General features: G+C 42.6%; 44 protein-coding genes (2 of these 44 cut by a window edge). 10 read left to right on the plus strand and 34 right to left on the minus strand.

The window, feature by feature from the left end; genetic code table 11:
• From CRO16_RS02335 to CRO16_RS02480, 30 genes are all read right to left on the minus strand, one after another.
• A protein-coding gene (locus CRO16_RS02335; RefSeq protein WP_097054729.1) for an ABC transporter permease crosses the window boundary here: on the minus strand, nt 1-881 show its 5' portion. The gene continues 364 nt to the left of window position 1, outside the view; 881 of the gene's 1,245 nt are visible here — the first part of the coding sequence; its start codon is at nt 879-881; the stop codon falls past the left edge of the window.
• Entirely contained in the window at nt 874-1,575 is a 702-nt protein-coding gene (locus CRO16_RS02340; RefSeq protein WP_097054730.1) for an ABC transporter ATP-binding protein, read from the minus strand. The genes CRO16_RS02335 and CRO16_RS02340 overlap by 8 nt, the downstream gene beginning before the upstream one ends.
• Before the next feature lie 114 nt (nt 1,576-1,689).
• On the minus strand, nt 1,690-1,917 hold the full coding sequence (locus tag CRO16_RS02345; protein WP_097054731.1) for a hypothetical protein: 228 nt from the start codon (nt 1,915-1,917) through the stop codon (nt 1,690-1,692).
• A 4-nt stretch (nt 1,918-1,921) separates the two neighbouring features.
• Nucleotides 1,922-2,455, minus strand: coding sequence for a DUF420 domain-containing protein (locus CRO16_RS02350; protein ID WP_097054732.1), 534 nt, complete (start codon nt 2,453-2,455; stop codon nt 1,922-1,924).
• Nucleotides 2,445-3,182 carry an SCO family protein gene (locus CRO16_RS02355; RefSeq protein ID WP_097054733.1) on the minus strand — a complete coding sequence of 246 codons (738 nt, stop codon included), beginning with the start codon at nt 3,180-3,182 and terminating at the stop codon, nt 2,445-2,447. Before CRO16_RS02355 ends, CRO16_RS02350 begins: the two co-directional genes overlap by 11 nt.
• Nucleotides 3,182-3,835, minus strand: coding sequence for a hypothetical protein (locus CRO16_RS02360; protein WP_097054734.1), 654 nt, complete (start codon nt 3,833-3,835; stop codon nt 3,182-3,184). The genes CRO16_RS02355 and CRO16_RS02360 overlap by 1 nt, the downstream gene beginning before the upstream one ends.
• A gap of 75 nt (nt 3,836-3,910) precedes the next feature.
• Nucleotides 3,911-4,273, minus strand: a complete 363-nt coding sequence (locus CRO16_RS02365; RefSeq protein ID WP_097054735.1) for a cytochrome C oxidase subunit IV family protein — start codon at nt 4,271-4,273, stop codon at nt 3,911-3,913.
• 12 nt (nt 4,274-4,285) lie between these two features.
• Nucleotides 4,286-5,266 (minus strand): cytochrome c oxidase subunit 3, encoded by a 981-nt coding sequence (locus CRO16_RS02370; RefSeq protein WP_097054736.1) that lies wholly within the window; start codon nt 5,264-5,266, stop codon nt 4,286-4,288.
• Between the two features lie 46 nt (nt 5,267-5,312).
• Complete coding sequence (locus tag CRO16_RS02375; RefSeq protein ID WP_097054737.1) at nt 5,313-5,894, minus strand: cytochrome c oxidase subunit 3; 582 nt, start codon at nt 5,892-5,894, stop codon at nt 5,313-5,315.
• Nucleotides 5,885-6,787: a heme o synthase gene (gene cyoE, locus CRO16_RS02380; RefSeq protein ID WP_097054738.1), complete on the minus strand. Its 903-nt coding sequence runs from the start codon at nt 6,785-6,787 to the stop codon at nt 5,885-5,887. Before cyoE ends, CRO16_RS02375 begins: the two co-directional genes overlap by 10 nt.
• Nucleotides 6,788-6,899: 112 nt before the next feature.
• The gene (locus CRO16_RS02385) at nt 6,900-9,017 is read right to left on the minus strand and encodes a gliding motility protein RemB (RefSeq protein WP_097054739.1); all 2,118 of its coding nucleotides are present in this window, start codon (nt 9,015-9,017) and stop codon (nt 6,900-6,902) included.
• A 123-nt stretch (nt 9,018-9,140) separates the two neighbouring features.
• Nucleotides 9,141-9,860, minus strand: a complete 720-nt coding sequence (locus tag CRO16_RS02390) for an energy transducer TonB (RefSeq protein WP_097054740.1) — start codon at nt 9,858-9,860, stop codon at nt 9,141-9,143.
• A 206-nt stretch (nt 9,861-10,066) separates the two neighbouring features.
• A complete protein-coding gene (locus CRO16_RS02395; protein WP_097054741.1) occupies nt 10,067-10,792 on the minus strand; it encodes an energy transducer TonB in 726 nt (241 codons plus the stop codon).
• 33 nt (nt 10,793-10,825) lie between these two features.
• Nucleotides 10,826-11,239, minus strand: a complete 414-nt coding sequence (locus tag CRO16_RS02400; RefSeq protein WP_097054742.1) for a VanZ family protein — start codon at nt 11,237-11,239, stop codon at nt 10,826-10,828.
• Nucleotides 11,229-11,609: a glycine cleavage system protein GcvH gene (gcvH, locus tag CRO16_RS02405; protein WP_097054743.1), complete on the minus strand. Its 381-nt coding sequence runs from the start codon at nt 11,607-11,609 to the stop codon at nt 11,229-11,231. Before gcvH ends, CRO16_RS02400 begins: the two co-directional genes overlap by 11 nt.
• Before the next feature lie 60 nt (nt 11,610-11,669).
• A complete protein-coding gene (gene sov, locus CRO16_RS02410) occupies nt 11,670-18,776 on the minus strand; it encodes a T9SS outer membrane translocon Sov/SprA (RefSeq protein WP_097055749.1) in 7,107 nt (2,368 codons plus the stop codon).
• A 46-nt stretch (nt 18,777-18,822) separates the two neighbouring features.
• Nucleotides 18,823-19,404, minus strand: coding sequence for a Holliday junction branch migration protein RuvA (gene ruvA / locus CRO16_RS02415; RefSeq protein WP_097054744.1), 582 nt, complete (start codon nt 19,402-19,404; stop codon nt 18,823-18,825).
• A gap of 168 nt (nt 19,405-19,572) precedes the next feature.
• Nucleotides 19,573-21,864 carry an NADP-dependent malic enzyme gene (locus CRO16_RS02420; RefSeq protein ID WP_097054745.1) on the minus strand — a complete coding sequence of 764 codons (2,292 nt, stop codon included), beginning with the start codon at nt 21,862-21,864 and terminating at the stop codon, nt 19,573-19,575.
• A gap of 107 nt (nt 21,865-21,971) precedes the next feature.
• Nucleotides 21,972-23,900 carry a trehalase family glycosidase gene (locus CRO16_RS02425; RefSeq protein ID WP_097054746.1) on the minus strand — a complete coding sequence of 643 codons (1,929 nt, stop codon included), beginning with the start codon at nt 23,898-23,900 and terminating at the stop codon, nt 21,972-21,974.
• A 49-nt stretch (nt 23,901-23,949) separates the two neighbouring features.
• Nucleotides 23,950-24,876, minus strand: coding sequence for a tRNA epoxyqueuosine(34) reductase QueG (gene queG / locus CRO16_RS02430; RefSeq protein ID WP_097054747.1), 927 nt, complete (start codon nt 24,874-24,876; stop codon nt 23,950-23,952).
• Between the two features lie 55 nt (nt 24,877-24,931).
• A complete protein-coding gene (locus CRO16_RS02435; protein ID WP_097054748.1) occupies nt 24,932-26,266 on the minus strand; it encodes a cytochrome P450 in 1,335 nt (444 codons plus the stop codon).
• A gap of 52 nt (nt 26,267-26,318) precedes the next feature.
• A complete protein-coding gene (gene ruvB / locus CRO16_RS02440; protein ID WP_097054749.1) occupies nt 26,319-27,341 on the minus strand; it encodes a Holliday junction branch migration DNA helicase RuvB in 1,023 nt (340 codons plus the stop codon).
• An 84-nt stretch (nt 27,342-27,425) separates the two neighbouring features.
• The gene (locus CRO16_RS02445; protein WP_097054750.1) at nt 27,426-29,243 is read right to left on the minus strand and encodes a cytochrome c oxidase subunit I; all 1,818 of its coding nucleotides are present in this window, start codon (nt 29,241-29,243) and stop codon (nt 27,426-27,428) included.
• A 21-nt stretch (nt 29,244-29,264) separates the two neighbouring features.
• Entirely contained in the window at nt 29,265-30,368 is a 1,104-nt protein-coding gene (locus tag CRO16_RS02450) for a cytochrome c oxidase subunit II (protein ID WP_097054751.1), read from the minus strand.
• 26 nt (nt 30,369-30,394) lie between these two features.
• Complete coding sequence (locus tag CRO16_RS02455; RefSeq protein ID WP_097054752.1) at nt 30,395-31,786, minus strand: quinol:cytochrome C oxidoreductase; 1,392 nt, start codon at nt 31,784-31,786, stop codon at nt 30,395-30,397.
• A gap of 23 nt (nt 31,787-31,809) precedes the next feature.
• Nucleotides 31,810-32,490, minus strand: a complete 681-nt coding sequence (locus CRO16_RS02460; RefSeq protein WP_097054753.1) for a c-type cytochrome — start codon at nt 32,488-32,490, stop codon at nt 31,810-31,812.
• 4 nt (nt 32,491-32,494) lie between these two features.
• The gene (locus CRO16_RS02465) at nt 32,495-33,022 is read right to left on the minus strand and encodes a DUF3341 domain-containing protein (RefSeq protein ID WP_097054754.1); all 528 of its coding nucleotides are present in this window, start codon (nt 33,020-33,022) and stop codon (nt 32,495-32,497) included.
• A gap of 2 nt (nt 33,023-33,024) precedes the next feature.
• Nucleotides 33,025-34,812 carry an NrfD/PsrC family molybdoenzyme membrane anchor subunit gene (nrfD, locus tag CRO16_RS02470; protein ID WP_097054755.1) on the minus strand — a complete coding sequence of 596 codons (1,788 nt, stop codon included), beginning with the start codon at nt 34,810-34,812 and terminating at the stop codon, nt 33,025-33,027.
• Between the two features lie 32 nt (nt 34,813-34,844).
• Nucleotides 34,845-37,952: a TAT-variant-translocated molybdopterin oxidoreductase gene (locus CRO16_RS02475; RefSeq protein ID WP_097054756.1), complete on the minus strand. Its 3,108-nt coding sequence runs from the start codon at nt 37,950-37,952 to the stop codon at nt 34,845-34,847.
• A gap of 26 nt (nt 37,953-37,978) precedes the next feature.
• Nucleotides 37,979-39,349 (minus strand): c-type cytochrome, encoded by a 1,371-nt coding sequence (locus CRO16_RS02480; RefSeq protein ID WP_097054757.1) that lies wholly within the window; start codon nt 39,347-39,349, stop codon nt 37,979-37,981.
• Nucleotides 39,350-39,564: 215 nt separating this feature from the next.
• Between CRO16_RS02480 and CRO16_RS02485 the strand changes: the two genes are divergently transcribed.
• Nucleotides 39,565-39,951: an SPOR domain-containing protein gene (locus CRO16_RS02485; RefSeq protein WP_097054758.1), complete on the plus strand. Its 387-nt coding sequence runs from the start codon at nt 39,565-39,567 to the stop codon at nt 39,949-39,951.
• A 64-nt stretch (nt 39,952-40,015) separates the two neighbouring features.
• Here the strand turns inward: CRO16_RS02485 and infB are convergent, their stop codons facing one another.
• From infB to rimP, 3 genes are read right to left on the minus strand one after another with little or no spacing between them, the layout of a single operon-like run.
• On the minus strand, nt 40,016-42,793 hold the full coding sequence (infB, locus tag CRO16_RS02490; protein WP_097054759.1) for a translation initiation factor IF-2: 2,778 nt from the start codon (nt 42,791-42,793) through the stop codon (nt 40,016-40,018).
• A gap of 31 nt (nt 42,794-42,824) precedes the next feature.
• Nucleotides 42,825-44,069: a transcription termination factor NusA gene (gene nusA / locus CRO16_RS02495; RefSeq protein WP_097054760.1), complete on the minus strand. Its 1,245-nt coding sequence runs from the start codon at nt 44,067-44,069 to the stop codon at nt 42,825-42,827.
• Between the two features lie 12 nt (nt 44,070-44,081).
• The gene (rimP, locus tag CRO16_RS02500) at nt 44,082-44,546 is read right to left on the minus strand and encodes a ribosome assembly cofactor RimP (protein ID WP_097054761.1); all 465 of its coding nucleotides are present in this window, start codon (nt 44,544-44,546) and stop codon (nt 44,082-44,084) included.
• 168 nt (nt 44,547-44,714) lie between these two features.
• Here rimP and CRO16_RS02505 point away from each other — a divergent pair, with 168 nt between their 5' ends.
• The 9 genes from CRO16_RS02505 to CRO16_RS02545 all read left to right on the plus strand — a co-directional run bounded on the left by CRO16_RS02505 (nt 44,715) and on the right by CRO16_RS02545 (nt 54,229).
• A complete protein-coding gene (locus tag CRO16_RS02505) occupies nt 44,715-45,551 on the plus strand; it encodes a universal stress protein (RefSeq protein WP_097054762.1) in 837 nt (278 codons plus the stop codon).
• Nucleotides 45,552-45,710: 159 nt separating this feature from the next.
• Entirely contained in the window at nt 45,711-45,899 is a 189-nt protein-coding gene (locus tag CRO16_RS02510; protein ID WP_245858854.1) for a hypothetical protein, read from the plus strand.
• A 237-nt stretch (nt 45,900-46,136) separates the two neighbouring features.
• A complete protein-coding gene (locus CRO16_RS02515; protein ID WP_097055750.1) occupies nt 46,137-47,378 on the plus strand; it encodes a PAS domain-containing sensor histidine kinase in 1,242 nt (413 codons plus the stop codon).
• A complete protein-coding gene (locus tag CRO16_RS02520; protein ID WP_097054764.1) occupies nt 47,375-48,427 on the plus strand; it encodes a response regulator in 1,053 nt (350 codons plus the stop codon). Before CRO16_RS02515 ends, CRO16_RS02520 begins: the two co-directional genes overlap by 4 nt.
• A 97-nt stretch (nt 48,428-48,524) precedes the next feature.
• Entirely contained in the window at nt 48,525-49,337 is an 813-nt protein-coding gene (locus tag CRO16_RS02525) for a universal stress protein (protein ID WP_097054765.1), read from the plus strand.
• A gap of 188 nt (nt 49,338-49,525) precedes the next feature.
• On the plus strand, nt 49,526-50,254 hold the full coding sequence (gene ric, locus CRO16_RS02530) for an iron-sulfur cluster repair di-iron protein (RefSeq protein ID WP_097054766.1): 729 nt from the start codon (nt 49,526-49,528) through the stop codon (nt 50,252-50,254).
• Nucleotides 50,255-50,356: 102 nt separating this feature from the next.
• Complete coding sequence (locus CRO16_RS02535) at nt 50,357-52,630, plus strand: nitric-oxide reductase large subunit (RefSeq protein ID WP_097054767.1); 2,274 nt, start codon at nt 50,357-50,359, stop codon at nt 52,628-52,630.
• A gap of 105 nt (nt 52,631-52,735) precedes the next feature.
• On the plus strand, nt 52,736-53,956 hold the full coding sequence (locus CRO16_RS02540; RefSeq protein WP_097054768.1) for a hypothetical protein: 1,221 nt from the start codon (nt 52,736-52,738) through the stop codon (nt 53,954-53,956).
• A 51-nt stretch (nt 53,957-54,007) separates the two neighbouring features.
• Nucleotides 54,008-54,229, plus strand: a complete 222-nt coding sequence (locus CRO16_RS02545; RefSeq protein WP_097054769.1) for a hypothetical protein — start codon at nt 54,008-54,010, stop codon at nt 54,227-54,229.
• A 140-nt stretch (nt 54,230-54,369) separates the two neighbouring features.
• Here the strand turns inward: CRO16_RS02545 and dnaE are convergent, their stop codons facing one another.
• On the minus strand, nt 54,370-57,671 hold the 3' portion of the coding sequence (gene dnaE, locus CRO16_RS02550) for a DNA polymerase III subunit alpha (RefSeq protein WP_097055751.1). The gene runs 1,081 nt beyond the window's last position; the window shows 3,302 of its 4,383 coding nt (coding positions 1,082-4,383); the start codon falls outside the window, past its right edge — the gene reads right to left on this strand; the stop codon is at nt 54,370-54,372.

Genomic DNA, 57,671 nt, shown 5'->3' on the forward strand with positions numbered 1-57,671 from the left:
CAGATCCCTACTCCCCAAAAGAAGAATTTGATCATATCCATGAGGTCGTAGAAACGTTTGGCGTTTTCAAGGGAATTATTGATGGTTATCGCGCGGGTATCTTCGGGAGCTACGACGTGTTGCTCTTTCAGGAATTGATCGATTTCCGCAGAAAATTTATTAGAGGCGGCTAAGGCAGCTTCGAAATTATCGGCTTTTTCCAGTGTAAAAGCCATGTTATTGATGTAGTTGGAGCCGTTGAACACTCTTTGCCCCGTAGAAAGCGGCACATAGACCCTGTTCTCTTCCCGCTCTCCTCCGGGATCTGTAAAAACCCCTACCACCTTAAAATTTATTCCGGATACTTCTATGTATTTCCCAATAGGCTCAGCCCCTTTAAAAAGATCGTTGCTCACCCTGTTTCCAATCACTACTACTTTTTCGTAATTTTCATGATCTGTATAATTTAAATAGCGGCCCTTGACCATGCTGCTGTTCTCGAGGAATTGATAATCGGGCAGTACTCCCTCAACGCGATAGGAACCCGATTCCTTTTTATAGGTCACCATTCCATTCCAGATCCTGTAGACAGATGACCTAAATTCAAGATCATCTTCATATTTCTGACTAATGGTTTGAAAATCGGAATTTCGCAGTCGTATTATTCTTCCGGGATTAAGACCTTTATGTTCTACTGAAGTGGGCCCGGTCCAGATGTACAGAATATTTGCAGCATCTCCTTCGAATTCTTTGGATATACCATTCCTCATTCCTTCCCCGATACCCAATAAAACCACCAGAATGAAAATTCCGGAGGCTACAGAGAGACCCGTAAGAAAAGTTCTTAGTTTATTTTTGCGGATGGTATCAAAGATCTCCTCCCAACGTTCCAGATCAAACATACTGAAGTGCCTTTATCTGATCTACTTTATTATCGTCGATTATTACTCCATCCTTCAGGTTCACGATCCTTTTGGTCATCTCTGCAATGTCATGTTCGTGGGTTACAATAAGGATAGTTCTTCCCTCTTCATTGATCTTCTGGATGAGATCCATCACCTCATAAGACGTTTTGGTATCCAAGGCTCCTGTAGGCTCATCGGCCAACAGTACTTTAGGGTCACTTGCCAAGGCTCTTGCGATTGCAACGCGCTGTTTTTGTCCTCCCGAAAGTTCATTGGGAAGGTGCTGCGCCCAATCTGTGAGTCCCACTTTTTCCAGGTAGGCCATGGCGCGGTCCATTCTCTCCTTTCGCTTCAATCCCTGATAATAAAGCGGTAAGGCTACATTATCTACAGCCGATTTATAAGATATAAGATTGAAAGATTGAAAAATGAATCCCAGGAATTTATTGCGGTAACGTGCCGCGATCTTTTCATTCAGGTTTTTTATTGGCACTCCATCCAGAGTGTAAGTGCCTGAATCGGCTTCATCCAGCATTCCAAGAATGTTGAGCAAAGTGGATTTTCCGGACCCCGATGATCCCATGATCGAAACCAGTTCCCCTTCTGCCACACTAAAATTAATACCTTTTAGTACATGCAGGGAATTGCTTCCTGTCTTATAGGATTTATGCAAGTCTTTTATTTCGATCATATTTGTGTAATATGGTTAACAAAAACGGGGATTACACATTAGACTCGCAAAAAAGGAAAATGTTACATTCTTCTAAAAAAACTTCAGAAAAGAGTAGGCAATAACGGGTATGGGTTATTCTTCAGAATGACGTTTTCTGCGGGATTTCCAGATGAAATATCCTACCCCGGCCATAAGAAGATAAGGGAAAGCCATAAGGTAAACAATCCCGTCATTGATACCTTTGGCGGCAGACTGGCCGTCTTCGGTCTCCAGTACAGCGCGACACATCGCACATTGAGCCGTGGCATCAAAGGAGATGAGCAACAAAAGCATAAATACAAGCAGGATCCTTAACTTCATAATGCTAATAATATGGCGCCATGAATAAATATACTAAAACTCCCGTGACCGCCACATACAACCACACAGGAAAAGTATAGCGGGCGATCTTTCTGTGCTTCTCAACTTCTCCCGTCAATCCACGGTACATGGTGAACAAAACCAGAGGAACGATGATAGCAGAAAGTAAAATATGGGTGATCAACACAAAAAAGTACAGGTATCGCAGGATTCCCTCTCCCCCATAGGGAACGGGATCGTTACTTATCTTGGAGATCACATAACTAATAAGGAAAACTGTGGAAAGGAAAAAAGCAGAGATCATTAGATTACGATGCCACAGCAATTCCTTCCTGCGCATGGAGATATAGCCTGCGACCAGTAAAAGCGCAGTGAAGAAATTCAGCACTGCATGAAAAAGGGGAAAATTATTAAACCTTGTTCCTAAAAGCTCATAGCGCTCGGGCATGTACATAAGAATAAGTACCAGCACTGGCACAACAATAGATATCACGAGAATTGCCGGAACAATGACCTTATCTGCCTTTCTACTCCTCATTGACCAATCTTTTTGCATCTGCAATTAAAATATCTGTTTGCGGTTCTTCTTCACCCGGTTTCACATTTGCATTATATGGCACAGAACCCCGATAGTAAATGATGGGATTGCCAAATTTGTCTTTTCGGGACCTGATATAACCTTCCTTGTCAACAAGCGCAAAATAACCTGAATGGGCAAATCCGCCTTCGGCAGCAGGATCTTCTCCCGCATAGATATTAAAACCGGAATTCGCCAGTTCATAAATAGCTTCCCTTTCTCCTGTCAAAAGATGCCAGTTGGGATGTTTTACATTGTTCCTCTCTGCATACTCTTTCAAAACTTCGGGAGTGTCATGTTGCGGATCTATGCTGAATGAGGCAATCCCAAAGTCCTTGTTGTCAAGAAACTCATTTTGCACCTTAACAAGATTATCCTTCATAATAGGGCAAATGGTAGGGCAGGTGGAAAAGAAGAACTCAGCTATATAAACCTTACCTTCATAATCCTTGTTGGAAATGGTATCTCCATGTTGATCAACAAATTCAAAGGGAGGAACTTTTTTACGCTCCTCATTGACCATGATATAGGCCAACTCCTGACTTTCGGCGACACGTTCGGCCTGCCCGTCTGACCTGTTTGAAGTAACCGTCTCGTCATCCTGAATACGTTCGATGATTTCCGGAATGACTATGATCCCAAAAATAAGGATCACAAAAGCAATTCCTATATAAGAATATCTTTTCATTATTCTGTTGCTGCTTCTTTGTTATATTTTTTAAGTTCCAGCCTGTATTCTGCCAGGATCACCTTAATATCATCATCCATTTTGTTGTTAAGCACATAAATGGAGTTGGTGTCATATCCAAAAAGCTCATTGCCGTCATCATCCTTGTCCCTGCCCCGTAGTTTTCCATCTTTGTCGATAATGAAAACATTAGGAGTAGACAGATCTTCAGAAAGATCAAGATTCGTATTGAGGCTATTGAACAGATCCCTGATCTCTTCGGGAGAACCCTCTACAAATTTCCACTTTTTAAGATCTATAACTTCGGAAAGCTTTTGCTTCAGAAGCTCTACTTCTTCTTCATTTCCTTCCGGAACCACAGATACCAGCTGAAATTCATTGAATTGGGCGTAAGGATCGTACACCTTTTCAGCAATATGATATGCATTGGTAAGATATTCTTCAGGATCATCTCCGGGGAATCCCAGGACGGTGATATTTCCGCGGAAGCTAAGCTCCTCTTCATCTTTTTCAAGGCTGCGGAAGGATTCCAGCTGCGCGATTTCCTGAGTAAGAACAGGCAGGCGGGCAAAATTATTGACTCCCGAAGCAAAAAAAAGATAAGCTACCAATGGAAGTGCAAAAAGAACAAAAATTACCAGAAATTTTTTCATAAGATCTCTCCGGAAGATGTGCACAAAAATAAAAAAAGGCGGTCTTAAAAACCGCCTTTCCCGATGTTTTAACTATTAAAAATCCCAGGCAATATTACCCCGGTGCATTACCTCATAAACGTAATCTCCTTCTGTAAGCAAAATGAATACAAGGTAGATGATCAAAAAAGTAGATGTCCATACCACCGCTCTTCTCAAACCTTTTGTTTCCCCTTCCAGGTGCATGAAAGCCCAGGCAATGTAATACGCCTTTACAATGGTAAGGATGATGAAGATCCAGTTAAGCAGTTTCAGACTTATAAAATAGGTATCTGTAAGAAATTCGGGTTTTATGATCCCAAGAAAAACTTCTACCAGGGTCACCACAGACATGATGATGAATACGGTCCAGATCCTTTTAGTGTTCGATTTATGTACGTGTGTAGTATCGTGTGCCATTTTGTTCCTGAATTATACTAAATAGAAGAATGTGAAAACAAATACCCATACCAAATCCACAAAGTGCCAGTATAGCCCCACTTTCTCAACCATTTCGTAGTGGCCCCTTCTTTCGTAAGTTCCAATAAGAACATTGAAAAAGATGATGATATTGATAAATACTCCTGTTAATACGTGAAAACCGTGGAATCCTGTAATAAAGAAAAAGAAGTCTCCAAAAAGTGGATTCCCGTATTCATTCTTTTGCAGGTTGGCCCCTTCTATGATCCCAATCCCATCACTTTCCAGCTTGGCCAGGGAAGCCTGTCTGGTTAGGACTACCTTTTCTCCCGTGGGAGTAAGCTCCTGGGTTCTTATGTGCAGGTTTGGATTTGCAGAAAAGCCTGTAATCACATCCTCAATAGTATATCGTGGTATGGTAGGCTCATCAACAAACCAAAGTCCGTTGGTACGCTCATGCTGTAATCTTTCTTTGGGGGCAGCAGTAACGAATGCATCCAATGCTACTCTTTCGCCGTCACTATTAACAACCTGAAGCACATTCCCGCCCCTGGTCTCAATAGCTCCGTAGGTTCCGGTAATAAAGTTCTTCCATTCCCAGGCTTGTGACCCAAGGAAAATAATACCTCCAATGATGGTAAGCAACATGTAGAAAGTAACTTTACCTTTCTTCATTTGGTGCCCTGCGTCTACTGCGAGAACCATAGTTACAGAAGAAAAGATAAGGATGAAGGTCATCAATGCCACATAGTACATAGGAGCATCTACCCCATGTAAAAACGGGAAGTGATTAAACACCTCATCTGCGATAGGCCAGCTATCGGCGAATTTATATCTCGCAAACCCGTAAGAGGCAAGAAATCCGGAAAAAGTAAGCGCATCGGACAAGATGAAGAACCACATCATCATTTTACCGTAGCTTACCTTCAAGGGTTCATTTCCACCGCCCCAGGTTCGTCCTTCAGTACCTGTTCTAGCAACAGTAGTTTCCATAGAAAGATTTTGAAATTTAATGTAAGGGCAAAAATAGGTTTTTTATTTATCTAAAGAAATATAAAAATAAAAACAGGTAGATCCACAAGGCATCCACAAAATGCCAGTAGGTAGCACCAAGTTCTAATCCAAGGGTTTGCCCAGCATGGTACCTCTGTTTAAAATGATTATAAATTATTACCAAAAGCACGATCATACCTCCCGCCAGGTGGGCAAGATGCGCAAGGACAACGATATAGATAAATGAGGTGGTAATATTACTTTCACTCCCGGTAAAGTAAAATCCTTCAGAAATCAGCTGATTAAAACTGTAAAACTGCAGCACAATAAAGACCACACTTAGGCCTAAGGTCGCCAGTAATCCTGTTGTAGTGAGGGATCGATTATCTTTTTTTATAGCCCTTTCGGCAAAATGAAGAGTGATACTACTCAACAGTATGATTATGGTACTCCATAAGAAGCTTGAAGGCAGGTCAAGTTCTGCAACCCAGTCTGGTCTGGACTTACTTACCACATAAGCACTCGTAAGCCCGGCAAACATCATTGCCATACTTATTATCCCGAACCAAAGCATCATTTTTTTCGCCCGGCCTTGCTTATAGCTGTCGGTTCCCTGTGTTAAATCCATACACGAATCAATTTATCCAATACATATATTATTTGCAGCAAAGTGATATAGGACACACTCGCAAACATTAGTTTTTTCGCAGACCTTTCATCCCTGTTGCGGTATAATTGCACTGCATAGTAAAGCATTCCCAGCCCCAGCATTAACACCAGTACGGCAGAAAACGGAGTGATGTACAATGCTCCGGTCATACCTGTTACCGGGATCAAAGAAACAATAACAGTCCAGATGGTATAAAGCACTATTTGAACCGCAGTACCCTTGTCTCTCTTTCCCGTAGGCAACATATAGAAGCCGCCTTTTGCATAGTCATCATAAAGCCACCAGCCTAAAGCCCAAAAGTGAGGGAATTGCCAAAAAAACTGTATCATAAAAAGCGTTCCGGGTTCGATACCAAATTTTCCTGTGGCTGCAACCCATCCCAGCATAAACGGTATGGCACCGGGAAAGGCACCCACGAATACCGAAAGAGGGGTCTTTGTCTTTAAAGGAGTATAAATGCACACATACAAAAAGATGCTTATGGCGCCAAACATGGCTGTCCTGGGATTAATAAGGTACAGGATCACTAGACCTGTAACAGTAAGTGCACTGGCAATTACAAAAGCAGTATTGACAGACATTCTTCCTGAAGGCACAGGCCGGTTGCTGGTCCTCTTCATCAATACATCCAGATCTTTTTCAAGAATCTGGTTATAGGCATTTGATGCACCCACCAAACAGTAGCCGCCAATAGACAACATGATCACTGTAAGCAGATCTATACTTTCTGCCCCAAGGAAGTAACCGGCTACAGAAGAAAAGACCACACTAAGGGCCAGCCTCATTTTAGTTACTTCTTTAAGATCGCTTACAAGGGAAACTGAAGGATTATGTACTTGAGTGTTTTCCAAAAAGGGAATTTTGGCGCAAAGATACTTCTTAATTGTTTTTTACCAAGAAACACCAACCGTTAAAATTTTATATCTGTTAAAAATTTGAAATTGATTTTCAACCGATTAAATCTTACATATCGAAATACCAGTTGAAGATATCTGTTCGAAGACCAATGTTTATCCAATAGGTGGTTTGGTCAAAATTTGCCGGAGTTGTCACCTGAGGATCAAAATTGCGATAGATAAAACTTCCGAAGAATTTAAGATTGGTAGCAGGATTTACTATATATCCCACCTCAGTTTCAGCATAAAAGGAATCTGTATTGTTACCCTGCCCAATTTCTACTCCTGTTTCAAAAGGCCGGTCCTCTTCAGACCGGTAGATATTTCCGCCGTAATAGGCGCCGGAGTCGCTAAAATCAAATCCGCGCTCGCCTAAAATTGCTTTCACATGTCCGTAATATCTACCCCTGTTGTAACGCGCTATAGCCACCAGCTCCCTGAAATTCGCTCCCCACAGATGTGCCATGGACTGATTGCTATGTCCGTAATTAAGGGTGATCGTATTATGGGAGTAGGTGTAAGGGCGCACCTGGTTGTATTCCAGTTGCAGGTAAAGATCCTCTACATTAAAAGCATTAAAGTATTTAGTTCCCAATTGAAAGCCATGTTTGTTCTTCCAGCTGCCTTCTCCTCCAAAAACATCTGTAGAAGAGAATTCATCGATCAACCATTGCCCGTAGCTCAGGAAGTGATCATTCCATTTATATTTTCCGGTAAGGCCAATAATAGCATTCCCCGCCTGCGCCCCTGTAGAGAACTCGATCGCCCGGTAAAAAATAACCGGATTGAGATAATTTAGATCGAATCCCCTGTTATTGTCATTCTCCCACATTACCGATTCAAAAAAGCCAATATTTAACCGCTTTGTTACATTGTAGCTCAGGTAATGATTAGCCATGAACTTGGTGCGGTAAGAACCTTCCCCGGTCACTTCGGGCCGCACATCACGTAAGGACATCCAGGTGTTGGTATACTTGACTTTCCAGAAGGTGGTATTTAATTTGAAAAATGGGTAAGGTGCCGCAACATCACTCAAGAGTAGCGACCGGTAACCATCTCCTATAAAATTCTTGCCGTGCCCAAACTGCAGATTGAAATATTTGCCCGGACTAAAGGAAAGGTAGCCCTCTGCCACAGGATAATCATATGCCTGCCCCATAAAACTTTTTGCTATTCCCCGTCCCGGGATGATCGCTCTTCCTTCACTTCCGGGTCTTAACGATTCGGCGTAGTGGTTAAAATAGTCTGCAAATCTCCCCTGGTTTTCATAAACAACGGAATAGAAATTAAAATTCTTTCCTAGTCCTCCCTGGAAAATAGCTGCTCGGGTATTGTTATAGGTCACATCAAGATCGCTGTCGAGGTCTTTTCCCACCTGCAGGTCTAAAGCAAAATCTACAGTAAACCAGTAATCTTCGGCCTGAAAAGTAAAGAGATGCTCATTCCATAATTTTCTGCCCACCCAGGATTCTGCAGGTTTTTGAAGAGCTGTAAATTCTGCTTCAAAATCATAGTAAGGTTGCACTTCAGAAAACAGAAACGGCTTAGAAGCGGAATGAAAATTAGTACCTACCCGGTTCACCTCATCTTCAAACCTGCTGTAAAATTCATGTGAAAGAGGAATATTGATCTCGCTTTGCAAGCGGGGATGCTCAAATTCAAGAGATTTGATCTGGTCATACTCTTCTATAACAGGTTCTTTGAGCAGACTTTCTTCTGAAGACACTTCTGCAGCAATGGCTTCAACACTTCCGGAAACAAATTCGCTTTCTACTGAATTTCTTTCCAACGGAATTTTCACAGGCATGCGGAACTGCATATCGATGGCCCTGCTATTATAAGTAGCAGGAGAGACCTTAGGTAAGGTTTCAAAAATGCGATTAACTTCCTCCTTTAGTTCAGGATAGGCAGCATCAACATAAATACTTTTAAAAACTCCTTCTTTTGTAACCTCGAAGAGCACTACCAGTTCCCCTTCATAATTATCCTTTAAAACAGCTTCGGGCAATTTGAATTCCCCAAGCACCTTAGCTTTTAAAGTAGTGGCAAAGCATTGTTCTTCCCGCTCAAAGTCTACGTTTTCACACTCGGAAAACTGCGGAAATCTCTCGGGATCTCCTTTGTAAGTTTGGGATGAGCTAATGAAGGGTAAAAGAAAGATGAGGAGCGGGAATAATTTTATCATATCCTGCAGAGGGCTGAATGGATTACAGGGGAAAGATACATTTTTTTAGATATTTTTATGCTTTTAGACTGGGCAAAAAAAAATTCCGCACCAGGGCGGAATCTTTTTGTACAGAAATGGTATTTAATCCTGCACTTTAAAAATAATAGGTAAGGAATAGGTTACCCCCACAGGCTTCCCTCCCATTTTCCCGGGGATCATGTCGGGAAATTTCTCCACCACCCTAATGGCTTCGGCTTCCAATTTAGGATGCGGCCCGCGGGCACCAATAATGTTTACTTTACCATCTTTATCTATTTTAAAACTCACATAAATTCTATGAATTCCGTTTAGACCCAGATCTTCTCCCAAAGAAGCATTAAAAGTACGTCCCACCAGCTGATTCACTTTTTCACTCATACATTCCCTCCGGTCTTTATTGGTGATTTCTGTTTCACAGCCCGGAAAAACAGGAACTACTTCAACAGAGAGCATATCATATTCCCTTATTTCTTCATCATCTTCATCTGCTATTTCTATTTCATGGACCTCGAGAACCTTGTCATCAGCTTCTGTAGGGGCGATTTCTGTTTCTTCCTTATCGAGCTCATCATCGATCACCTCCACGTCTTTTGTCAGGATCTGTGGCGGCTCAGGCGGTTTTACTTCCTCCACCCTGGTAACGGGAATTTCATCTTCTTCAAATTGGTCAATATGGATAGTAGTATCCTGCGATACTTCTTTTCCATCTGCCTTCCATTCTATAAGCTGCCATACCAGCAAAAGCGAGACTATCAATCCCACCTGAAAAAATAAAATGCTCCGTTTTGAAAGGTCTGCCTGCTTGTTCTTTTTGTTTTCCATGGTTGTATATTTAAAGATTAATTATATCCGAAAACTATTAACAGCCTCAATAAGAGCTTTTATGTTAATCTTTTAAAGAACATTCAAGAATCAGACCGAACAGCTACTACACCTGCAAAAGTTCCGGCATTTTTATATTTTTTTCTTAGGCCAAAAAAAAATCCCGCACCATTGGTGCGGGATCTTAAAACTATATATTAAAAAACTTAGTCCTGTACTTTGAAAACAATAGGCAGAGAATAAAGTACCCCTACCGGTTGCCCTCTTTGTTTCCCTGGCTGCATTTTTGGAAGCATGTTTACTACACGCTCAGCTTCCTGCTGCAGGCGGGGGTGTGGAGCACGGGCTCCAAGAACTGTTACATTTCCATTCTTTTCAATTCTAAACTGTACGTAAATCCTGTTGATTCCAGACAGACCAAGATCACTACCCAAACCGGTATTGAACCTTCTATCCACAAATTCCTGGATCTTTGCGCTCATACAGTTTTTACGGGCTTCATTGTTTCTTTCGCCTTCACAGCCAGGGAAGATAGGCACATCTTCAATAACTGCAAACGGAACGTCCCCAATTTCCTCTTCTTCTTCTACAACCTCTACCTCTTCAACTTCCACGATCTCCTCCTGGTTAGTTTCGGTAGATTCGATCACAGTCTCTTCAACTTCCTCCTCATCCTCAACGATCTCTATAATTTCGGGAGCTGGTGGCGGTGGCGGTGGTGGCGGTGGCGGTGGGGTATTCAACTCGGTGATTGGCACATCTTCCTCCTCCAGGGCATCCATATCCACCATTCCGGTATCTATAGCTTCCCTATCGTAGGTTTTCCACTCAATCGCCCTCCAGGTAATAAAAAGCATCAGGATCATTCCAATCTGGAAGAACAGGACGCTTCTCCTGGATAAATCAGCTTTTGGGTTTTTTTTGGGTTTCATAATTCCGTTTTAATTACAGGTTGGCTAAAATAATTATTTTTTCATTAAATCTAAATTAAACTTAGCTTTTAAGCTTAAGAGATAATTCTTTAGTATCCACACTAAAAGTGCAGCCGCGAGTACTCCAATGGTATTCGCCAGAACATCATAAAGATCAAGCTGGCGATAAGTGGTCAATGTATCCTGAAGAACCTCAATAAAAATGCCAAAAGCCACTGAGGCTGCAGAAATAACTACAATTCGCCTAAAGAGATATTCCTCCCGAAAGGAAAAAATGCCGTAGAGCATCCACAACAATCCCAAACCAAAGTATGCACCACTGTGCATTAATTTGTCACTCACCCCGAGCTTACTCACCGGGGTATCTGAAAGATTAATGAGAGAAAGGTAAAGAATTAAACCGGTATATACCAGTGCAGGGATTAAAAAGAGTAGTTTACCCTTCAATAACCTCAGCATATTCTTCTGCGCTCAAAAGATCATCGATCTCTGAAGCATCGCTGAAACGTATCTTTACCATCCAGCCCTCTCCATAAGGATCTGAATTCACCTTCTCGGGCTCATCCTCCAGACTTTGGTTAAATTCAATGATCTCTCCTGAAAGTGGTGAAAAAAGATCGGATACTGTTTTTACTGCTTCTACAGTTCCAAAAACCTCCTCCCTGTCCAGAGTTTCATCCACGGTTTCTACTTCAACATAAACAATATCCCCAAGTTCGCCCTGGGCAAAATCTGTGATACCTACTGTAGCCACATCGCCTTCAATTCTCACCCATTCGTGATCATTGGTGTACTTTAAATCGTTTGGAATTTTCATGGTAAAATTTTATGAATAGCAAAGTTAAATTTTTAATTCTATCAATCAAGGGGGGCTGTCTTAATTTCCGAAGTTATACCTTAAAGTTATGCCCGAGCGAATAGTGGTTTGGGGGTAAGCAGTCGAAATTGCATACTCCGAGAAACTGTGATCATAATAGATGAGCGCTGTAAGGTTCTTTGAAAGTGCATAATCTGCGGTAAAATTAATTGCCCAAATATCCTGCCCTGCAGTTACCTGGCTATTCTCCAGGTCCAGATACCTTATTACCGTTTCATTATGGCGGTAAGAGATATCGGCTTTAAAATTAAGATCACTGCTCAGGATCCTTGTGCGGCCTCCAACTTTAGTGTCTATCTTGAGATCCTTAATTCTGTAACCAAGGCCAAGTGTATATTGGTTTCCGCTAATTTCGGTGAGCAGGTTATTGTCAAAGCTTAAAGAAAGCGCCCTGTCCTTCTGTACATCGGCAAGGATCTTTATGGAATTTGTCATTTCCATATCCACCCGTACCAGGGGGCTAAACTGTTCGGTTAAATTCACATTGGAATAAAGCACTTCACTTTTGAAATTTCCTGCCTGGTCTACCTCCCTTGCATTGGCAGGATCATAGTCAAGATTGGTTTGGAACTGGTTGATGGTGTATCCTGCTGAATAACCATGATTTACTGAAAATCTCTTGAAATTCTTTTTGAACCAAGGCATTCTCATAAACCCGGTGTATTTCAAATTCCAGTTTGGCAGCGGAAAATCTCTAAACGCTCCCAGCGCTACATCTCCCGCATCTGCCCCTGTATAGGCTGCGAGGAAAGCCGGCAAAAGTACATCCTGACTGTTCCTGCCAAAGCCTATTGGATATCCCTGGGCATCCGTTTCATTGGGATCCACTCCGTTTGCCAAAGCTAATCTTCTTGCCACCTCTAACCTGTTCTCTCTAAAGTCCTGAAATGTAGCAGAAGATTCTGCGGAAGTTTGATTAAAAGCAGTTCTAAGCAAAATCGTGGAAATATTAAAGTTCCCAAAGGTCACGGGTGTAAGCGGCACATATTGATCTCCAACTACTCTATAGTTCTCCTGAAAAGTTTCTGAATACATCCTCCCTGCAGTAATTTCAATAGTAAGGTCGGGCAGCAAAGACACTTCGGCATTGATCCCCAGCTGTTCATTTTCTACTTCTGTGTACTGCTGATTGAATTCCTGGTATAAAGTTAGCCAACCTTTGCGCGCAGCCAGATACCTTATTTCTTCCTGACTTCCTAATGTAAATCCTGCAGTAGGTTTCCAGGTGCCCAAAAAGCCAATACTATTGGTGTATCCCGGCAGGTATATCCCGTTGTTCTCCTGATAGTTAAGTTGAATCCTCCGGATTGAGGTTAACAGTCCCACAAAAGTATTATAGGTCCTGTCTCCTGCATTCAACCTGGCAGCTTCTTCAGATTCCGGAGTCTGATTTCTGTTCTGATTAAGCGTGGGTACTGCCCGGCTTCGTTCTTCAATAGTTTGTCCCGCACCCTCACGAGTACGTTTTTTTAAGCCTATATAATCATAAAGGGTTTGCATTTCCAAATTGGCGTTGACCTGGTGCGAATTTGAATTCTGGACGCTATTTCCAAGATCAGGTACGTTTTCCAGCGTCTGATAAATTTCCGAACCGCGCTCCCATTGGAAGTTCCCGGTATAGGAATAGGTGGCTTTTATGAATTCCAGGGCAGGCACCTTTGCAAAAGGCAGGTCATAGTTAAGCTGCAGGGACTGGAAATGCTGGTTGGGAATTCCCGTATTAAAAAAGCCATCCCAGATCCCCGTGGTGGTATCGGGATTATTTTCATCATCAAAATAATTACGAACGATACGATTTGTAGAGGAATCGAAATTCATCCTTAAGCTCTTCGTAAAATTATAGTTAATGGTGTATTGCCAGTCAAAAAGAAAATTTCTCTGGTATAATGTGGGAATCCCATTGATGAACCCCGGAGGCAAATTGATCTCTCTAAATTTCTGCTCATTATACTGTCTGAAAATGGTAGAACTGGCAGTAATGTTTGAAGGGAAGACATTAAAGTTGAGATCTCTTAAAAGGGCAAAATAGGCGCTACTGTCTAACGCCTTCACATTCTGCAAAGGTTCTATCGTAAGTGGCGCAAAGGTATAATCATAGGTAGCTCCCACCCTCACATTTTGATCAAAGGCATCTTCGATCTCAAAATCCCGATGATCTACCTGATTGTAACTTCCCGAAAGTGTGAGATTCTCCACATCATAAGGCATCGGCTTAGAATCCTCTCCTACTCTTTCTTTACGCAGGCCAATCACGTTAATACTTTGACGGCGGGTAAAGTCTTCTGCTCTTTCTTGTAGATCATCCCTAATTTCTTCTGTCGCGGCATTATCAAGCACCGTTTCCAGCTCAAGGTCCAAAAATTCGGGATCATATTTTGGAGTGATCAATTCTTCTCCATAGCTGTAGCTTACAGGAATCCTTATGCCCCAGGTTCTGGGGAGCAGTTGCCCCATATTGAGGTTGCTCACCACGTCATATTGTAAAAAGTCTTCCCGACTTCTTTGGTTTGGACCCTGCTCGAGAGAACCGAAGCCCACTGTACTTTTTCTTCCGGTAGCAGAGAGGTTGGCAAAATCTGCAACATTGGCATCCATATTAACTATAGCAGCCCAGCCTCCTTCATTATCCAATTCTGAAAGTCTTAACTCATTGAACCATACCTCTGCACAAAGGTCTCTGGAAGCAGTCTCAGAAAGGCCATTTTTGACACCCAACATCAACATCCTTACATTTCCGAAACTTGGATTTCCCTTGATACCTATACGTAGTTGCCCTATTTTGTAAGGATCTTCAGCCTCAACGGGCTCTCCTTCTTCGCTAAAGAAATTCAATTCCGTAGAAATAAACCCCGGATCTCCAATTACTTTTGCCTTTACTTCCTGAAGCAGCTTTAAAGGCAGGTTCATTCTGTTCTCTTCGGGCCAGATTTCCGAAGCGCTGGCAGCACCAAAATCGGTACGTTTTAGCGGAATTTCGATCTGATAGAAGTTGTCTGTGAAATCTGTTCCAATCCTAACAAAGGCTACCAGTTCCCCTTCACTCCAGGCCACCCGGTTTACCACAGCTTCAGCATGAATGAACATTTCCAGGTTCTTGTACTGGCGCATATCAAGCTGAAAATTCTTGTAAACCCCGCGGGAGTCCTGTGGTTCCAAATCACAAACTGAAAGGGCCAGTGATTGTTCGTTCTGCCTTATCCTGGTATTATTATTCAACAGCTCTTCCCTGTCAACTCCCGGAGGCAGCACATAAGGTATAGGCTGGCGGTTCTCATTTTCCTCAATGCTAACAGAAGCCACTGTAAAAGTGGTATTTTCTAAAGCAGGATCAGAATTATCGGGATCGAGAGTCTGGGTATATCTTCGGTAATCTCCACGCACCAGGTCCATTGTCCCAAAACGAAGTACAGTTGGATCTTCAAATCCCGTTAGGTACATCCTCATGAACCTGATAGACCTGAAATCCCCAATCCCTCCACGGGCAGCAGTGGGCTCATAGATTGGTACTTTGAACTGCAACCACCTTACCGGTAATTCCTGTCCGTTGGCAAGGGTGGTCGAGAAAGATTTTACATCGGTAACATACTCGCTGTTATCGATATTCATGTTCGGAAAGAGCTCCACTTCATACTCATAGTAGCTGTCTACGGTATTCATGGTATTATCCCTGTTGAGATCTTCTACGGTAGGTAAAGTAGTATTTCCACGGTCAGTATTTGTAACATCCGGCGGGGAATTACCTTCAATTCCGTTATAATCAAAGTAACGCTGCAGGATGCTTCCTGAAGCATTAAGAAAGTAATCATAATTATCAGCGGCCGGATCAGGAAGGTTTGCAAAATTGGAAAATCTTGCAGCTTCTTCTGTATCCGAAAGTCCGTCGTAACCTATATCCTGATTTAGACGCTCCTGTCCTTCGGTATTAAAAGCATAAATAAGAGATTGATTGGCAGGCACTTTTCCAAATTCTGTAATGGTAGTATTCTGTACCCCCCCGTCTTCGGGAAGACCATTCTCATATTGTTTACGGCCATCTTTGACCACATCTTCTGAAATATTCCCCAGGTTAAAGACCAGTTTCCCTCCGTCATTTCCGGAATTTTCAGGGTAAATGAACGGATCCATCAACCAGAATTCTATGTACTCTACATTGCTCTGCTCAAAATTGGTGGAATTTAATGCACGGCTAATCCCCGCCCAGTTTTCTTCGGCATTTGGCAGGGTGTTGGTTCCTGCTGCTACCGGGTTATAATTGTAAGGGCCGCGGGTATTTGGATAATAGGCGAGGTCAAGGGTATACAGCACCTGTGACTGCCCCTGCACCACATCAACATTAGGAAAGATCTCGTCAAGAAAAACTCTGCGGCTCGCATAGCTGGAAAGATCGGCATCAGTAATCCCCGAAGGTCTGCTGCTCCCGTAGAAGACAGGATCTATACTATACCAGGCCAATTTTGCCCTTTTATAATTGGTAGCAAGGTCACCATTACCCAGCTCCCCGCCAAAACCAAGCGGCACACTGGAAAGTTCCCACCCCAGTGGATTATCTATAGCAATGGAAGTCTGTGCTGCCTCGAAATCGTCAACATAGGTGGTTGCCCGCCCCTCAAATTCACTTCCTTTTGGTGCCCCGGGAATTAAATAGGCCATCTCCCCACGCACAGAAAGATTGGAAACCACATCTGTATCAATATTGGGAAGCCTGTTCACCCAACGGGTCAAAAAGGGTAATTCTGTAGAGTAATTCAGGTTGAAACCAAGAATGGTATTATTGATGGGCTCGTAGCTGTAGTTCGATTTTTGGGTAAGCGGCCTTTCGTTAAGGTTTAAGTAAGTGGCACCAACAAGAAAATTCTCATTGATCATATGCTCCACATTGATCCCGGTGAATCGCTTTGTTTGCTGGCCAAAAAGGGCATTATTTTCAGTGGATACCTGGATGGGAATATTGGAAGCAAGTAAGGCCTCATCAAGGATCTGTACCCGGCCAAACTGGTAATTCACCACATAATCCACCCCTTCCTGTAGTACTCTCCCTCCGGCCGTAACCGTAACAGACCCCTGCGGTACATTAAAAGCCCCAATGGGAATTCCTTCTACGTTAGAAGATTTATACCTACCTCTTAACTGAAACTTGTTTTTCTCTGCCTGCTGCTGCTCTGCCTGGGTCTTGGTTGTGTTATAAAGCGCTCTAAAAACGTATTTTTGCTGATTGGCATTCCAGGTTTCCGGAATTTCATAGATCTCCGATCCTGCATTGGGGTTTGGATCCAATTTGTTGAAAAGATACTCCCCAAAAGGCTCTACAGAAGTGAAAATGATATTTCCCGTTTCAGCGTTGATGGTGATCCCCGGCACGAAATCAAAGAAGCCATCGCCGGTGGCAATCGGATCTCCATTGATATTCAGATTGTCGAGATTAAAAACCCGTAACAGGGTAGTTTGTTCAACATCTTCAGGAAGCGGCACCCCGTCAACTCCGGTGATATAATTCAATGGCTGAGGATCTGTATAAACAATATTCATCCTGAAATCCTCTCTTTCCAGATTGAAAGCCCCCAGGTTGTAAATGTTTTTCATCATCAGGTCCCAAACCGGCTCATCCACATTGGTCACTGTACTCTTAAGCATTTTCACCACCAGGTTTTGAGAGACCGAAGCTTCTATTCCCGTTCCGCCGGAAGCCTCTATACCATCACTCGCGAATTCCCCTACCTGGTAAACCTCTCCTCCAACAGTGTACTGAAAAGCCACGGCAAGGATCTCATCGCTGGCCAGTCGCTGGTTTAGGGAGATATATCCCAATCTTGAGTTAAGGCGATATTCCGAAGGTCTTAACTGCCTTGCATTTTCCAGCTTCACATAATCTGTTCCTTCTGAAACCTGTAAGCCTCCAAAACCTGCCTGTACACTCGCCACATCCCGAATAGCAGGTGTAAGCACAGATTCCTCAGGGCCTGTAATCCCAAAAGGATTTAAGTCGTTGTTCCGGTTATCGGCATACGCTCCCGGAGGCTGATTGAAAAATCCGGCCGGTGGATTATCCAATCCTATATTTCCAGGAACCGGAGATTCCCCCAGATCCTGAATGGCAACAATGTTGCGGGTGTCGGTCAGGTTCTGAACATTATTTGTTCTGTTGGTAACCCACACCTGCACCCGGGTTATTTGTACGTTGGAGTTTATAAAAGGGTAATTTTCAAGAGCTTCATCATAATGATCCCTAAAATAATGCGCAAGGAAGAAGTGGCGGTTCTCATCATACTCATTGGCAAACCTGTCAAATTCCTGCACCGTAGCACCACCTTCAACATTTACTGTTCTTCTTTCAGATTTCTGTTCAGAAAAAACTCCTGTGATGGTGGTCTTCCCAAACTGCAGCTGTGTCTTGACTCCAAAAAGGCTTTGCGCTCCCTGGATCAGGGCAGAGTTTAGTGGCATATTGATATTTCCCACTTCGATCTTCTGAATAATATCATCTTCGGTAGGGGTGTATTCCAGTTTCAGCTGGTTCTGGAAATCAAATGTGGATTCTGTGTCGTAGTTTGCTGTTACTTTAAGCCGCTCCCCTATGTTTCCGAGTAAACTTAATTGTATCCGTTGATCGAAGTCAAAAGTAAAGGTGCTTCTGTTACGTGGCGAAAAGGCCGGATTATCCCTTTTTGAGTACAGTATGCCCAGGTCGAGTGCCACAGATCCCTGCGGAATAAGTTCAATGTCTCCCCCGCCAAAAATATTCTGAAAAAAATCTGAATTCACGTAAAAGCCCGGCAAAAGATCCCGCTGATCTTCTTCGGTTCCTTCCTTTCTACCCGAGAGCGCATCACTTTTATCCTGGAAATATCGTTGCATCTCTTCCCGGATCACCAGTTCCTGATATTCTTCGGGTGTTAGAATAAGGGGTGCGGTGATATTTAATGGCCCAAGGGTTTCGGTATAGATATACCTGTCCAGGATAGGATCATAGGTATAGGAAGCAACAATACTTCCCGGTTGGGGTAATCGGATTTTTCCGAGGGAATAACCTGTCTTAGTAGTATCCTGAGAAACTAAGGTATCCTGGGCAGATGCAAGAAATGGGAATGCCAGTGCACAAAATAGTGCAATAGAATTTGAAAGCCAAAACCGACGGCTATAGTTCTGCCCCAAGGAATTATAATTTTTTAAGTGCCTGCTTTATAAGAGATTCTACCGTAGCATCAGGTTCTTCCCTAACAATTCTTTCCACCACCTTTTCAGATTGCTTGCGGGTATATCCAAGAGTCTCTAATGCTGATAACGCTTCTTCACGATTTGTATTGCTTTTTGGAGCTGAAACTTCATCAATACCAAAGACTTTAACGATCTTATCCTTAAGATCTATGATCACCCGTTGGGCAGTCTTTGCTCCAATACCTTTTATCCCCTGCACCGTCGCCACATCACCTGCCGCAATAGCTTCCATAATTTGCCGCGGTTCCAGCGATGACAGCATACTTCGCGCAGTGCTCGCTCCAACTCCGGACACAGAGATCAATAACCTGAAGATCTCCCGCTCGCTTTTTTCCCAAAATCCGTATAAGGTATGAGAATCCTCCTTCACCTGCAGATGCGTAAAAAGCCTGAGAGATTCTTGAGAAGGGATCAAAGAATAAGTATGGAGGGAGATATGAATAAAGTAGCTTACCCCGTTGCAATCGATCACCACATTTGTAGGATTTTTTTCAACGAGCCTGCCCTGAATGCTATAGATCATGGAATAAGGATGGTTAGTAAGCCAAAAGTAAGAAAATAAACAGGATAGAAAAATAAGAAATAACACCCATGAAATAAGCTTTCAAAAAACGGCTTTTTGAGAGGTCTTGGAAATAAAAAGCGGAAACAAATTTCTCTGTTTCCGCCTCAAAATTTTATGATGGGTTTCCTACTGGTCGCGTTGGGCTTTTCGCTCTTTTTCCTGAGCATCAACCACTGCGACAGCAGTCATATTCACGATCTCCTCTACGCTGGCTCCCAACTGCAGAACGTGTACGGGTTTTTTCATTCCCATAAGGATTGGCCCCACAGATTCAGATTTATTGAGTTCCTTGAGCAGTTTGTAGGTGCTGTTACCCGAATCCAAACTTGGAAATACAAGGGTGTTTACTTTCTTACCTGCCAGCTTGGAAAACGGAAATTTCTTCTGAAGCATTTCCCTGTTAAGGGCAAAGTCGGTTTGCATTTCGCCATCCACCACAAGATCCGGATAGAACCTGTGCAGGTAAGCAACGGCATCTTTGACCTTTTCTGCACGTTCATTCTTGGAGGAACCAAAGTTTCCATAGGAGATCATCGCGATCACCGGTTCCATCCCAAACAACCTAACAGTACGGGCTGTCATTTGAGCAATTTTTGCAAGCTCCTTAGCCGTGGGATCTATGTTTACGGAGGTGTCACTAATAAAAATGGGACCTCGGGAGGTGTTCATTAAATTGGTTGCGGCAACTTTTGAGACTCCGTTTGCTTTTCCAATCAATTCCAGCAATGGTTTTAAAACCGTAGGATAAGACCTGGAGTATCCTGAGATCAACGCATCGGCATCACCCTCATTCACCATCATGGCTGCAAAATAATTTCGCTCCCGCATAAGCAGTTCGGCGTCATAGCGGGTTACACCTTTGCGCTTCCTGGTGTTCCAATACACTTCTGCATATCGGTTTCTGCGGCCGCTTTCTTCAGCAGATTTATTGTCGATGATTGGCACATCATCTGCATGAAAGTCGATTTCCCGCATGAGCTCCTCGATCACGTCCCGTTGTCCTAAAAGTATTGGACTTGCGATGCCTTCGTCATGTACAATCTGTGCCGCTTTAAGCACATCAAGATGATCTGCCTCTGCAAAAACCACTTTTTTGGGGTTCATTTTTGCCCGGTTCATGAGCAAACGGGTGATCTTATTGTCATTCCCCATTCGCTCCAGCAGCTCATCAACATACTTATCCCAATCATGAATAGGATTTTTTGCAACTCCAGACTCCATAGCGGCTTTGGCCACCGCAGGCGGAACTACAGAGATTAAACGCGGATCAAAGGGTTTGGGTATAATATAATCCTTCCCAAAGATAAGTTTGGTCTCCCCGTAAGCGATATTCACCTGCTCGGGCACCGGATCTTTGGCTAACCTGGCTAGTGCCTTTACAGCTGCCATTTTCATTTCCTCGTTGATCTTGGTGGCTCGCACATCCAGCGCACCTCTAAAAATGAACGGAAATCCCAGTACATTATTTACCTGGTTAGGATGATCGCTTCGACCGGTAGCCATAATGATGTCCTTGCGGGTGGATACAGCAAGATCATAATCTATTTCCGGTTCGGGGTTTGCCATGGCGAAAACGATAGGTCGCTTTGCCATTTTCTTAAGCATTTCGGGTGTTACAATGTTCCCTACTGAAAGCCCCAGGAATACATCGGCACCATCCATGGCTGCCGATAAGTTCTCATATCTTTTCTTTATTGCGAAACGTTGCTGAAGATCTGAAAGGTCCTCCCGTCCCGAATGCAGTACTCCCTTAACATCAAACATGATAATATTCTCAAGTTTCACCCCGAGTAATACATAGAGGTTTGCACAGGCAATAGCCGCCGATCCAGCACCCGAGATCACTACTTTAACCTTATCGATCTTCTTTTTGGCAAGTTCAAGGGCATTTAATAATGCTGCCGAAGAAATGATTGCAGTACCATGCTGGTCATCGTGCATCACCGGGATATCCAGTTCTGCCTTTAACCTTCTTTCTATTTCAAAAGCTTCGGGAGCTGCGATGTCTTCAAGGTTGATTCCGCCGAAGGTTGGGGCAATATTTTTTACAGTATTCACAAAAGCATCAACATCTTTCGTGTCCACTTCAATATCAAAAACATCAATGTCGGCAAAGATCTTGAACAGCAATCCTTTCCCTTCCATTACGGGTTTGGAGGCTTCGGGACCAATATCCCCGAGTCCAAGAACCGCGGTACCGTTAGAGATCACCGCTACCAGGTTGCCCTTGGTGGTATATTTATAAACGTTTTCAACATTTTTATGGATCTCCAGGCAGGGTTCTGCCACTCCCGGGGAGTAGGCTAAAGAAAGGTCGCGCTGGGTAGAATATTTTTTGGTAGGCACCACCTGGATCTTTCCCGGGTGCGGTTTTGCGTGGTAGACTAAAGCCTCACGTCTTTTGCGTTCGTTCCTCATAATTCCCTGTTTGTTCAGGACGTACAAAGGTAAGAGTTTAGGATTTATGGGGTACTGATGTGGGTCATTTTTTAATGCTCTCTATTGAGCCGTGTTAAATCGCGGCTTTACTTCCCGAAGCTTATGTTCTCCGGCGGCACCAGCTCATTCAACTTCTCTCTGTATTCCGGCGGCAGCAATTCCAGGCCTAACTGATAGGAAGCATTCATCCACCCAAAGCCTGAGGTCGTAATATAATCGAACTCCGTACCTACGTTTCCGTATTCAGCGTAGACCTTGTGGGTGCGGTCTACCACATCATATTTTTCGGGAATTGTGCCGTTGTAATCCACCGCATTTTTGGTGATCATATAAAGCCAGCGATAGATGAGCTCATATGCGGTTGTTTCATATCCATAATTGAGTAAACCATGCCACAGCAACATCTGGTGCGGAGCCCAGCCGTTGGGATAATCCCATTGCCGCTGCACCTTATTGGTCGCGGTTTTTTCTACAGAAGTTTTTGCTGTTGATAGAATACCTCCCGGTGCCATCAAATGCTCTCTTAGTTCTTTCACCATTTGTTCAGCCTGTGCTTTTGAAGCCAATCCCGCCCACAACGGGTACAAATTAGTAGCCGAAATAAATCCTGTTTGTTGTTCCTTTACAAAGTCATAGTCAAAGAAGCTGCCGGCCTTCTCATTCCATAGATACTCATCCATCAATTGCTTCCTTTTTTCAGCTTTTTGATGCCAGTATTCCGAAGTATATTTTTTTCCCGAAGCTGTCGTGTAACTACCGTCAAAATACTCCTCAATCAAAGCTTCAAAATCCTTTTCATATTTATAAAGCAGGGAATTGAGATCTACAGTATTTAAATTTGCAGCACGATTTTCCAGGCGCCAGGAGGTATCATGACCGCTTTCCCTAACACTGCGATCATGCACAAAATATTCATCCAGTTCCTTGTCTATAATTTCGCCCGACTTATAGCCGGCTTCAAATTCGGCCACGGGCAAATCATGTTTAGCAGCATATTTCTTTAATACCTCTTCAAAATGCCCTTTTTCGGTCTCCGGCGGAATACCTGTTCCCTGGCCCAGGTACCGGTTTAGGCCGGTTTTTGTCAAGCGTTCGCCTTCTACCATCCACACCTCTTCATATTCCTTAATTGCAGCGTCCAGAGCCTTCCTTAACCATGCTTCATCCTGTTCATCCATAGCCTCGTAAACCTGGCGAACAAATGAAGACATGAAGGGAGGTTGGGTGCGGGTGAGATAGTAAGAACGGTTGGCGTTGAGGATCTTTCCGTAGTGATTGATTTGGTACACAAAATTATCCACCATCGCTTTCGCAAGATCAAGACGGCCGTCGAGGAGCAAACCTACTCCTTCAAAATAGCTGTCCCATCCATACATTTCGTTAAATCTACCCCCGGGAACTACGAAAGGGACTCCGCGACCATTTTCAATCTTAAGAGCCAGTAATCCCGGTTGATCATTTATGGATTTCACGTATTGCGGACTTATCTGCTTCGGAAGGATCACTACTTCCAGATTTTCAAATTCCTGCTGAAGCTGTCTGTAATACTTGATCCCAACAGTATCTGAAGCCGGCACGTACAGCCGTTGTACACTATCTTCGGCCTTGGAATCCTTCAGGATCTTCCTGAGCCCCTTCTGATCAATGCTACGGGTGAGATCATCCCAGAACTGTTCTTTAATCCGCCGGGAAATTCGGTTGGCAGGAGCTTCTTTAATTCTATCCAGGGAGATCTGCAGGCTGTCCTTTTCTTGAGCCCGGGCTATGGCCAACTCCTGAAGCAGGTTTGAGAGAAAGTAAACCTCCTCTATCGCCACAGAATCCCCTGCTGAAAGAGGGACCAAAAAAGGCATTTTTGGCTTATCTTCTATGGTGATCTTTTTATCCCCGTCTGTATCTATCTGAACCAGCAGGCGCGGCATGGTTTCCTCTACATTTAACTGCAGTTCCTGTGCTAAAACCGGGAAAGAAAGACAAAAACAAATAAGGGCTGAAAAAAGCTTTTTTGAGGCCATAGTTTTTCAATGAGACAGAAAGTTACAAAACTCTCTGAACAAAATGAATCTACTCCTCCTTCAGAAAGCTGATGTTGCGGGTGAGTCCGCTGTATTTGGTGCGTTTAACTGCCGACTTTTTAAAAACTTTTCTAAAGGTCTCTTCAGTGATCTCTTCCCAGTCTTTTTTGCTCATGCTCAACAGCTCGGGATGCGGATTAAAAAGCGGTTCATTGTGAGGTTTGGAAAACCGGTTCCAGGGACAAACATCCTGGCAAATATCACAGCCAAAGGCCCAATCTTCAAATTTGCCTTTCATCTCCTGCGGCAGTTCATCTTTGAGCTCAATAGTAAAGTAGGATATGCATTTGCTGCCATCCACTTTGTATGGTTCTACAATGGCGTTGGTGGGACAGGCGTCAATACAGGCAGTGCAGCTTCCGCAGTGGTCTGTAACGGGTGTGTCATATTCCAGCTCAAGATCAACAATGAGTTCGGCTACAAAAAAGAAGGAGCCTTTTTGCTTGGAAAGCAGCAGGGTATGCTTACCCACCCAGCCCAATCCGGCCTTAGCCGCCCAGGCCTTGTCCATGACCGGTGCAGAATCTACGAAGGCCCGGCCTTCTACTTCCCCGATTTCCTGCTGAATGAATTCCAGCAAACTTTTAAGCTTATCCTTTATGACAAAATGATAGTCTGTTCCATAAGCATACTTGCTGATCTTGTAGGTGTCCTCGCGTTGAGTTTCTTCGGGATAATAATTGAGGAGCAGTGAAATAACACTTTTCGAACCTTCCACCAGTTTTGTGGGGTCTAAACGCTTGTCAAAATAGTTCTCCAAAAATGACATTTTCCCATGCCTTTGTTTTTTAAGATATTCCTCCAAACGTGGCGCTTCCTCCTCAAGGAACTCAGCTTTGGAAATTCCGCATGAAAGAAAGCCGAGGCGGTTGGCTTCGGCTTTTATTAGTTGACTGTACTGGCACTTCTTATCCACCGTACAAAGTTAAGATTATTTAATTTTTTAAGATCAGCTTACGCAAAATTGAAATCTACCTTGAAGTAAACTCCAAAACAGCATTTTTGGGCTTTAAAGTGATGAGTGGCTTAATCTCAATTTCAGAATTAATAGCTTTTATTCTGAATTTTTTCACCAGTTCAGCTATAGCCATGATCATTTCGTACATGGCAAAATTATTACCTATGCACTTTCGGGGACCTGCCCCAAAAGGAAAATAATGGGAAGAGAATTCTGTCGGGTCTGCTTCTGAAAACCGTTCGGGAAAAAATTTTTCAGGATCCTTCCAGAACTTCTTATGGCGATGGATTTCGTAGACAGAAAATAAGAGCGTGGTTTCTTTTGGGAATTCCATGTCTTCAAACTCATCATCTTCAATATTCATCCTGTCAATAAAATAAGCAGGAGGATAAAGTCTCATGGATTCTTCAACTACGTTCTGTGTAAAGCTGCACTTTTGAATGAATTCCATCAAAGACGAGGCTTCAGTTTCGGCTTTTTGAACCTCCCTTAAAATCTTTTCCTGATACTGCGGATGTTTTGCTAACAATTGTGCGGTAAAAGTAAGTGCATTTGAGCTGGTTTCATGACCGGCGGTAAAGAGAATAAGGATCTCATCGAGAAGTTGCTCCCGTGTCATTGGCTCTCCATCCTCATATCGGGCATCGAGCAGCATATCCAATAGATCGTCATGTCTTACTCCGCTTTTCTTGCGCTCTTCCACAATGCAATTCAGGATTTCCCGTGCCTCACCTGTAAGTTTTAAGTGTTGATCTATTTTCCCGCTGAGGCTAAACCACCAACCAAGATAGGGCTGACGCAATTCGCGAACAACCATTTTTTGGGCAGCCTCTGTGATGAATTGAAGCCTGTTGATGTCACTTTGAGAAGCAGCGCTGCTGAATAAGGATTTCACGACAGTTTGAAAGGCCAGATCATTAAAAACAGGAAAGATATCAAATGATCTTTCGGTTTCGATTTTAACTAATTCCCCTTCTATCGCTGCTTTGATACTGGAAAGAAGATTTACGAGTTGCTTTTTGTGAAAGGCCGGCTGTAAAAGTTTTCTTTGGCGCTTCCAGTGCTCACCCTCTGCAGTAAGTAATCCGGCGCCTAAATACTTTGCAATATCCTCAGTTTGCACCTCTGTTTTCCTGTAGTTCTTTTGATTCTTCTGAAGAGCGTATTGGAGGAATAAAGGATTACGTGAAAAGATCACTCTTCTGCCCCAACCTACGTCAAGTTGAAAAGTATCTCCCAATGCTTCGAACCTCTCGTGATGAAATGGCAAAGGATTCACCAAAATTCTACGGGCATTAGCATAAAACTGAAGCCTGGAAACTTTAGGTATTCCTTTTAATCCTTTCATCTTTTTTCTTTAAGACCTAATAGGTTTTCGGGAAGCTGTAGGGTTAAATTCACTAAAACAATCCGCCCTGGATGCCCCCTCTCACGCGACCGAGATGTTTATAGGCAGCTTCGGTAACTTCGCGCCCCCTGGGAGTTCGTTGAATGAATCCCTGCTGAATAAGGAAAGGTTCATAAACCTCTTCAATGGTTTCGGCACTTTCGCTCACCGCCGTGGCAAGCGTAGTTAACCCTACCGGCCCACCTTTGAACTTATCAATAATAGTAGTAAGGATCTTGTTATCCATTTCATCAAGACCGTGGGCATCAACATTTAAAGCTTTCAGGCTATACCTGGCGATCTCAATATCGATCTTCCCGTTGCCTTTGATCTGGGCAAAATCCCGCACCCTTCTTAAAAGGGCATTAGCGATACGAGGTGTACCACGGCTACGGCCGGCGATCTCGATAGCAGCTTCCATGGTAATGGGCACTTTTAGGATCTGAGCACTTCGCTGAACAATATCTGAAAGTAATTCTGTGGTATAGTATTCGAGTCGGCTGGAAATACCGAAGCGGGCGCGCATAGGAGCTGTTAGTAATCCGCTGCGGGTGGTGGCACCAATAAGAGTAAAGGGGTTCAGGTTGATCTGCACAGATCTGGCATTGGGGCCCGTTTCGATCATGATATCGATCTTGTAATCTTCCATGGCCGAGTAAAGATACTCCTCCACCACAGCGCTAAGCCGGTGGATCTCATCAATAAAGAGCACATCGCGTTCGTCCAGGTTGGTAAGCAAACCGGCAAGATCTCCCGGTTTATCGAGCACAGGACCTGAGGTCACTTTTATGCCCACTCCGAGTTCGTTGGCAAGAATATGTGCCAGAGTTGTTTTCCCTAACCCGGGAGGCCCATGAAAAAGCGTATGATCTAAAGCTTCTCCCCGCTGATTGGCAGCTTTTACAAAAACCTTTAAATTATCCAACACCTGATCCTGACCTGCAAAATCATCAAATTCGAGGGGGCGTAAAGCTCTCTCGATATCCATCTCTTCCGAAGAAAAATGTTCTCCGGTGGGATCAAGGTTTTCGTTCATACAAACTAATGTTTAGAAACAAAGATAAAAGAAAAAGCCTTTTCATGGGGGCGAAAAGGCTTTTAGATATGAGGTAATCAGAACTTAATGGTTAAGCTCTTCTTCCCCTTTTTGAAGAGGTACATTCTGCGGCGCAAAATCCTGACCTGCAATTACGTATTCTCCCTGTTCATTCGTTTTACTGTAGTCATAAGGCCAACGGTAAACAGTTGGTATCTCTCCAGGCCAGTTACCGTGAATAGGCTCAACCGGAGTAGTCCATTCCAGAGAATTGGAATTCCATGGGTTTGCAGTAGCCTTTTTCCCAGCGATTATGGAATGAATAAAGTTGTAAAGGAATACCAGTTGTACCAGCGCGGTAATGATCGCAAAAACTGTGATCAATACGTTGATCTCTAAAAGGTCATCAAAATACGGGAATGCGGTGTTGTCATAATAACGTCTTGGCAGACCTGCCATTCCCACAAAGTGCATTGGGAAGAAAACTCCGTAGGCCCCAATGATAGTGATCCAGAAGTGAACATATCCAAGATTTTTATTCATCATACGACCGAACATCTTGGGGAACCAGTGATAGATCCCGGCGAACATTCCGTAAAGCGCAGAGATACCCATTACCAGGTGGAAGTGAGCCACAACGAAGTATGTATCATGCACGTTTATGTCAAGTGTACTGTCTCCAAGTACAATTCCTGTTAAACCTCCTGTGATGAAGGTAGAAACGAAACCAATGGAAAACAACATTGATGGGTTTAACTGCAGATTCCCTTTCCAGATCGTCGTGATCCAGTTAAAGGCTTTCACTGCGGAAGGAATTGCGATCAATAAAGTCGTAAAAGTAAACACAGAACCAAGGAACGGGTTCATCCCCGATACGAACATGTGGTGACCCCAAACAATAGTAGAAAGGAAAGCAATTCCCAGTATGGATGCAATCATGGCACGGTATCCAAAAATTGGTTTCCTGGCGTTGGTTGCAAGAATTTCTGATGCAATACCCATGGCCGGAAGGATAACGATATAAACTTCGGGGTGTCCAAGGAACCAGAATAAATGTTCAAACAAAATTGGAGAACCACCCTGATAATGCAATACTTCTCCACCAATGAAAATATCACTAAGGAAGAAAGAAGTTCCAAAACTTCTATCCATAATAAGCATCAAAGCTGCCGATAAAAGTACCGGGAAAGATACTACCCCAATAATTGCGGTTACAAAAAGAGCCCATATGGTCAATGGCAAGCGGGTCATTGACATCCCTTTTGTTCTCAGGTTGATAACTGTAACAATGTAGTTAAGAGAACCAAGTAAAGAAGAGGCTATAAAGATGGCCATAGAAACAAGCCAAAGCGTCATTCCCAAGCCCGAACCACCAATTGCCTGTGGCAATGCACTTAAAGGCGGATATATGGTCCATCCCGCAGATGCAGGACCTGCTTCTACAAATAAAGAACCGATCATGATCACACAGGATAGGAAGAACAACCAATAAGAAAGCATGTTCATAAATCCTGATGCCATATCCCTTGCTCCAATTTGAAGCGGGATCAACAGGTTACTGAAAGTACCACTCAAGCCCTGAGTAAGTACGAAGAAAACCATTATGGTCCCATGCATGGTAACCAGGGCCAAATAAATATCCTGGCTCATTACCCCTCCCGGAGCCCAATCTCCAAGGAAGATCTCGAATATCTTAAAAGATTCTGCAGGCCAGGCGATCTGCATACGGAAGAACACGGACATTGCAATCCCGATGATCCCCATAATAAGTGCCGTAAAAAGGTATTGCTTTGCAATAACCTTATGGTCCATACTGAATATGTATTTCGTAAAGAAGTTACCCTCATGGTGGTGATCATCATGAGCGTGTTCATTAACTGGTACGTGTCCTACTGCTGACATATTTCTTTAATCTTAAACTTATTAATTTTCTACCTGTGCTACTTCTGTTGCAGGTGCAGCCGTTTCCATAGTTTGGCTGTACTCCTTTTGCTCTGCTATCCAGGCATTAAAATCTTCTTCGGATTCCACAACTACTTTCATTTGCATATTGTAATGTGCAACCCCGCAAATCTTGTTACATAACAGGTAGTATTCGAATTGCTCATAGTTACCAAGAGGTTCTTCTCCGGCTGCCATACGGGCCTCATTCCCACTTTTCCTTATCTCATTGATCCTTGCCACCTTATCTCTCATGTATTCGGTATCATTAATCTCATCTGTAGTAATGGTAGGAGTAAAAGAGAACTGAGTGATCATACCGGGTACCACGTTCATTTGGGCTCTAAAATGAGGGAAATATGCGGAATGAAGTACATCCTGAGATCTCATTTTAAATAGCACCGGCCTGTTTACGGGAAGGTGGATCTCGGCAGTAATCACATCATCCATGGCATAAGGATCACTTTCATCAACACCCATGGTATTAGCTCCTTCAATGAACCTCACATTAGCTTTTCCAAGGACATTGTCCTTTCCGGCATATCTCGCCTGCCAGCTGAATTGCTTGGCATAAAGTTCGATTACAATCGGATCATCTTCTTCATTGATGTCCATGATATCTGTCCAGGTGAAAAGTCCGTAAATGATCAGTCCTGCAAGAACGATCACCGGGATAATGGTCCAGACAAATTCCAGTTTGTCATTATCAGCAAAAAATAAGGCTTTATTCCCTTTTTTACCCTTGTATTTAAAAGCGAAATAGTGAAGTAATCCCTGGGTGATCACCTGCACAAACATGATCACTGCCATGGTGATCAATAACAGGTTGTCATATTGCACCCCATGTTCTGACGAAGCAGCAGGCAGAGCCCGGTCTCCAAACGTCCAGAAGTTGTACAACATGAATATATAAAATGCAATTCCAAAAGCCAATAGCAGGTTTCCCTGTATCCTGTTATCCTTATCACTGGCGATTTGTGAGGAGTCCAGGGTATTGGTATTTCTGGACAACTGGTAGATCTTCGTGAGTTGCCAGAAAGTTATCGCAAATAATGCTACTACTACAATTACTAAAAATGCCGTCATTTTATAATTTCTCTTTAAACAATCTTTTAATAATGATAATGCTCACTCTCCTTCATGAATGGATTTCTTTTCGCCATCAACGGAGCTTTAGTAAGAGAACTGAATACTACAAAAATAAACAATCCTGCAAAGAAAGCCAGCGCACTTAATTCAGGCACTCCTATAAACCATGATTCCCCAACCGTTGCAGGCATTACCATTACAAATACGTCAAGGTAATGTCCAACAAGAATAATAATCCCTGTCATAACCACAAACCAATTTACACGTTTGAAGTCGCTGTTCATTAATAACAATAGCGGGAAGATAAAGTTTAGAGCTACCATTCCGAAGAAAACAAGACCATAATCTTCAATTCTCGCAACAAAATAAGTTACCTCTTCAGGAATATTTGAATACCAGATAAGCATGAACTGTGAGAACCACAGATAAGTCCAGAAAATACTGATCCCGAACATGAACTTTGCAAGGTCATGAATGTGACTGTCATTAACCAGGGGTAAAAATCCTCTTGATTTAAGATAGATGGTCACAAGAGCGATCACAGTAATACCTGAAACAAACATACTGGAGAAAACATACCAGCCAAAAAGGGTACTAAACCAGTGTGGATCTAAACTCATGATCCAATCCCAGGACATCATGGATTCGGTTACGATAAAGAATACTAAAAATCCGGCTGCAAGTTTGAAATTCTTTTTATACCAGAAGTTGTCTGTTGCATCATCCTGTTTTAGAGAATTTCTTCTCATGAAATACCTGAAGATATTCCACCCGGCAATATATATCGCTGCCCTGATAAGGAAGAATGGCACATTTAAGAATCCGCTTTTATTCTGAATGATCTCGTCATGAGCTACTACATCGGGATCCATCCACACGAAAAGGTGGTTGATATGGAAACCTGAAAGGGCTAAAAGGATGAACATAATGATACTTCCAGGCAACAGGTAAGAGGTAATTCCCTCCATTACTCTGAAAAGTACAGGAGACCATCCGGCTTGCGCAGCATATTGAACCGCATAAAAAGCAAGAACTCCAAGGGCGATCATAAAGAAAAAGAAAGCCGAAACATATAAAGCAGCCCATGGCTTATTCTGCAATTGGTGCAGTAAATGTTCAAGGTGTACAAGCTCAGCATCCTCGGCCATAGCATGTTTTTCTTCATCGGTACGTTCAGTTTCTACCTGATGTTCTGATGGGACAAAATCAAAACCCTGAGCATCGTCTTCTATTTCATCTTCGGTTTGACCGGTAAGCGGCATTTCAACAACTTCACCATGATCATCATGTGCGACCATTTCCCTTACCTCGTCAATAGTAGCCGGCGCTGCAATGAATCCGTAGATCAAGCCCAAAAGACCTACTACCATTAGAATGATAGAAAATAATTTTAATTTACTGGATAGCGTGTACATACTGTATAATATCTAATGTGCTGTTATTCTTGGGTTTCGTCGATTGGTTCTGCTTCCGATTCATCTTGCTTCACTTCCATAGGTTGTTCGGCATTTACCGGAGGCATCAGGTTTTCTGCATTCTCCATTTCGAATTCACGCGCAGGATTTCCTTCCAACTGGTCCTTTAAAGACATCACATAATGGGTGATCATCCAACGTTCTTCAATGGAAGTTTGTGAGGCATATGAACCCATGGCGTTAAGACCATAATATTGTACATGATAAACACTTCCTTCGGTAATCGCCCTTCCGGCATCATCATAGCTCGGAATACCCAGGATCTTTTCTCTTTGCACTAAAATTCCCTTTCCGTCACCTTTATCACCGTGGCAAACCGCACAATAAATGGTATAAAGAGCCTTTCCTGTAGCTAAGTTATCTTCGGTATATGGCAGAGGATTCTGATTTTCGGCTTTAGCCGCAGCATAACCTTCAGCACTATTCTCGTAATCATATGGTTTCCAACCTCTGGAAACAGTTCCCTCTACAGGTAATTTAGCTTCCTGTTGGTTTACAAACACATCGTATGCTCCATAAGGTTCATAACTCACAGTTTCATACATATTAGGCATGTACTGGTAGTTAGGCTTTGAGTTTTCCACACAGGAAACAGCACTCAATGCCAGTATGAAGAATATGGATTTCTTAAATAAACTTTCCATTGGTTTATTTGTTATCTATTAATTTAATTTCAGAAGCTCCGGTGTTGAACAAAAAGTCCGTCAATTCCTTTGCATCATGATTCCCTAAAGTCACTTCCATAAGAAAGTGGTCATCTGTAGTTCTTACGTCAGGATTTTCCGCTTTTTTAAAAGGCCATAATTTACTTCTCATAAAGAAAGTAAAAACCATAAGGTGAGCTGCAAAAAATACTGTAAGCTCGAACATAATAGGTACAAATGCAGGCATATTCTGAATAAAGCTAAAACTAGGTTTTCCTCCAATATCCATTGGCCAGTCCTGGATCATAATGAAATTCATCATGGCAGTTGCTACGATCAAACCAATGATCCCATAGATAAATGAGGTGATAGCGAGCCTTGTAGGCGCTAAACCCATCGCTTTATCCAAACCGTGCACAGGGAAAGGTGTGTAAATCTCCCTAATGCTGTAGCGAGCCTCTCTTACTTGCCTCACCGCCTGTAAAAGCAAGTCATCATCTGTATAAAGAGCGTGTATAACTTTAGATGCCATTATTATTTCTTTTTAAGTTGGTTTGCCTGTTGGTTCCAATCTCCACGATTCTCTTTCGTTGGGAAATTATCAATGACCCTGTCAAGCAGTTCATAGTCTTCAAACGTAAGATTGCTCACCTGTGCATAGGTATAAATACCCACCTGATGTAGTTTTTGTTCCATTACAGGACCCACTCCGTTGAGCTTCTGCAGATCATCGGCATGGTTAGCTCCCGGATCGTACACCCCTATGCGGTGAAGCATTTCATCAATTTTGTCTTTATCGATCTCTGAATCTGTAAGGCTTTCGGTATGAGTTGTAGGTTCATGCTCCCTGCGGGTTTCATATTCGTCCCTTTTGATCCATCCTTCTTCAACATTAGAAACAGGTTCTCTAACAATGGTATTGGTATGATCTGCATGATCTCCGTGCTCTTCACGTAATTTCTTATACCTGTCTCCTGAAGCCTTAAGAATTGTCTTCACCTCTGCCTGTGCGATCACAGGGAAGGTTCTTGCATAAAGAAGGAATAACACAAAGAAGAATCCAATGGTTCCAATAAAGATCCCGATATCAACAAAAGTAGGAGAGAACATTGTCCATGAAGAGGGAAGATAATCCCTATGCAAAGAGGTAACGATAATCACGAAACGCTCGAACCACATTCCAATGTTCACTACAATAGAGATAAAGAATGAGAACATAATACTTGTACGAAGTCTCTTGAACCACATGAACTGCGGAGAGAATACGTTACAGGTCATCATCGCCCAGTAAGCCCAGGCATAAGGACCGGTAGCCCTGTTAAGGAAAGCATATTGTTCGTACTCAACTCCTGAGTACCAGGCCATAAATAACTCTGTAATATAAGCCACACCAACGATAGAACCTGTAATCATAATTACGATGTTCATCAATTCGATGTGTTGTATGGTAATATAGTCTTCGAGATTTGACACTTTTCTCATGATGATGAGCAGCGTGTTCACCATAGCAAATCCTGAGAAAATCGCCCCTGCAACGAAGTATGGAGGGAAAATGGTGGTGTGCCATCCGGGAATAACCGAGGTAGCAAAGTCAAAGGATACAATAGTGTGTACAGAAAGTACAAGAGGAGTAGCCAAACCTGCCAAAACAAGTGACACCTCTTCAAAACGTTGCCAGTCTTTAGCACGTCCACTCCAACCAAAACTCAGGATTCCATAAATGTGTTTTTGGAATGGTTTTATTGCACGATCACGAATCATTGCAAAATCGGGAAGCAATCCTGTCCACCAGAACACCAATGAAACAGAGAGATAGGTAGAGATCGCAAAAACGTCCCAAAGCAGCGGAGAGTTGAAGTTCACCCAAAGGGAACCAAACTGGTTTGGGATAGGAAGTACCCAGTAAGCAAGCCATGGACGCCCCATGTGAATGATTGGGAACAATCCTGCCTGAACTACCGAGAAAATTGTCATAGCCTCTGCCGAACGGTTAATCGCCATTCTCCATTTTTGGCGGAAAAGCAAAAGTACTGCCGAAATAAGTGTTCCGGCGTGACCAATACCTACCCACCAAACAAAGTTGGTGATATCCCAGGCCCAACCTACAGTTCTGTTAAGTCCCCAGGTTCCAATTCCTGTGGAAACGGTATAGATAATACAACCCAATCCCCAAAGGAAAGCTACAAGCGCAATAGAGAATACAATCCACCATGATTTATTTGCCCGTCCTTCAACAGGGGCGGCCACATCTATCGTAACATCATGATAGGTCTTATCGCCAAGTACTAAAGGCTTTCGAATGGGTGCTTCGTAATGAGACATATGCTTATTGTAAATTAATTCTATTTATTTTTTTAGGCTTCTGTGGTGTTACGAACTTTCGTTTGGTACATCACATTAGGTTTGGTTCCCACGTATTCAAGAGCATGATACATTCTGTCATCTTCACTTAAAGCAGCGATACGACTGTTCTCATCATTGACATCTCCAAATACAATAGCTCCTTTATCACAAGCTGCAGAACATGCAGTCTGGAATTCGCCATCTTCGATAGCCCTTCCTTCACGTTTTGCGTCAAGAATGGTCTTCTGAGTACGTTGAATACAGAAAGAACATTTTTCCATAACTCCTCTTGAACGCACAGTAACATCGGGATTCAATACCATACGACCAAGGTCATTGTTCATGTGGTAATCGAACTCCTCATTCTTCGCATATAAGAACCAGTTGAACCTTCTTACCTTATAAGGACAGTTGTTCGCACAATATCTTGTTCCCACACATCTGTTATAAACCATTTGGTTTTGTCCCTGACGACCGTGCATTGTAGCAGCAACCGGACATACAGTTTCACATGGCGCATGATTACAATGCTGACAAAGCATTGGCTGGAATACCACCTGTGGATTATCTGAAGCTACCTCAAGTTCTTTAAACTGACCAAGAGAATCTCCAAGGCCACTCATATTATCTTTCTTCTCGATATCCTCATGGAAGGTATCTTCGGAAGAGTAGTAACGGTCAATACGCAACCAGTGCATATCACGGTACTTTCTCACCTCTTCCTTACCAACTACAGGAACATTGTTCTCTGCATGACACGCAATCACACAAGCTCCACATCCTGTACAGGCATTAAGATCAATAGACATCTTAAAATGATGCCCAACAGATCTGTCAAAACCGTCCCAAAGATCCACATCCGGTGAAGTTACCGGAGTCTCAACATGGTTTAGAGAAACCTGCGGCATGTGATTCCACACATGGACATCCTTAGTATTGAAAATCTCAAGGGTGGTTTCTTTAACGATATCTTCCCTACCCATTAAGGTAGTATGAAGCTGAAGACATGCAAATTCATGCATCCCTCCTGCTTTTTCTATAGTAACATTTTGAAAGGAGCTAAAATCCTTGTAAAGCGGATAAGCATTAACCCCTACCTGCATTTCACGCTGAACTCCCTCTTTCTTACCGTAACCTAATGCAAGGGATACAACTCCTCTTGCCTGTCCCGGCTGTATAAACACAGGCACCCTTTCCAGCACAGTATCTCCTACTTTTAGATTTACGTAGCTTCCGTTGAGAGCTCCGTTGGATACATGCTCGTTTTCAAGGCCCATCTCTTCAGCATCAATCCTGGAGACCATAAGATAGTTATCCCATGATGCTCTTGTGATAGGATCCGGTAATTCCTGTAACCATGGATTATTAGCCATGTTTCCGCTTCCCATTGCTACAGAAGTATATAGCTCCAGCTCCAATCCTTCTCCCGCAGCGGCAGAAGATAAATTTCTTACAGCCGAACTGTCATCAAAAGAACCTGCTCCAACTGCTCCTTCACCTGCAGCTCCTGCGGCGGCAGTTTCTGTTACTGCCGAGTTTCCTCCGGGCGCAGTTCCTTCAAATACACCGTCATGCAGGGCATCTGTCCATGGAGTTGAACCCATGGAACCTTCCCAAAGTTGCTTCAGGTAATCTGAATATGATGTATTATTATCGGACCATCTTAAAAGAACGTCCTGAAATTGACTTGTATCGAATAAAGGCCTGATGGTTGGCTGCATAAGACCAAACTTGTTTGCAGTGAACTGAACATCACCCCAGCTCTCAAGATAATGAGGCGTGGCAGCAACATAATCACTAAGCATCGCGGTTTCATCCTTTTTCATGGAGAAAGCCACCTTTAGATCCACATTTTTAAGACCTTCTACAAATTCATTAGCAAAAGGCAAACTATAAGCTGGATTAACTCCCGCAATAAGAAGAGCTCCAACCTGGCCGGCGTTCATATCGGCTACCAATTGCTTCACCTGGGCCACATTCCCCTGTCTCAGCATTCTTGGATTTGCCGTGTCCATAACCTGGCTACCGAGAGCTTCATTAATAGACAGCACGAGAGATTGTGCATCAACATCAGGAATCCCGGAAACAACTACTGCCCCGCTTCCGGAACTACGCAATTGTTTTGCAGCACTCTGCAGAGCCTGACTAATATTTTCGGGTAGATTGTTTGAAGATGAACCGCCGGTTACATATCCATGAAGAGCCGCAAGTGCCGCTTTTTGTTGAGAAAGCGTAAGAGGAATCCTCTTATCTGCGTTTGCGCCGGATAATGTAAATCTTGATTCAAATTGAATATGACGGGACATTTTACCTTCCTGTGGAATACGTCCTTTTGCATAAGCCGCGTCATAACCTCCCCCGGCCCAATCTCCAAGGAAATCGGCTCCGATTGAAACAATGGTTTCGGCCTTTGAAAAATCATAGCTGGGAAGTGCTCTTTTTCCGTAACGTGCCTGGAAAGCTTCCAAAGCAGCATCTTCAGAAACAGTATCATAAACTACATGACGCACATTTCCATAGCGCTGAGAAAATTCATTGATAATTTTTGAAGTAGAAGGACTTGCAAAGGTTTGGGTTAAAAGCACTATCTGCCCGTCAACAGCGTTCAGTTTTTCTTTTATTTCCCTATCAAATTGTTCCCATGAAACAACTTCTCCATTTGCCAATGGCCTTTGAAGTCTTTTATTGTCATATAAAGAAAGTACCGATGCATGCACCCTGGCATTTGCTCCGGTAGTTCCCATTGTATTATGTTCGATCTTAATAGGACGACCTTCACGTGTCTTTACCAGTACACTTGAAAAATCAAACCCATCGGCCATAGTTGTGGCGTAGTAATTAGCCACACCCGGAACGATCCTCTCGGGCTGCACCACGTAAGGGATAGATTTCATCACCGGACCTTCACAGGCAGCCAACGAAGCAGCTGCAGTACTAAAGCCTACGTACTTTAAAAAGTCCCTTCTGGAAGTCGTTGAAGCTTCAAGAGAAGCTTTGTCGCCAAGGAACTCATCTGTAGGGATCTCCTCTACAAATTCTTTATGACTGTGTGTCTCAACAATTGAGCTGTTTGGTTTTAGCTCTTCAACACTTTTCCAGTATTTCTTGTTTGATGACATATATTAGTTATTACTTCTTTAATTAATTAATAGTGGCATTTCATACACTCAATTCCACCCATTTCGGCAACTGTTAATTCTTCAACGCCGTATTTTTTTGTAAGCTCTTCATGAACCTTTTCATAGTATTCATTTCCTGCGGTCCTTACGTTGGTCTCACGGTGACAATTGATACACCATCCCATAGTAAGCGGGGCATTTTGATACATGATCTCCATTTCCTGAACAGGACCGTGACAGGTTTGACAAGCTATCCCTCCAACCTCTACGTGTTGTGAGTGGTTGAAGTAAGCAAAGTCCGGCAGATTATGGATACGCACCCATTTCACCGGCTCTGTCTCTCCGGTATAAGCCTGATTCTGGACATCCCAACCCACAGCATCATAAAGTTTTGCGATCTCGCCGTCGTAGAATTCTTTAGAATATTCTTCTGTTGCAGTACTTTCTGCAACTTCACTAATTGACTTGTGACAGTTCATACAAACATTAAGAGAAGGAATTCCTGATGTTTTAGAAACTCTGGAAGAAGAGTGACAGAATTTACACTCTATCTGGTTATCTCCCGCATGTATCCTGTGAGAGAAGTGGATAGGTTGAATTGGCTGATATCCCTGATCAACACCCACCTGCATAAGGTATCCATAGGCAAAATAAGACCCCACTAAAACCAATATCACTGAAGTAAGGATTACCAAAAATTGATTCTCCACGAATGATTTCCAAATCGGTTTCCCTGCTCTTTTTTCCCTCACTGGAAGCTCTACACCGCTAGCCGCAGCAAATCTTCTTAAGGTTTTGTTTACAAGGAAAAGGATCACTAGCAGCATCAATAACACCAGCGCCAAAATACCAAGGATAACATCTGTAGAAACTCCGCTTCCACCTCCACCGGTTGCCGCAGCATCACCACCTACAACCTGCTTTTCCTGAGGCACAGCCTTGGGAGCGTTAGTATAAGCTAAAATGTTATCAATATCTGTATCGCTCAATTGAGGAAAAGGAGGCATCGCCACCTGGTTATACTCATTGAAGATCGCTACAGCCTGCTCATCACCGGAAGCAATAAGCGCCTGGGAATTCTTGATCCACTCGTGCAACCATTCAGAATCTCTTCTTTCTCCAACCCCTCTTAAAGCAGGTCCAATAGAATTTCCATCTAATTTGTGACAGGCAGCACAAAGGGTATTAAAAAGCTCCTTCCCTGCAGCAGCATCTCCACCTGATGCTTCAGCCTCAACATTAGATTCTTCTGGTCCCTGAACAGTCTCCTGGACATCGGCCTCATTCTCAGAAAGTGGTGAGTCCTGCGCAATAACATGAGCATTAATGGAGAAAATAAAGGATACACTTAAAAGAACAAGTCGGGCGGCTGAATGGCGGTATTTCACCTTTTTCATATTATAAGTTGAATTAACGTCTTTTTGGTACGATTTTTAGAGCAAATAAAATGTGACAAATGTCATGTTTTAGTACCCAAAAATTTACGGACAAAAGTAATACTTAAGTTCGATTTAAGACGGCAGGGAAATAATTTATAACTGTTCTAAATAACTGCTGAAGCCTGAAATAAGGGATAAAGTTATAATTTTGTAATTCAGAAAATTAAGAAGAAATGTTCAAAAAAAAGAGTTTAATTCTGGCTTCTGCCCTTGTGATTGGAGCAGTAACATCCAGCACAGCACAGCAAGGTCAGGTTTCAATCATTCAGGATGAGGCTATTCCCGAGCTGCTAGAGAAGAAAACAGAGATGGTTAAGGATGGCATTATTGGAGACCGCTATCGAATACAGTTGTTTTCCGGGGATAATAATCAGGCCAGTAAAGTTATAAAAGACTATCGCTCCCAGTATCCCGATTGGCCTTCAACAATTGTTTTTGAAACCCCCAACTATAAAGTTTGGGTTGGAAATTTCAGGAACAGCCTGGAAGCTGACAGAGCTTTGCTAGAAATTAAAAAAACATTTCCTTCCGCCTTCAGATTTAAGCCGGAAAAAAGATAGAAGAAAAAAAACAGGAATAAAAAAAGGGATGCGGCTGCATCCCTTTTTTAGTGGAAAATAATTCCTATTTAAGTTTTTTCTTCACGGCTACTTCCTGGAATGCTTCTACAACGTCACCCACATTAATGTCATTGTAATTCTTGATCTGCAATCCACAGTCATATCCTTTAGAAACTTCTTTTACATCGTCTTTAAATCGCTTCAGCGATGCCAGCACTCCAGTGTAAACTACTACTCCATCTCTAATCAACCTGATCTGAGAATTTCTGTAGATCTTACCGTCTGTTACCATACACCCTGCAATGGTTCCAATCTTGGACACTTTAAAGATCTCCCTGATCTCTGCATTTCCGGTGATCTCTTCCTTCATTTCAGGAGAAAGCATTCCTTCCATCGCATCTTTAAGGTCGTTGATCGCATCGTAGATGATCGAATAAGTTCTGATATCTATCTCTTCCTTCTCTGCTACCATTCGCGCATTTCCGGCAGGTCTCACGTTAAATCCAATAATAATCGCATCTGAGGCCGAAGCAAGCAACACATCACTTTCTGTAATTGCACCTACTCCTTTATGAATGATATTCACCTGAATTTCTTCAGTAGATAACTTCTGGAAGGAATCTGTAAGCGCTTCCACAGAACCATCCACATCACCTTTAAGGATAATATTAAGTTCTTTAAATTCACCGAGAGCGATACGACGACCAATTTCATCAAGAGTGATGTGACGCTGAGTCCTTACAGACTGCTCACGTTGTAACTGCGTACGTTTTGCTGCAATATCTCTTGCCTCCCGCTCATCTGTCATCACCTTGAACTTATCACCCGCCTGAGGGGCGCCATCGAGTCCAAGAATAGACACAGGTGTGGAAGGCCCTGCTTCTTTTACATCTTTTCCACGTTCATCCTGCATGGCTTTAACTTTACCACTATTTCTTCCGGCAAGAACGTAATCTCCTATTTTCAAAGTTCCCGACTGCACCAGAATAGTGGATACATAACCTCTACCTTTATCCAGATATGCCTCAACAACAGTTCCTGTCGCAAGTTTATCAGGATTAGCCTGCAGTTCAAGGATTTCGGCTTCTAAAAGCACTTTTTCAAGCAGCTCTTTTACACCCATTCCTGTTTTGGCGGAGATATCCTGGGATTGGATCTTTCCACCCCAATCTTCTACCAACAGGTTCATACCTGCGAGTTTTTCTTTGATCTTTTCCGGATTCGCTGTTGGAAGATCAGATTTGTTGATAGCGAAAACAATAGGCACTCCCGCCGCCTGAGCGTGAGAAATAGCCTCTTTTGTTTGCGGCATCACGTCATCATCTGCTGCGATCACAATAATGGCAAGGTCGGTAACCTGCGCACCCCTTGCCCGCATCGCGGTAAAGGCTTCGTGACCCGGAGTATCCAAAAATGTTATTTTTTGACCGTTATCCAGTTTCACCCCATAGGCACCAATGTGCTGGGTAATTCCTCCACTCTCACCTGCAATTACATTTTCTTTACGAATGTAATCCAGCAAAGATGTCTTACCGTGGTCAACATGACCCATTACGGTCACAATTGGAGCTCTTGGTTTAAGATCTTCCGGATTTTCAGGAGCAACTTCTTTAGGCTCATCAAGATCGGCAGTAACAAACTCAACTTCGTAATCAAATTCTTCTGCTACGATAGACAATGTTTCAGCATCGAGACGCTGGTTCATGGTTACCATCATTCCGAGAGACATACAGGCAGAGATGATCTGGGTTACCGGCACATCCATCATGGTAGCTACTTCACTTACCGTAACGAATTCAGTAACCTTTAATACCTTGTTCTCATCTTCAAGCTGAGCATCCTCAGTTCTTTGACGGTGAGAATCTCTCTTATTTCTACGATACTTGGCACCACGACCTTTTCCGGATTTACCCTGTAATTTTTCAAGGGTTTCACGTACCTGCTTTTGTACTTCTTCTTCGCTAGGCTCCTCCTTGGTTACCGGACGGGTGCGTTTTCCTCCTGCTTTATTATTTTTTGCTCCGGCACCACCTTGTCCGGGTGCACCTTTCACATCTTTGCTAATACGACGGCGGCGTTTCTTGCGCTTATCCTTATCCTCTTCAGCTTTTTTATCTTTTTCGGTCTGCTTCTTAACCGGCTTCTTAAACTGGGAAAGGTCAATTTTCTCCCCTGTGAAATTCGGTCCGCTAAGTTTCTGGTACTTTGTAGTTACTGTAGAAGACTCTTCTTCTTTAGGAGCTTCAGGCTTAGTTTCTGCTTCTGTAGCTTCCTGGGGCTTCTCTTCCTTAGGCTGGACAGCTTCAGGTTTTTCTGTTTTTGCTTCAACAGGCTTAGGAGTTTCCTTTTCGGGCGCTTTAGGAGCTTCTTCTTTTTTAGGCTCCGGAGTTTCAGCAACTTCCGGCTTTTGAACTTCGGCCTGTGGCTGTTCAGGCTTTTTAGTCTCTGCTGCCGGAGGAGTTTCAGTTTTTTGTGCTGCAGGCTTTGGCTTATCAAGATCTATCTTTCCTACCTGTTTTGGGCCTTCCAGGTTAGATTTAGCTCTTATCACCTCCTGCTTTTCATCCTGTCGACGCTTATCTTCCAGCTCCTTCTCTCTCTCAAGACGCAGGCTTTCCTTTTCTTTACGCTTCTCTTCGCCTACTTCCTTAGCTTCGACCTTTTTACTTTTATCGGTTTGAAATTCATCAGAAAGCACCTGATAAATCTCTCCCGATATCTTTGTGGTAGGACGCGCTTCTATCTCGTGACCATGGGAACTAAGAAATTCCACAGCACGATCAAGCGAAATATTAAATTCGCGTAGTACCTTATTTAATCGCATTGTTTTTGCTTCAGCCATAAATTGCCCTCTAAATTATCCTCTTTTATTCTTAACTGTTATTCTCTTCTTCAAATTCTTCTCTAAGAACTCTCATCACATCACGAATTGTCTCCTCTTCAAGATCGGTTCTCTTAACAAGATCATCTACATCCTGCTCCAGTATACTTTTTGCCGTATCAAGACCAATTTTAGCAAATTCTTCGATAACCCAATCATCGATCTCATCTGCAAACTCTCTTAATTCAACATCTTCTTCAACGCCTTCTCTAAAAACATCTATTTCATAACCCGTCAATTGTCCTGCCAATCTTATATTATGACCTCCACGACCAATTGCTTTGGAAACTTCTTCGGGTTTAAGCATAACTTCTGCCCGTTTGTTTTCCTCATCTATCTTAAGAGAGGTGATCTTTGCCGGACTTAATGCACGGGTGATTAATAATTGATTATTGGTGGTATAATTGATCACATCAATATTTTCATTCCCCAGTTCGCGAACAATACTGTGGATTCTTGACCCTTTCATACCCACACAGGCACCAACAGGGTCAATACGATCATCATAAGAATCTACAGCTACTTTTGCTTTTTCACCTGGTATCCTAACTACCTTCTTTACATTAATAAGACCGTCAAAAACTTCAGGAATCTCCTGCTCAAAAAGTTTCTCCAAAAATAAAGGAGAAGTTCTTGACATGATAATAGCAGGCTTATTTCCTTTTAATTCCACACTTTCAATGATCCCTCTCACATTTTCCCCTTTTCTGAAGAAATCTGAAGGAATCTGTCTATCCTTAGGTAAAATGATCTCGTTACCTTCATCGTCAAGCAAGATTATTGCTCTGTGACGAATGTGATGAACTTCGGCAGTATAGATCTCCCCTTCAAGATCTTTAAAGTGCTTATAGATATTGGTGTTATCATGTTCATGAACCTTGGAAATAAGATTCTGACGAAGAGAAAGAATAGAACGACGTCCAAGGTCGATCAATTTTACTTCTTCAGAAACATCTTCTCCCACTTCAAAATCGGGCTCGATCTTACGGGCTTCGGTTAAAGAGATCTCCTGGTTAGGATCCTCCACTTCTCCGTCGGCAACCACCACACGGTTTCTCCAGATCTCAAGATCTCCCTTGTCTGGGTTTACAATGATATCAAAGTTATCATCTTCCCCATACTTCTTTTTCAGAGCATTTCTCAATACGTCTTCAAGAATAGCCATTAAAGTTGGCTTATCTATAGACTTGTCATCCTTGAATTCTGAAAACGATTCTATCAACGCGATATTTTCCATATCTTTTGTCTGTTAAAATGTTATAATCACTTTTGCCTCCTTCACATCCTCAAGAGACAACACAGCTTCTTTATTTACAGTAACCTTTCCTTTACCTACAGGTTTAGGCTCTCTGGCCTTCCATTTAAGAGTAAGCTTATTATCCTCAAAACTGGTCAGCTCCCCTTCTATCTTTTCTCCCCCCACCGTTGTCACAGCAAGAGTTCTTCCAATATTCTTGCGATATTGTCTCGGCATCTCAAGCGGGGTAGAAACACCCGCAGAAGCCACATCCAGAGAAAAATCCTCTTCTTCCCTGTCCAGGTTGTGTTCAATCTTGCGACTTACCGCGATACAGTCATTAACCGAAACACCATTGTCGCCATCTATTACCACAGTAATATGATTGGCGTCATTGATATTGAGCTCAATTAAAAATAATGAATTATTTTCTTCGAAAGCTTCCTGCAGTAAATTTTCTACTTTCTCTCGTAACATTCCCGATTGCGGCTATAAAAAGAGGGGACTTTCTGTCCCCTCGTTGTTCTTTTTTCGCTTCAACGGTGCAAATATAGTAATATTTTTGAAGAACGAAAACAAGAATTCCAATGAAAAAATAATTGTAAATTTATAACTGAAACAACCTTAAAATATTACCGTCACCTTATGAAAAAAATCCTCGTGCCAACAGATTTTTCGGAACAGGCCGAAAATGCACTAAAAGTAGCGGCTCAACTGGCCAAAAAATATAATGCAGAGATCTATCTGTTACACATGATAGAACTTCCTGCAGATATGAGTAACCCGGTGGGAGAGACCCGAAGCAACGATTTACCAGAAGCTCTGTTCTTTATGAAGTTGGCCAAGAAGAAATTTACTAAATTACTTTCAGCACCATACCTGTCAGGTTTAAAAATACATGACACGGTAGAATTTAATCAGGCTTTTGATGGAATTATGGACAGCAGCAAAAAACACGGCTGCGATTTTATTGTTATGGGTTCCCAGGGAGCATCAGGCTTCAAAGAAATGTTTATTGGTTCCAATACAGAGAAGGTGGTTAGAACTTCCGAAATCCCTGTACTGGTTATCAAGAATGAGCATCCAACTTTTGAAGTTAAAAATTTTGTGTTTGCCACAAACCTGGAAGAGCAGGGAAAAAGCACCTTCCAAAAAGTGGTGGATTTTGCCGAGTTCATGAATGCCAGATTATTCCTGGTGTACGTCAATACAGCAAATGAATTCATCACTTCTGAAGCTATAGAAAACCGCTTAGAAAAATACATGGAAAATCTCAATTTTTCCAATAATGAATTTCAGGTATATAATGATGACTCCGTTGAAACAGGAATTTTAAATTTTGCCCGAAAGGTAAATGCAGACCTGGTAGGGATAGCCACCCATGGCCGAAAGGGATTGTCCCACTTTTTTAACGGAAGCATAAGTGAAGATCTTGTAAACCATGCCAACAGTCCTGTCATTACTTTTAAGCTTAAAAAATAAAACCTCTATAGCAGCTGCATCTTTTACCTAAAGAATTTAACCTTTTGGAAACCACGCGTTAAATTTGAGTCAAACCCGAATTTATTGCGAAAAAAAACTTGCAACAAATGTACCTTTGAGCCATATTATTATCGTATGGTTTTAAAAGCAAGTTTTCAAATGGCTTTTCTCGCAATAGAGATCATCCTTACCTTTTACAGCAATGTATTAGAGGATAGCCTCATGGTGAAATTCCTGCTTTTTGTTATTACCGCGGTCTTAATAGCTATGGGAGTTACAAAGCTCGCAAACAATCTTTTACCTGCCGACAAAGATTTTGTCTCTTCTGCAGACGAACAAGGAACTTAAAGAAAATTGTGATCCTGCAGCCGCGAGAGTGAAAACTGCATGAAGGATACGAACTGCAGGACGCAATGAAGGATCCGGAGAACATTATTTCTCCGGATCCTTTCAATTTACAGAGGTCTAAAAATGGCATTTCTAAAAGGGTTTTTCTATACCGGTTTCGGTTAGCTGAAATTGTTTAAATTTGATCCTTATTTCAAAAATGATACATTGAATATAGCCCGAAATCAATACCTGCAAATGTTTGAAAAAGACGAGAACGTATTTAACGTGCTTTTTGAAGCCGCTTCAGAAGGAATTATAGTTGTGGACAGATCTCAGACCATTGTAAGTAGCAACCTTGCTGCAGATCATATGTTTGGATATGAGCGGGGAGAGTTAAAAGGCAAATCCCTGAACATTTTAATTCCGCAGAAATATCGCTCAAAACATCCTTCTCATTTTAAAAGCTTTCTACAGGATTCTGAAAAAAGGCAAATGGGCCATGGAAGAGATCTCTATGGCATTAAGAAGAATGGGGAGGAATTTCCTGTAGAAGCAGGATTAAACCCCTTTAAAATAGGAGAAGAGCAGTTTGTGATGTCATTAATAATTGACATTTCCGTTAGAAAAGAAGCACAAAAGCAAATCACCGAACTCAATAATGAACTTGAGGGCAAAATAAAGATTAGAACCAAAGAACTGGAGGAGAGCATTGAAAAGTTACAGAAAAGCAACCGGGCCCTGGAACTTGAGGTAAAACGAAGAAAAGAAGCCGAGAACAGGATCAAAAATGCGCTCCAGAAGGAGAAAGAATTAAGTGATTTAAAAACGAAATTTCTTTCCCTTGTGTCTCACGAGTTCAAAACTCCTTTAAGTGGCATTCTTACATCTGTGGTCCTGGCAGGGAAATATAAACTGGAAGAGCAACAGGAAAAAAGGGAAAAACACCTTAACACCATTAAGAGCAAAGTCCATTACCTTGATAATATTCTTAATGATTTTTTATCTATTGAAAGGCTCGAAAGCGGTAAGGTAAACTATAAATTCTCCACCTTTAGTCTTAGCAAACTTGTAAACGAAGTGGTTTACAATGCCAATGTCACTTTAAAAAGCGGGCAAAACATAGAATATCCAAGGAACATAGATCACATTGTCCTGCACCAGGATGAAAAGATCCTGGAACTTGTGCTTTCAAACCTTTTGAGCAATGCGATCAAATATTCTCCGGAAGATACCCTCATCAAGTTTGAATCGGAAGTTAATGACAAAACGATCAAGTTCACGGTTTCAGACCAGGGGATAGGAATTCCCGCAAAAGATCAAAAACATATATTTGAAAGATATTTTAGAGCAGAAAATGCCCTTCTAAATCAAGGGACGGGAATAGGCCTTAATATTGCCAAGGTACATCTTGAAAATCTTGGCGGGACCATTAGCTTTAACAGCAAAGAAGCAGAAGGCACTCAATTTATTGTAGAACTACCTATTGTAAAAGAATGAAAAAAGTACTCATAATAGAAGATGACACTGTAGTACGTGAAAACACAGCCGAACTTTTAGAACTGGCAGATTATGACGTGATCACTGCCCCTAATGGCAAATCCGGCCTGGCTATAGCCAAAAAAGAGCTGCCGAATATCATAGTATGTGACATCATGATGCCCGAAATGGACGGCTACGGAGTGCTGCAGGGGTTGGCTGAAGATCCAAAAACGCAACAAATCCCGTTCATTTTCCTTTCAGCAAAAACAGAACACAAGGATATTCGTAAAGGAATGGACCTTGGTGCCGACGACTATCTCACCAAACCATTTGAAGAAGATGAACTTATAAGTGCTATCGAAAGCAGGTTGGCAAAAGTGGCTATTTTGAACAAGCTCAATGAGAACAGCAAAACAGCTGTTACAGCTGAGCCTGAACAAAAGATAAATTCTCTGCAGGAGTTGAGGCAGGAGGTTAAGAAATTCGATGAACAAACTTATAAAGCCGGGGAGGTCATATATGAAGAGGGAAAACAGAGCAATCATTTTTTCTTTGTTGACCGGGGTGTGGTAAAGAGCCATCGCATGGATGAGTACGGCAAAGAATTGATCACCTCCATATATAAGGAGGGAGATTTCTTCGGAAATACTTCATTTCACAAGGCCAATGCATATTCAGAATATGCAACCGCCATGGAGGACACCCGCGTTTACGCTGTGACCAAAGAGGAATTGAAAAACCTGCTAATGAACAATAGCAACATTACTCTGGAATTAATTGATGTAATGGGGGATAATATTTCGGGGATTAAAGAGCAGTTGCTTGAGATGGCTTATGGCTCCGTGAGAAAAAAGGCAGCCCGTACCATACTATTGTTTTCTCAAAAAATAAGGAGGCATCCCACCCAGAGTATCAGGATCTCCAGAAGTGATCTCGCCAGTGTTGCGGGTATGGCTTCTGAAACCCTGATACGAACATTATCTGATTTTAAAAAGGAAGGCTTGCTGGAGATAGAAGGCCGTAACATCAAATTACTTGATGTGGAAGCATTAAAGAGGATCATATGATCCTCTTTTTAGTTTCTAATTTGGTTGCATAACCTGATTTTCATCATTTTTTCTGCTGAGCATCGTCTATATCTTTGCGGGGTATAATTGACGTGAGATGATGAATATCCTACTGCCCACAGATTTTTCCGAGAACAGCAGGAATGCCGCAGCGTATGCCTTGCAGTTTTTCAAAGATACACCATGTAATTTTCATTTATTACATGTTCTACCTACTCCGGCAGATAAAATGACCTCGGGGTATCTTGCCATGTCACCGGCAGTAAAGGATAACTTTGACAAGTTACTTTCCTGGCTGCACAGCATTCGCACAAATCCTGAACATAACTTCAAGATCTGTTTTAAAGTAGATTATCTAATTAACGCCGTAAGAGAGAAAGTAAGAGAGAAACAGATAGATCTCATTCTCATGGGCACCAAAGGAAAAACCAATAAGGAAGGAGTCGTAATTGGCAACAACACTTCCGATGTTATGATGAAGGTGAAATGCCCTGTTTTGGCCATTTCTGAACATGCTTCTTTTAGAGAGCATAAAAAGATCCTTTTCCCAACAGATTATAAGATCCACTACGGAAGCAACGTGCTTCGTACCCTTTTAAATCTCGCATCTCTTTCAAAGGCTAATGTCAAGATCCTTGAGATCTTTGGAAATGAACATGAACCCTCCCTCGAGCAAATTGAGAACAGGGAATTTTTACAGGATGCATTTTCACCCAGGATCCCGGTGTTACAAACCTATTATACCTCTAAAGAAAAAAATCCTAAAAAGGTGATGGTCACCAACCGCGACATAGATATGATCGTGCTGGCAGCCAAAAACCTCAACCTTTGTCAAAAGTTCCTGAAGAACGAGGAAGATGAAAATATTCCGTTTATAAACCAACTGCCATTACTGGTTTTACACGGGTAAATAGTTTGTAGTTTAGTTATTATTTAGTTTGGTTTAGTAGAGAAAAACACCTCCGTGTAAGAGGTGTTTTTTTTGTTTCACTCATTTAATAAGACAAAACAGTCCTTTTATGACTTGACTCATAAAAGACCGCTTCTAAATCTCACATCTTTGTAACTGAATTTGAAACTTTTATTAATCAAAATATTATGGAAAAGCTACAATCAAAAACAGTTGCAGAAATGGTAACGGAGAATATCAAAACTGCACACATTTTCAAAAAATACGGCATCGACTTTTGCTGTGGGGGAGGAATTACTCTGGACAAAGCCTGCAAAAAATATAATGCAGATTATGACCTACTGGTAAACGATCTGATTAATGTTGACAATACTTCTTCCCGTGCTACCAACTATAACAGCTGGGATTTAGACTTTCTTGCAGATCATATTGTCAACGTTCATCACTCTTACGTAGAAGAAAATATTCCCCTCCTTTTGCAATATTCGGCCAGAGTAGCTCAGGTACACGGCCATCATTATACTGAATTACTGGAGATCGAAGAACTGGTAAAAGAAGTAGCAGGGGAACTCAGCGCGCACTGCAAAAAAGAAGAATTGATCCTGTTTCCGTTCGTAAAGAAAATGGTCAAAGCTAAAAAAGAAGGCACAGAACTTCCTGAAGCACATTTTGGAACAGTGGACAATCCAATCAAAATGATGGAAACTGAACATGAAGATGCAGGAGAATTGCTTCGCAGAATAGCTAAATTAAGTAACAATTATACTCCGCCGCAGGGGGCCTGCAATACCTACAGAGCTTTCTATGCAAAACTGGACGAGTTTGAGCAGGATTTACACCACCACATTCACCTGGAGAACAACATCCTTTTTCCAAAATCGCTCATGCTGGAAAAAGAACTACGCAATAACCAGTAAACATTAAATTATATCTAATCAGGAAAATGCCGGAAAAAGGAAAAAGCGATCTGAAAAATTCAGTTCCAAAAGTTCCCTTTCCGGCTTTTAATATTTCTAACTATGACTAAAGAAAGAAAACTTTGGGTCGCATTTTTTATAATTACTTCCATTTCCTTTGCAATTCTAGGATACTACGGTTTTGAGATCTATCAAAAAGCTCCGCCGCAACCGGCAAAAGTAGTGACCACTACGGGAGAAGTTGTTTTTGAAGGCCAGGATATACTGGATGGTCAGAATGTATGGCAAAGCATGGGGGGCCAGGAAGTAGGTTCTATATGGGGCCACGGTGCCTATACAGCTCCCGACTGGACTGCCGACTGGCTACATCGGGAATCGCTGTACATCCTCAACCTCTGGTCCCAGGAAGATCATGGTAAAGCATATGAAGAATTGAGCAGTGAAGAACAGGCTTCCCTGGAAAGAAGGCTACAGGAAGAGCTTCGGAAGAATACCTATGATGAATCCACCGGGGTCATCACCATTTCTCGTATAAGAGCACAGGCGGTAGAGTATTTGCATTCGTACTACAAAGGCTTGTTCATGGAAAATCCTGAACTGGATGAGTTACGTTCTCATTATGCCATTCCTAAAAATTCCATTAAAGACGAAACACGGATGCGCCAAATGAGCGGATTCTTCTTCTGGGCCACCTGGGCAACGGTCACCGAAAGACCCGGCAGTAACGTCACCTATACCCATAACTGGCCACCCGAAGATCTTGTTGGCAATAAACCTACCGGAGATCTGTTGATCTGGACCGGTTTCAGTATTATCCTGCTGCTCTTTGGAATTGGAGTTATGGTATTTTACCACGCTAAAATGAAAGAAGATGAACATGTGGACATGCCTGTGGAAGATCCATTGATGCGGCAGGTGATCACACCATCTATGTTGGCGGTAAAGAAGTATTTGTGGATAGTTTCCATCCTGATCCTAATTCAGGTGACCTTTGGTGTGGTTACAGCTCACTACGGCGTAGAAGGAGACGGTTTCTACGGATTTAATCTGGCTGATATCCTTCCATACTCTATTTCCAGGACCTGGCACGTACAGCTCGGAATCCTGTGGATCGCAACCGCATGGCTCGCTACAGGACTCTATATTGCACCGGCAGTTTCGGGACGGGATCCCAAATTTCAGAAACTGGGAGTGAACTTTTTATTTATCTGTCTTCTTATCATTGTTGCAGGTTCCATGATTGGACAGTGGATGGGAATTATGCAAAAGCTGGGACTGGTCGAAAACTTCTGGTTTGGGCATCAGGGTTATGAATATGTAGACCTTGGCCGCTTTTGGCAGATCTTCCTGCTCGTTGGATTATTCCTTTGGTTGGCTCTTATGGTAAGACCTTTACTACCGGTACTCCGCAGTAAAACATCAGAAAAGAACCTGCTGCTTATGTTCCTGGTATCTTCCGCAGCAATCGCACTCTTTTATGCCGCCGGACTCATGTGGGGAAGACAAACCAACCTTGCCATTGCAGAATACTGGCGCTGGTGGGTGGTGCACCTTTGGGTGGAAGGCTTCTTTGAAGTTTTTGCAACCGTAGTAGGTGCCTTCCTTTTTGTAAGACTCGGACTCTTACGCACCCGTACGGCTACTTTGGGAGTCTTATTAGCGACTGTGATCTTCTTAAGTGGTGGTATTTTAGGAACTTTTCATCACCTTTATTTTAGTGGAACCCCAACTGCGGTAATGGCATTGGGAGCTACTTTTAGTGCACTGGAAGTAGTACCTCTTGTTTTAATAGGTTTTGAAGCTTATGAAAATTATCGATTAAGTAAAGCGACAAAATGGATCAAAGATTATAAGTGGCCCATCTACTGCCTGGTGGCGGTGGCATTCTGGAACTTCCTGGGGGCAGGGATCTTTGGTTTCATTATCAATCCTCCAATCGCTCTTTATTACATGCAAGGCCTAAATACAACTGCCGTTCATGCACATACTGCCTTATTCGGGGTCTATGGAATGTTAGGGATAGGATTGATGCTGTTTGTGCTTAGAAGCCTTTACCGCGTTCAGGTTTGGAATGATAAGCTGTTAAGTTTCTCCTTCTGGTCTATTAATATCGGTTTAATTCTCATGGTGCTTTTAAGCGTCCTACCTATTGGACTTTTACAAACAGTAGCCAGTGTAAATGAGGGAATGTGGTACGCCCGTTCAGCTGAATTTATGCAGCAACCGGGAATGGATACCCTTAGATGGTTAAGAGTAGTGGGAGATACTATTTTTGCCGTAGGTCTTATTGCCTTTGTATGGTTTGTCTTCACGCTGGATAGCCGTAAAAAATTACCGGCAGAAAAAGAAAGGAAGCTTGAAGAGGTAGAAGCTTAACCGGAGCAAGAAAAAGGAGGCAATGAATTGCAATAGATTTCCACCAAAGACGGAAGTCTGGAAAATGCAGTTTTTTGCCTCCTCTCTTTTTCCTAATTTTAACCAATGATCAATTTAAAAAACCACACCAATGTGGCCCTGCTATATTTTTTTCTGGTCGGGTTATTTGGTGTATTTCTCCGTTTTTTTTTCGTGCTACCCATACCTGCAAACTTCAGGTATGTAGTGCATGCACATTCGCATATTGCACTATTAGGATGGGTGTATATTGCCCTCACCACTTTGATCTATAAAATGTACTTTTCTGAAGCAGGCTTCGGAAGGACCTATAAACGCATTTTCTGGTTTACACAGATCACTCTTGTGGGAATGATGGTTACCTTCCCTTTTACCGGTTATGCCCTGTTTTCTATTACCTTTTCAACGCTTTTCCTCATCGCCTCTTATTTTATGGCGTGGTTTATCCTTAAGAAAACTCCGGCGATTTCCAGGACAACAGGTTCCTTCCGACTCATTAGGGCAGCATTATGGTATATGGTCTTTTCAAGCATTGGGCCCTGGGCCCTTGGCGGAATCATGGCAACCCTTGGAAATACCAGCATTTGGTATAAAATGGCTATCTATTATTATCTGCATTTCCAATACAACGCCTGGTTTATTCTTGCCCTCTGCGGAATCTTCTTCTACTTCATAGAAAGACAAAACCTGAAGCCTCAAAAAAAGGATTTCAAAAGCTTTTTCTGGCAGGTGAATGCTGCCGTAATATTAAGCTTCTTTCTTTCGGTTCTATGGGTGGAACCTCATTGGAGCTACCATGTGCTTGCCGGGATAGGCGCTATTTTACAGGTCTCAGCCTTTGCCAAATTCTTTCAGATCATTTCTCCTTTTTGGAAGCAACTTGATTTTTCCACTTTTACGAAGGTGTTTTTAAAAATTGTTGGAATACTATTGGTTGCAAAGCTCCTCTTGCAACTGCTTTCGGCTATTCCGTGGTTTGCAAATCTGGCCTTCAATTTCCCTGATCTTGTTATAGGATATCTGCACTGGGTATTTCTTGGAGTTGTAAGCATAGCTCTTTTTGCACTGCTTACTGAAGCAAAACTTCTTACGCTCCCAAAATGGATCTTCTGGGTCTATTTTGCAGCGTTTTTAGTCACTGAGGCTTTAATCTTTTATAAAGGGACTGCAATTTGGCTGGGTTTACCCTTACCATCCTACTACTTCAAATTGGTTGCCTATGCAAGCATTTTCCTGCCACTGACAGTAGGTGTGGTGCTGGTGAAGAATCTCTTAACAAAAAGACAAATTTCTGCCAAATATGACTGATTTAGTAGTACGTTAACTCAAATAAATTTATTCTTCCTTAATTTAAGGGAGATGAAAGTATCGGCACATTTTTATGTAATAGTTACTACCCTACTCCTTGTGGCAGTGGCTGTCATGGTATTTTTTAATGTTGCCCACCCTATTGTCTATAGTACCGTAGTGATTGGCCAGGCCTGGTGGATCTTAACCGTGTACAAGGTGCTTACCAACAAATACACCACAACAAAAACTTTTGAAGACTGGTATGAAGATCACCCAATTGGAAAGGAGTGATCAGTGATCAGTGGTCAGTGGTCAGTGGTCAGTGATCAAAAAAGCAGTAAATCGTTTTACTATTCAAGTGCTCTTTTAAAGAAAAAAGAAAACCCTGAAAAAGGAATTCAGGGTCGTTCTAATCACATAAAAGAAATTGTTTAATTCAGCTTATAAAGAACCTGCTGTTCTTCAAGGGCATTCAGTAATTCCTGGGAGATACGGATCTTTTGCTTGCGGCTTGGCATATGCAGTTTGATCTTCTCTTTCATTTCATACACCACGAAGTTCAGCTTATTTTCTCCGCTATGGTTCCTGAAAATATCCTGCAACACATCGATCTTATCTGCCTGCAGCTCATCGATGTTGAGCTGAATGGTCAACTTCTTGGCATAGGTTTCCATCACATCATGCAACAGCTGTATGTTATTGAACTGCATTCGCGGATCTCCTTTTTTACCGGTTTCCCGGTTTGGATAACCTTCCCTCACAAAGATCTTTACGTGAACAAATGAATTGGGAACAAGGAAATGCCTGTACTTAAGGTACTCTTCCTTGAACATCCTGAATTCGTAGGAATCTGAATAATCCTCTACAATGAAACTTGCCCAACCCTGCCCCTGTTTATTGGTACGATGTTGCACATCACTTATCACTCCTCCAAAAGTGAGTTCTTTATTCACCACTTCATTAAGGTCTGAAAAATCTGAAAGGACGGCATTACAGAAACATTTTAATTCGGTTTTAAAATCATCAAGTGGATGTCCCGAGATATAGATCCCTACCACTTCACGCTCTCTCTTGAGTTTTTCCATCGTTCCCCACTCCTCACATGGAGGAACGATTGGTTCCGGTATTTGGACTTCACTGGCATCCCCAAAAAGACTTACCTGTGCCGAATTTTCATTTTCCTGAAATTTAGCAGCATACTTCACTACCTTCTCTAAAAAGGTAATTCCGTCGCCTTCGTCATGAAAATACTGGGCTCTATGGGTGCCTCCAAAACTGTCGAAACCTCCAGCCAAAGCCAGGTTCTCAAAGGCTTTCTTATTCGCTGCCCTTAAGTCGATCCTTTTTGCCATATCAAATATGGATCTGTAAGGACCTTTTTCTTTTCGGTTTTCTACTATAGTAGCCACAGCTCCTGCTCCAACTCCTTTAATAGCCCCCATACCAAACCGAACTGCATTCTCTTTGTTAACCGAGAACTTGTAGTAAGATTCATTGACATCGGGACCAAGTACATTAAGCTTCATGCGCTTACATTCTTCCATAAAGAAGGTCACCTGCTTAATGTCATTCATATTATTGGAAAGTACCGCCGCCATGTATTCGGCAGGATAATGCGCTTTAAGGTAAGCTGTTTGATAGGCGATCCAGGCATAACAGGTAGAGTGCGATTTGTTGAAAGCATAAGAGGCAAAAGCCTCCCAGTCTTTCCATACCTTCTCGAGCACATCCCGTGGATGTCCTTTTGCTTCCCCGCCATCAAGGAATTTCGGCTTTAATTCTTCCAGCAGGGCAAAGATCTTTTTACCCATCGCTTTCCGAAGCACATCTGCTTCACCTTTAGTAAACCCGGCAAGCTTCTGTGAAAGTAACATCACCTGCTCCTGGTAGACTGTAATTCCGTAGGTTTCCTTAAGATATTCCTCCATATCGGGCAGGTCGTAAACGATCTCTTCCTCCCCATGCTTCCGTGCAATAAAACTCGGAATATATTCCATTGGTCCCGGCCTGTATAAGGCGTTCATTGCAATAAGATCATCAAAGACCGTAGGCTTGAGGTCTTTCATATGCTTTTGCATCCCGGGAGATTCATACTGGAAGATCCCTACTGTTTCTCCGCGTTGGAAAAGTTCATAGGTTTTCTCATCGTCCAGGGGAAAATTATCGGGATCAAGATCGATATCATGACGTCCCTTTACGATCTTAACCGTATCCTTGATCAAAGTAAGGGTCTTAAGACCCAAAAAGTCCATTTTTAGAAGTCCGGCACTCTCTACGACCGAGTTATCGAACTGGGTTACATAGAGATCTGAATCTTTTGCAACTGCGACCGGAACGAAATTCGTTATGTCGCTGGGAGTTATGATCACCCCACAGGCATGTATTCCCGTATTTCTAACTGAACCTTCAAGGATTCGTGCCTGGTTCACCGTTTGTGCCTCCAGGTCATCCCCGTCGGCAATATTAAGCAGTTCATTTACCTTATCCAGTTCCTCACTCCTAAAGCTGCTGCGCAATTCCTTCTCATCCATTCCGAAGATCTTGGAGAGCTTAGTGTTAGGAATTAGCTTCGCAATCCTGTCGGCTTCATTAAGCGGAAGGTCTAAAACCCTCGCGGTATCTCTAATCGAAGACTTTGCAGCCATGGTACCATAGGTGATGATCTGCGCCACCTGGTTTGCCCCGTATTTCTTGATCACGTAGTCCATAACCCTACTACGGCCCTCATCATCGAAGTCGATATCAATATCGGGCATACTCACCCTATCCGGATTTAAGAACCTCTCAAAAAGCAGATCATATTTGATCGGGTCAATATTGGTGATCCCAAGGCAGTAGGCTACAGCACTTCCTGCCGCCGATCCCCTTCCCGGCCCTACCGATACATCCATATTCCTGGCCTCCCTTATGAAATCTTCCACAATAAGGAAATATCCGGGATAGCCGGTATTCTCAATTACTGAAAGCTCGAAATCAAGACGCTCCTTAATGGCCGGTGTGAGCTCACCATATCGCTTTTCAGCTCCCACAAAGGTGATATGCTTTAGATAAGCATTTTCTCCCCTTTTTCCACCGTCTACAGCATCTTCGGCAACAATGAATTCTTCAGGAATCGTAAATGCAGGAAGTAAAACGTCCCTTGCAAGTTCGTAAGGCTCGATCTTATCAACCACCTCCTGCACATTGGAAATAGCTTCCGGCAGGTCCTTAAAGAGGGCTTTCATTTCATCGCCGCACTTGAAATAATATTCGTTGTTCGGCAGTCCATACCTATAACCTCTTCCGCGACCTATTGGCGTCGCCTGCTTTTCACCATCTTTTACGCACAACAGAATATCGTGCGCATTGGCATCTTCCTGGGCGCAATAATAGGTATTGTTGGTAGCCACCAGCTTCACTTCATGCTTTTTTGCCAGCTCCACAAGTACGGGATTCACCCTGTTCTCATCTTCCTGGTTGTGGCGCATCAATTCCACATAAAGATCCTCTCCAAATTCCTCTTTCCACCAGAGCAAAGCTTCTTCTGCCTGATTTTCTCCCACGTTAAGGATCTTTCCGGGCACTTCTCCATAGAGGTTCCCTGTAAGAACAATGATATCCTCCTTATATTTTTTGATGACCTCTTTGTCAATCCGGGGAACGTAGTAAAATCCTTCGGTGTAAGCAATGGAAGACATTTTTGCCAGGTTATGGTAACCTTTCTTATTCTTCGCCAGCAACACGATCTGGTAAC

Source organism: Salinimicrobium sediminis (assembly GCF_900215295.1).
Classification (GTDB): domain Bacteria; phylum Bacteroidota; class Bacteroidia; order Flavobacteriales; family Flavobacteriaceae; genus Salinimicrobium; species Salinimicrobium sediminis.

Bases quoted from the DNA above. Each gene is read 5' to 3' on its own strand.
- ruvB (WP_097054749.1), bottom strand. From the start codon at position 27,341: ATGAACGAAAACCTTGATCCCACCGGAGAACATTTTTCTTCGGAAGAG.
- gcvH (WP_097054743.1), bottom strand. From the start codon at position 11,609: ATGAAAATTCCAAACGATTTAAAGTACACCAATGATCACGAATGGGTG.
- CRO16_RS02435 (WP_097054748.1), bottom strand. From the start codon at position 26,266: ATGAAAGGATTAAAAGGAATACCTAAAGTTTCCAGGCTTCAGTTTTAT.
- nusA (WP_097054760.1), bottom strand. From the start codon at position 44,069: ATGGAAAATATCGCGTTGATAGAATCGTTTTCAGAATTCAAGGATGAC.
- CRO16_RS02465 (WP_097054754.1), bottom strand. From the start codon at position 33,022: ATGGCATCTAAAGTTATACACGCTCTTTATACAGATGATGACTTGCTT.
- CRO16_RS02520 (WP_097054764.1), top strand. From the start codon at position 47,375: ATGAAAAAAGTACTCATAATAGAAGATGACACTGTAGTACGTGAAAAC.
- nrfD (WP_097054755.1), bottom strand. From the start codon at position 34,812: ATGTCTCATTACGAAGCACCCATTCGAAAGCCTTTAGTACTTGGCGAT.
- rimP (WP_097054761.1), bottom strand. From the start codon at position 44,546: ATGTTACGAGAGAAAGTAGAAAATTTACTGCAGGAAGCTTTCGAAGAA.
- CRO16_RS02390 (WP_097054740.1), bottom strand. From the start codon at position 9,860: ATGGAAAACAAAAAGAACAAGCAGGCAGACCTTTCAAAACGGAGCATT.
- CRO16_RS02350 (WP_097054732.1), bottom strand. From the start codon at position 2,455: ATGAGGAGTAGAAAGGCAGATAAGGTCATTGTTCCGGCAATTCTCGTG.
- CRO16_RS02505 (WP_097054762.1), top strand. From the start codon at position 44,715: ATGAAAAAAATCCTCGTGCCAACAGATTTTTCGGAACAGGCCGAAAAT.
- CRO16_RS02450 (WP_097054751.1), bottom strand. From the start codon at position 30,368: ATGACGGCATTTTTAGTAATTGTAGTAGTAGCATTATTTGCGATAACT.
- CRO16_RS02365 (WP_097054735.1), bottom strand. From the start codon at position 4,273: ATGGCACACGATACTACACACGTACATAAATCGAACACTAAAAGGATC.
- CRO16_RS02420 (WP_097054745.1), bottom strand. From the start codon at position 21,864: ATGAGGAACGAACGCAAAAGACGTGAGGCTTTAGTCTACCACGCAAAA.
- CRO16_RS02425 (WP_097054746.1), bottom strand. From the start codon at position 23,900: ATGGCCTCAAAAAAGCTTTTTTCAGCCCTTATTTGTTTTTGTCTTTCT.
- ruvA (WP_097054744.1), bottom strand. From the start codon at position 19,404: ATGATCTATAGCATTCAGGGCAGGCTCGTTGAAAAAAATCCTACAAAT.
- CRO16_RS02355 (WP_097054733.1), bottom strand. From the start codon at position 3,182: ATGAAAAGATATTCTTATATAGGAATTGCTTTTGTGATCCTTATTTTT.
- CRO16_RS02370 (WP_097054736.1), bottom strand. From the start codon at position 5,266: ATGGAAACTACTGTTGCTAGAACAGGTACTGAAGGACGAACCTGGGGC.
- CRO16_RS02525 (WP_097054765.1), top strand. From the start codon at position 48,525: ATGATGAATATCCTACTGCCCACAGATTTTTCCGAGAACAGCAGGAAT.
- CRO16_RS02455 (WP_097054752.1), bottom strand. From the start codon at position 31,786: ATGTACACGCTATCCAGTAAATTAAAATTATTTTCTATCATTCTAATG.
- CRO16_RS02385 (WP_097054739.1), bottom strand. From the start codon at position 9,017: ATGATAAAATTATTCCCGCTCCTCATCTTTCTTTTACCCTTCATTAGC.
- CRO16_RS02445 (WP_097054750.1), bottom strand. From the start codon at position 29,243: ATGTCAGCAGTAGGACACGTACCAGTTAATGAACACGCTCATGATGAT.
- CRO16_RS02515 (WP_097055750.1), top strand. From the start codon at position 46,137: ATGTTTGAAAAAGACGAGAACGTATTTAACGTGCTTTTTGAAGCCGCT.
- CRO16_RS02360 (WP_097054734.1), bottom strand. From the start codon at position 3,835: ATGAAAAAATTTCTGGTAATTTTTGTTCTTTTTGCACTTCCATTGGTA.
- ric (WP_097054766.1), top strand. From the start codon at position 49,526: ATGGAAAAGCTACAATCAAAAACAGTTGCAGAAATGGTAACGGAGAAT.
- CRO16_RS02340 (WP_097054730.1), bottom strand. From the start codon at position 1,575: ATGATCGAAATAAAAGACTTGCATAAATCCTATAAGACAGGAAGCAAT.
- CRO16_RS02540 (WP_097054768.1), top strand. From the start codon at position 52,736: ATGATCAATTTAAAAAACCACACCAATGTGGCCCTGCTATATTTTTTT.
- CRO16_RS02480 (WP_097054757.1), bottom strand. From the start codon at position 39,349: ATGAAAAAGGTGAAATACCGCCATTCAGCCGCCCGACTTGTTCTTTTA.
- CRO16_RS02510 (WP_245858854.1), top strand. From the start codon at position 45,711: ATGGCTTTTCTCGCAATAGAGATCATCCTTACCTTTTACAGCAATGTA.
- CRO16_RS02485 (WP_097054758.1), top strand. From the start codon at position 39,565: ATGTTCAAAAAAAAGAGTTTAATTCTGGCTTCTGCCCTTGTGATTGGA.
- CRO16_RS02535 (WP_097054767.1), top strand. From the start codon at position 50,357: ATGACTAAAGAAAGAAAACTTTGGGTCGCATTTTTTATAATTACTTCC.
- CRO16_RS02345 (WP_097054731.1), bottom strand. From the start codon at position 1,917: ATGAAGTTAAGGATCCTGCTTGTATTTATGCTTTTGTTGCTCATCTCC.
- infB (WP_097054759.1), bottom strand. From the start codon at position 42,793: ATGGCTGAAGCAAAAACAATGCGATTAAATAAGGTACTACGCGAATTT.
- CRO16_RS02475 (WP_097054756.1), bottom strand. From the start codon at position 37,952: ATGTCATCAAACAAGAAATACTGGAAAAGTGTTGAAGAGCTAAAACCA.
- CRO16_RS02395 (WP_097054741.1), bottom strand. From the start codon at position 10,792: ATGAAACCCAAAAAAAACCCAAAAGCTGATTTATCCAGGAGAAGCGTC.
- CRO16_RS02545 (WP_097054769.1), top strand. From the start codon at position 54,008: ATGAAAGTATCGGCACATTTTTATGTAATAGTTACTACCCTACTCCTT.
- CRO16_RS02375 (WP_097054737.1), bottom strand. From the start codon at position 5,894: ATGGATTTAACACAGGGAACCGACAGCTATAAGCAAGGCCGGGCGAAA.
- CRO16_RS02460 (WP_097054753.1), bottom strand. From the start codon at position 32,490: ATGGAAAGTTTATTTAAGAAATCCATATTCTTCATACTGGCATTGAGT.